The 54,424-nt window shown below is 63.9% G+C and carries 62 protein-coding genes (2 of these 62 only partly in view); 21 read left to right on the top strand and 41 right to left on the bottom strand.

Features of this window, described 5'->3' with window-relative positions:
• On the top strand, positions 1–784 hold the 3' portion of the coding sequence (locus LB532_RS01945; protein ID WP_140643332.1) for a ubiquinone biosynthesis hydroxylase. It extends 476 nt beyond the left edge of the window; 784 of the gene's 1,260 nt are visible here — the last part of the coding sequence; its start codon lies off the left edge, out of view; the stop codon is at positions 782–784.
• Between the two features lie 14 nt (positions 785–798).
• Here LB532_RS01945 and LB532_RS01940 read toward each other — a convergent pair whose 3' ends face one another.
• Both LB532_RS01940 and LB532_RS01935 read right to left on the bottom strand, forming a co-directional pair.
• Positions 799–1,155: a YciI family protein gene (locus tag LB532_RS01940; protein WP_140550698.1), complete on the bottom strand. Its 357-nt coding sequence runs from the start codon at positions 1,153–1,155 to the stop codon at positions 799–801.
• Entirely contained in the window at positions 1,152–1,379 is a 228-nt protein-coding gene (locus tag LB532_RS01935) for a hypothetical protein (RefSeq protein ID WP_140643331.1), read from the bottom strand. Before LB532_RS01935 ends, LB532_RS01940 begins: the two co-directional genes overlap by 4 nt.
• Positions 1,380–1,579: 200 nt before the next feature.
• On the opposite strand from LB532_RS01935, the gene LB532_RS01930 reads away from it, so the two are divergent.
• Positions 1,580–2,005: an OsmC family protein gene (locus tag LB532_RS01930; RefSeq protein WP_140492697.1), complete on the top strand. Its 426-nt coding sequence runs from the start codon at positions 1,580–1,582 to the stop codon at positions 2,003–2,005.
• 48 nt (positions 2,006–2,053) lie between these two features.
• On the opposite strand, the gene LB532_RS01925 is transcribed toward LB532_RS01930, so the two are convergent.
• From LB532_RS01925 to sdhC, 5 genes are all read right to left on the bottom strand, one after another.
• Positions 2,054–2,680 (bottom strand): YceH family protein, encoded by a 627-nt coding sequence (locus tag LB532_RS01925; protein WP_140643329.1) that lies wholly within the window; start codon positions 2,678–2,680, stop codon positions 2,054–2,056.
• Between the two features lie 92 nt (positions 2,681–2,772).
• Positions 2,773–3,552 carry a succinate dehydrogenase iron-sulfur subunit gene (locus tag LB532_RS01920; protein ID WP_140643328.1) on the bottom strand — a complete coding sequence of 260 codons (780 nt, stop codon included), beginning with the start codon at positions 3,550–3,552 and terminating at the stop codon, positions 2,773–2,775.
• A 39-nt stretch (positions 3,553–3,591) separates the two neighbouring features.
• A complete protein-coding gene (sdhA, locus tag LB532_RS01915; protein WP_140518102.1) occupies positions 3,592–5,427 on the bottom strand; it encodes a succinate dehydrogenase flavoprotein subunit in 1,836 nt (611 codons plus the stop codon).
• Positions 5,428–5,431: 4 nt separating this feature from the next.
• Positions 5,432–5,827, bottom strand: a complete 396-nt coding sequence (gene sdhD / locus LB532_RS01910; protein WP_140643326.1) for a succinate dehydrogenase, hydrophobic membrane anchor protein — start codon at positions 5,825–5,827, stop codon at positions 5,432–5,434.
• Positions 5,828–5,829: 2 nt separating this feature from the next.
• Entirely contained in the window at positions 5,830–6,249 is a 420-nt protein-coding gene (sdhC, locus tag LB532_RS01905; protein ID WP_140550703.1) for a succinate dehydrogenase, cytochrome b556 subunit, read from the bottom strand.
• Between the two features lie 495 nt (positions 6,250–6,744).
• On the opposite strand from sdhC, the gene LB532_RS01900 reads away from it, so the two are divergent.
• Positions 6,745–7,107 carry a hypothetical protein gene (locus LB532_RS01900; RefSeq protein ID WP_140643322.1) on the top strand — a complete coding sequence of 121 codons (363 nt, stop codon included), beginning with the start codon at positions 6,745–6,747 and terminating at the stop codon, positions 7,105–7,107.
• Here the strand turns inward: LB532_RS01900 and LB532_RS01895 are convergent.
• Together LB532_RS01895 and LB532_RS01890 are read right to left on the bottom strand one after the other, a co-directional pair.
• A complete protein-coding gene (locus LB532_RS01895; RefSeq protein ID WP_140643320.1) occupies positions 7,091–8,284 on the bottom strand; it encodes a sensor domain-containing diguanylate cyclase in 1,194 nt (397 codons plus the stop codon). The genes LB532_RS01900 and LB532_RS01895 overlap by 17 nt on opposite strands.
• A gap of 189 nt (positions 8,285–8,473) precedes the next feature.
• On the bottom strand, positions 8,474–9,670 hold the full coding sequence (locus tag LB532_RS01890; RefSeq protein WP_140643318.1) for a GGDEF domain-containing protein: 1,197 nt from the start codon (positions 9,668–9,670) through the stop codon (positions 8,474–8,476).
• Positions 9,671–9,829: 159 nt separating this feature from the next.
• On the opposite strand from LB532_RS01890, the gene LB532_RS01885 reads away from it, so the two are divergent.
• Positions 9,830–10,144: a hypothetical protein gene (locus tag LB532_RS01885; RefSeq protein ID WP_140492726.1), complete on the top strand. Its 315-nt coding sequence runs from the start codon at positions 9,830–9,832 to the stop codon at positions 10,142–10,144.
• A gap of 81 nt (positions 10,145–10,225) precedes the next feature.
• Here the strand turns inward: LB532_RS01885 and leuC are convergent, their stop codons facing one another.
• The 8 genes from leuC to rplS form a co-directional block, all read right to left on the bottom strand.
• The gene (gene leuC / locus LB532_RS01880) at positions 10,226–11,635 is read right to left on the bottom strand and encodes a 3-isopropylmalate dehydratase large subunit (RefSeq protein ID WP_140643316.1); all 1,410 of its coding nucleotides are present in this window, start codon (positions 11,633–11,635) and stop codon (positions 10,226–10,228) included.
• Between the two features lie 66 nt (positions 11,636–11,701).
• Positions 11,702–11,827: a hypothetical protein gene (locus tag LB532_RS30010; RefSeq protein ID WP_140492732.1), complete on the bottom strand. Its 126-nt coding sequence runs from the start codon at positions 11,825–11,827 to the stop codon at positions 11,702–11,704.
• Between the two features lie 120 nt (positions 11,828–11,947).
• Complete coding sequence (locus LB532_RS01875) at positions 11,948–12,583, bottom strand: class I SAM-dependent DNA methyltransferase (protein WP_140643493.1); 636 nt, start codon at positions 12,581–12,583, stop codon at positions 11,948–11,950.
• 56 nt (positions 12,584–12,639) lie between these two features.
• On the bottom strand, positions 12,640–13,455 hold the full coding sequence (locus tag LB532_RS01870) for an amino acid ABC transporter permease (RefSeq protein ID WP_140643314.1): 816 nt from the start codon (positions 13,453–13,455) through the stop codon (positions 12,640–12,642).
• A 116-nt stretch (positions 13,456–13,571) separates the two neighbouring features.
• Entirely contained in the window at positions 13,572–14,369 is a 798-nt protein-coding gene (locus LB532_RS01865; protein ID WP_140643312.1) for a transporter substrate-binding domain-containing protein, read from the bottom strand.
• A 177-nt stretch (positions 14,370–14,546) separates the two neighbouring features.
• Positions 14,547–15,056: a MarR family winged helix-turn-helix transcriptional regulator gene (locus LB532_RS01860; protein ID WP_140643310.1), complete on the bottom strand. Its 510-nt coding sequence runs from the start codon at positions 15,054–15,056 to the stop codon at positions 14,547–14,549.
• Complete coding sequence (locus LB532_RS01855) at positions 15,053–15,469, bottom strand: organic hydroperoxide resistance protein (protein ID WP_181169542.1); 417 nt, start codon at positions 15,467–15,469, stop codon at positions 15,053–15,055. Before LB532_RS01855 ends, LB532_RS01860 begins: the two co-directional genes overlap by 4 nt.
• A 154-nt stretch (positions 15,470–15,623) precedes the next feature.
• Positions 15,624–16,163: a 50S ribosomal protein L19 gene (gene rplS, locus LB532_RS01850; protein WP_140492749.1), complete on the bottom strand. Its 540-nt coding sequence runs from the start codon at positions 16,161–16,163 to the stop codon at positions 15,624–15,626.
• A 305-nt stretch (positions 16,164–16,468) separates the two neighbouring features.
• Here rplS and LB532_RS01845 point away from each other — a divergent pair, with 305 nt between their 5' ends.
• Positions 16,469–17,221, top strand: a complete 753-nt coding sequence (locus LB532_RS01845) for a sulfite exporter TauE/SafE family protein (protein WP_140643307.1) — start codon at positions 16,469–16,471, stop codon at positions 17,219–17,221.
• Here LB532_RS01845 and trmD read toward each other — a convergent pair.
• Entirely contained in the window at positions 17,203–17,904 is a 702-nt protein-coding gene (gene trmD / locus LB532_RS01840; protein WP_140643305.1) for a tRNA (guanosine(37)-N1)-methyltransferase TrmD, read from the bottom strand. The genes LB532_RS01845 and trmD overlap by 19 nt on opposite strands.
• A complete protein-coding gene (rimM, locus tag LB532_RS01835) occupies positions 17,901–18,500 on the bottom strand; it encodes a ribosome maturation factor RimM (RefSeq protein ID WP_140643303.1) in 600 nt (199 codons plus the stop codon). The genes trmD and rimM overlap by 4 nt, the downstream gene beginning before the upstream one ends.
• 315 nt (positions 18,501–18,815) lie before the next feature.
• On the opposite strand from rimM, the gene LB532_RS01830 reads away from it, so the two are divergent.
• Both LB532_RS01830 and LB532_RS01825 read left to right on the top strand, forming a co-directional pair.
• A complete protein-coding gene (locus tag LB532_RS01830; protein WP_224556319.1) occupies positions 18,816–19,754 on the top strand; it encodes a tyrosine recombinase XerC in 939 nt (312 codons plus the stop codon).
• A gap of 175 nt (positions 19,755–19,929) precedes the next feature.
• Positions 19,930–20,997, top strand: a complete 1,068-nt coding sequence (locus LB532_RS01825; RefSeq protein WP_140641058.1) for a TraB/GumN family protein — start codon at positions 19,930–19,932, stop codon at positions 20,995–20,997.
• A gap of 565 nt (positions 20,998–21,562) precedes the next feature.
• Here the strand turns inward: LB532_RS01825 and lpdA are convergent.
• The 11 genes from lpdA to mdh form a co-directional block, all read right to left on the bottom strand.
• Positions 21,563–22,966: a dihydrolipoyl dehydrogenase gene (gene lpdA / locus LB532_RS01820; protein WP_140641060.1), complete on the bottom strand. Its 1,404-nt coding sequence runs from the start codon at positions 22,964–22,966 to the stop codon at positions 21,563–21,565.
• A 25-nt stretch (positions 22,967–22,991) separates the two neighbouring features.
• The gene (locus LB532_RS01815) at positions 22,992–23,747 is read right to left on the bottom strand and encodes an SDR family oxidoreductase (RefSeq protein WP_224556317.1); all 756 of its coding nucleotides are present in this window, start codon (positions 23,745–23,747) and stop codon (positions 22,992–22,994) included.
• Positions 23,744–24,250 (bottom strand): hypothetical protein, encoded by a 507-nt coding sequence (locus LB532_RS01810; RefSeq protein ID WP_140641064.1) that lies wholly within the window; start codon positions 24,248–24,250, stop codon positions 23,744–23,746. The genes LB532_RS01815 and LB532_RS01810 overlap by 4 nt, the downstream gene beginning before the upstream one ends.
• A 38-nt stretch (positions 24,251–24,288) precedes the next feature.
• Entirely contained in the window at positions 24,289–25,575 is a 1,287-nt protein-coding gene (gene odhB / locus LB532_RS01805) for a 2-oxoglutarate dehydrogenase complex dihydrolipoyllysine-residue succinyltransferase (RefSeq protein WP_140641066.1), read from the bottom strand.
• Between the two features lie 46 nt (positions 25,576–25,621).
• Positions 25,622–28,606 carry a 2-oxoglutarate dehydrogenase E1 component gene (locus tag LB532_RS01800; protein WP_140641068.1) on the bottom strand — a complete coding sequence of 995 codons (2,985 nt, stop codon included), beginning with the start codon at positions 28,604–28,606 and terminating at the stop codon, positions 25,622–25,624.
• 138 nt (positions 28,607–28,744) lie between these two features.
• Complete coding sequence (sucD, locus tag LB532_RS01795) at positions 28,745–29,647, bottom strand: succinate--CoA ligase subunit alpha (protein WP_140518080.1); 903 nt, start codon at positions 29,645–29,647, stop codon at positions 28,745–28,747.
• A gap of 14 nt (positions 29,648–29,661) precedes the next feature.
• On the bottom strand, positions 29,662–30,081 hold the full coding sequence (locus LB532_RS01790) for a PIN domain-containing protein (RefSeq protein ID WP_140641070.1): 420 nt from the start codon (positions 30,079–30,081) through the stop codon (positions 29,662–29,664).
• Positions 30,071–30,301 carry a hypothetical protein gene (locus LB532_RS01785; protein ID WP_140641072.1) on the bottom strand — a complete coding sequence of 77 codons (231 nt, stop codon included), beginning with the start codon at positions 30,299–30,301 and terminating at the stop codon, positions 30,071–30,073. The genes LB532_RS01790 and LB532_RS01785 overlap by 11 nt, the downstream gene beginning before the upstream one ends.
• Before the next feature lie 56 nt (positions 30,302–30,357).
• Entirely contained in the window at positions 30,358–30,729 is a 372-nt protein-coding gene (locus LB532_RS01780) for a cupin domain-containing protein (protein WP_140641074.1), read from the bottom strand.
• Positions 30,730–30,733: 4 nt separating this feature from the next.
• On the bottom strand, positions 30,734–31,927 hold the full coding sequence (sucC, locus tag LB532_RS01775; protein ID WP_140641075.1) for an ADP-forming succinate--CoA ligase subunit beta: 1,194 nt from the start codon (positions 31,925–31,927) through the stop codon (positions 30,734–30,736).
• Positions 31,928–31,957: 30 nt separating this feature from the next.
• Positions 31,958–32,926 carry a malate dehydrogenase gene (gene mdh / locus LB532_RS01770; protein ID WP_140492808.1) on the bottom strand — a complete coding sequence of 323 codons (969 nt, stop codon included), beginning with the start codon at positions 32,924–32,926 and terminating at the stop codon, positions 31,958–31,960.
• A 235-nt stretch (positions 32,927–33,161) separates the two neighbouring features.
• On the opposite strand from mdh, the gene LB532_RS01765 reads away from it, so the two are divergent.
• Entirely contained in the window at positions 33,162–33,590 is a 429-nt protein-coding gene (locus LB532_RS01765) for a GNAT family N-acetyltransferase (RefSeq protein WP_140641076.1), read from the top strand.
• A gap of 55 nt (positions 33,591–33,645) precedes the next feature.
• Here LB532_RS01765 and zapE read toward each other — a convergent pair whose 3' ends face one another.
• The 3 genes from zapE to LB532_RS01750 all read right to left on the bottom strand — a co-directional run bounded on the left by zapE (position 33,646) and on the right by LB532_RS01750 (position 35,780).
• Positions 33,646–34,845, bottom strand: coding sequence for a cell division protein ZapE (zapE, locus tag LB532_RS01760; protein WP_140641077.1), 1,200 nt, complete (start codon positions 34,843–34,845; stop codon positions 33,646–33,648).
• A 28-nt stretch (positions 34,846–34,873) separates the two neighbouring features.
• Positions 34,874–35,413 (bottom strand): protease inhibitor Inh/omp19 family protein, encoded by a 540-nt coding sequence (locus tag LB532_RS01755; RefSeq protein ID WP_140550731.1) that lies wholly within the window; start codon positions 35,411–35,413, stop codon positions 34,874–34,876.
• 136 nt (positions 35,414–35,549) lie between these two features.
• Complete coding sequence (locus tag LB532_RS01750) at positions 35,550–35,780, bottom strand: hypothetical protein (RefSeq protein ID WP_224556313.1); 231 nt, start codon at positions 35,778–35,780, stop codon at positions 35,550–35,552.
• 73 nt (positions 35,781–35,853) lie between these two features.
• Between LB532_RS01750 and LB532_RS01745 the strand changes: the two genes are divergently transcribed.
• From LB532_RS01745 to LB532_RS01710, 8 genes are all read left to right on the top strand, one after another.
• The gene (locus tag LB532_RS01745; protein ID WP_140641079.1) at positions 35,854–36,864 is read left to right on the top strand and encodes an MBL fold metallo-hydrolase; all 1,011 of its coding nucleotides are present in this window, start codon (positions 35,854–35,856) and stop codon (positions 36,862–36,864) included.
• An 86-nt stretch (positions 36,865–36,950) separates the two neighbouring features.
• Complete coding sequence (locus LB532_RS01740) at positions 36,951–37,112, top strand: DUF1328 family protein (RefSeq protein ID WP_140550734.1); 162 nt, start codon at positions 36,951–36,953, stop codon at positions 37,110–37,112.
• A gap of 72 nt (positions 37,113–37,184) precedes the next feature.
• Entirely contained in the window at positions 37,185–38,069 is an 885-nt protein-coding gene (dapF, locus tag LB532_RS01735) for a diaminopimelate epimerase (protein ID WP_140641081.1), read from the top strand.
• Entirely contained in the window at positions 38,069–39,397 is a 1,329-nt protein-coding gene (gene mtaB / locus LB532_RS01730) for a tRNA (N(6)-L-threonylcarbamoyladenosine(37)-C(2))-methylthiotransferase MtaB (protein ID WP_140641083.1), read from the top strand. Before dapF ends, mtaB begins: the two co-directional genes overlap by 1 nt.
• Before the next feature lie 12 nt (positions 39,398–39,409).
• Complete coding sequence (ftsY, locus tag LB532_RS01725; protein ID WP_140641085.1) at positions 39,410–41,242, top strand: signal recognition particle-docking protein FtsY; 1,833 nt, start codon at positions 39,410–39,412, stop codon at positions 41,240–41,242.
• A 51-nt stretch (positions 41,243–41,293) separates the two neighbouring features.
• Positions 41,294–41,968, top strand: a complete 675-nt coding sequence (locus tag LB532_RS01720; protein WP_140641087.1) for a septation protein A — start codon at positions 41,294–41,296, stop codon at positions 41,966–41,968.
• 24 nt (positions 41,969–41,992) lie between these two features.
• Positions 41,993–42,613 (top strand): pyridoxamine 5'-phosphate oxidase family protein, encoded by a 621-nt coding sequence (locus tag LB532_RS01715; protein WP_140641089.1) that lies wholly within the window; start codon positions 41,993–41,995, stop codon positions 42,611–42,613.
• A 30-nt stretch (positions 42,614–42,643) separates the two neighbouring features.
• Entirely contained in the window at positions 42,644–43,174 is a 531-nt protein-coding gene (locus LB532_RS01710; RefSeq protein WP_140641091.1) for an NADPH-dependent FMN reductase, read from the top strand.
• Between the two features lie 296 nt (positions 43,175–43,470).
• On the opposite strand, the gene LB532_RS01705 is transcribed toward LB532_RS01710, so the two are convergent.
• Both LB532_RS01705 and LB532_RS01700 read right to left on the bottom strand, forming a co-directional pair.
• Positions 43,471–43,674 carry a tautomerase family protein gene (locus LB532_RS01705; RefSeq protein ID WP_140641093.1) on the bottom strand — a complete coding sequence of 68 codons (204 nt, stop codon included), beginning with the start codon at positions 43,672–43,674 and terminating at the stop codon, positions 43,471–43,473.
• A 22-nt stretch (positions 43,675–43,696) separates the two neighbouring features.
• Positions 43,697–44,617 carry an SMP-30/gluconolactonase/LRE family protein gene (locus LB532_RS01700; RefSeq protein ID WP_140641095.1) on the bottom strand — a complete coding sequence of 307 codons (921 nt, stop codon included), beginning with the start codon at positions 44,615–44,617 and terminating at the stop codon, positions 43,697–43,699.
• A 309-nt stretch (positions 44,618–44,926) separates the two neighbouring features.
• On the opposite strand from LB532_RS01700, the gene LB532_RS01695 reads away from it, so the two are divergent.
• Positions 44,927–45,094 carry a hypothetical protein gene (locus LB532_RS01695; RefSeq protein WP_140641097.1) on the top strand — a complete coding sequence of 56 codons (168 nt, stop codon included), beginning with the start codon at positions 44,927–44,929 and terminating at the stop codon, positions 45,092–45,094.
• A gap of 115 nt (positions 45,095–45,209) precedes the next feature.
• Here LB532_RS01695 and LB532_RS01690 read toward each other — a convergent pair whose 3' ends face one another.
• Positions 45,210–45,803: a hypothetical protein gene (locus tag LB532_RS01690; RefSeq protein ID WP_140641099.1), complete on the bottom strand. Its 594-nt coding sequence runs from the start codon at positions 45,801–45,803 to the stop codon at positions 45,210–45,212.
• A 44-nt stretch (positions 45,804–45,847) separates the two neighbouring features.
• Positions 45,848–46,465, bottom strand: a complete 618-nt coding sequence (locus tag LB532_RS01685; RefSeq protein ID WP_140641101.1) for a TetR/AcrR family transcriptional regulator — start codon at positions 46,463–46,465, stop codon at positions 45,848–45,850.
• Positions 46,466–46,539: 74 nt separating this feature from the next.
• Here LB532_RS01685 and LB532_RS01680 point away from each other — a divergent pair, with 74 nt between their 5' ends.
• A complete protein-coding gene (locus tag LB532_RS01680) occupies positions 46,540–47,823 on the top strand; it encodes an MFS transporter (protein WP_181169416.1) in 1,284 nt (427 codons plus the stop codon).
• An 85-nt stretch (positions 47,824–47,908) separates the two neighbouring features.
• On the opposite strand, the gene LB532_RS01675 is transcribed toward LB532_RS01680, so the two are convergent.
• Entirely contained in the window at positions 47,909–48,190 is a 282-nt protein-coding gene (locus LB532_RS01675) for a hypothetical protein (protein ID WP_181169417.1), read from the bottom strand.
• 199 nt (positions 48,191–48,389) lie between these two features.
• Between LB532_RS01675 and typA the strand changes: the two genes are divergently transcribed.
• The gene (gene typA / locus LB532_RS01670) at positions 48,390–50,219 is read left to right on the top strand and encodes a translational GTPase TypA (RefSeq protein ID WP_140550747.1); all 1,830 of its coding nucleotides are present in this window, start codon (positions 48,390–48,392) and stop codon (positions 50,217–50,219) included.
• 61 nt (positions 50,220–50,280) lie between these two features.
• Here typA and LB532_RS01665 read toward each other — a convergent pair whose 3' ends face one another.
• A complete protein-coding gene (locus LB532_RS01665) occupies positions 50,281–50,907 on the bottom strand; it encodes a DUF1062 domain-containing protein (RefSeq protein ID WP_140641105.1) in 627 nt (208 codons plus the stop codon).
• A 399-nt stretch (positions 50,908–51,306) separates the two neighbouring features.
• Here LB532_RS01665 and LB532_RS01660 point away from each other — a divergent pair, with 399 nt between their 5' ends.
• The gene (locus LB532_RS01660; RefSeq protein WP_140628809.1) at positions 51,307–51,921 is read left to right on the top strand and encodes a LysE family translocator; all 615 of its coding nucleotides are present in this window, start codon (positions 51,307–51,309) and stop codon (positions 51,919–51,921) included.
• Positions 51,922–51,924: 3 nt separating this feature from the next.
• Here LB532_RS01660 and LB532_RS01655 read toward each other — a convergent pair whose 3' ends face one another.
• Together LB532_RS01655 and LB532_RS01650 are read right to left on the bottom strand one after the other, a co-directional pair.
• A complete protein-coding gene (locus LB532_RS01655; protein ID WP_140641107.1) occupies positions 51,925–52,248 on the bottom strand; it encodes a YciI family protein in 324 nt (107 codons plus the stop codon).
• Between the two features lie 129 nt (positions 52,249–52,377).
• Entirely contained in the window at positions 52,378–52,941 is a 564-nt protein-coding gene (locus LB532_RS01650) for a peroxidase-related enzyme (protein WP_140641109.1), read from the bottom strand.
• Positions 52,942–53,077: 136 nt separating this feature from the next.
• Between LB532_RS01650 and LB532_RS01645 the strand changes: the two genes are divergently transcribed.
• Positions 53,078–54,424, top strand: partial view of an NAD-glutamate dehydrogenase gene (locus LB532_RS01645; RefSeq protein WP_140641111.1) — the 5' end (the start) only. 3,486 nt of this gene lie beyond the right edge of the window; the window shows 1,347 of its 4,833 coding nt (coding positions 1–1,347); the start codon lies at positions 53,078–53,080; the stop codon falls past the right edge of the window.

Raw genomic sequence — 54,424 nt, 5'->3', positions numbered from 1 at the left:
GGCCGACGGCGCGACGCTGAAGGCGCGGCTGCTGGTCGCCGCCGACGGCGTCAACTCGAAGCTGCGTGACATGGCCGGCATCAAGACGGTGAAGTGGGAATACGGCCAGTCCGGCATCGTCTGCACGGTGGCGCATGAACGGCCCCACAATGGCCGTGCCGAAGAGCATTTCCTGCCCGCCGGCCCGTTCGCCACGCTGCCGCTGAAGGCGGACGAGGACGGTTCCAACCGCTCGTCGATCGTCTGGGTCGAGCGGTCGGAAGATGCTCAGACGCTGGTCGCCGGCGACGACCTCCTCTTCGAGCATGAGCTGGAACAGCGTTTCGGCCTCAAGCTTGGCGAGATCCGCGTCGCCGACAAGCCGCGCGCCTGGCCGCTGGGTCTTACCATCGCGCGCGCCTTCGTCGCGCCGCGCGTGGCGCTTGCCGGCGATGCCGCCCACGGCATCCACCCGATCGCCGGCCAGGGCCTCAATCTCGGCTTCAAGGATGTGGCCGCCCTGGCCGAGGTGATCGTCGAAGCCGACCGGCTGGGCCAGGATATCGGCGCGCTCGACGTGCTCGAGCGCTACCAGCAATGGCGCCGTTTCGACACGGTGCAGATGGGCGTCACGACAGATGTGCTGAACCGGCTGTTTTCCAACGACATCGGCCCGCTGCGCGCGGTGCGCGACATCGGCCTCGGTCTGGTCGAGCGCATGCCGCGGCTGAAGGAATTCTTCATCCGCCAGGCGTCGGGGCTTTCAGCCGGCACGCCGCGTCTTTTGAAAGGCGAGGCGATCTGACCCCGCCGCGCCGCCTATGACCCGGGCACGTCATAGATCGCCCGGACCTCGATCGTGCCGAGTTCGGCCAGCGGAATGCCGCCGGCGATGTCCAGCGCCTCCTGGAGGTCCTTCGCCTCGATCATGACGAAGCCGAGCAACTGCTCCTTGGTTTCGGCGAACGGGCCGTCGGTGACCAGCCGCTTGCCCTTGCGACGGCGCACGGTCTTCGAGGTCTTCACCGATTGCAGCGCCTGCGCGACGATGAGCTTGCCTTGTTGGTCCAAGGACCGGTCGTAGGCAAGCGAATCGGCGTCGAGCTTGGCCGATCCTTCCGGGGTGAGCGCATGGAGGTCTTTCTCCTCGCCATAGACCAGGCAGACATATTTCATTTCACGCTCCCTTGCTGCGATGAATTATAGGATGCGGCGAGGAGCGTGTCAGTCTTGCCTTCGACCGCTGCCGCATGGTCGAGAAGGCATGCCGCGACCGCGATGATGGCGACAGCAGCCAGCAGCCTGCGGACACCGGACGGCGGCGGCTCCAGCCAGAAGTCCTGCCGTCGTTGAGCCTTGCGGCCTGGGACCTTCCATATTGCGAAAAACAGATTGTCCATGTGAACCTCCATCCGGCCACAATCCCGTGGTCGCCCGCAGGACGGTCGGGCCGAATGGAAGCCGACATCTTTGCACGCGGATTTTTTCGAAAGGAATGAACCGTCATCGCGCCGTGGTCCAAACAGCGCAGTGGTCTTCGCCCATGCCCGCGCTATAGTCGGCTCACCTGGACAAGTTCACGACAACCAAGGAGGAATTCATGGACCGCACCGCAACCGCCGTCTGGAAGGGCAATCTGAAGGACGGCAAAGGCACGCTCGACAGCCAGAGCGGGACCCTGAACGGCACGCCCTATTCGTTCAAGGCACGCTTCGAGGACGAGAGCGGCAAATCCGGCACCAATCCGGAAGAGTTGATCGCGGCCGCGCACGCCGGCTGCTACGCCATGCAGCTGTCGCATTTCCTGGCCGAGAACGGCACCCCGGCGGCCGAACTCGACGCCAAGGCCGTGGTGACGCTGGTTCCCGGCACCGGCATCACGGGCAGCGCGATCACCCTTGTCGGCAAGGTGCCCGGCATTGACGCCGCGAAGTTCAAGGAATTGGCCGAGAAGGCCAAGGCCGAATGCCCTGTTTCCAAAGCGCTGGGCGCCATCAACGTATCGCTCGACGCCAGGCTCGGCTGAGGGCCCGGCATCCCGGCGCGCATGGTCGCGCCGGGCATCCTCGAGCGCTCAGGCGCCCAGCGCGTCGAGCCGGGTGCGAAGGGCTGCGACTTCCTGCTCCAGCGCCTCCACTCTCGGTTCGAGGTCGGAAGCGGGCACGGCCGATGCAATGCGCTGCGCCGACAGGGCCGCAACATCGACCGGCCCGGCGAGGAGATGCACGTAGCGGTCCTCGCGTTGGCCTGGACCGCGCGGGATTTCCTGGACGAGCGGCGGTCGACGGCCGATCAGCATATCGAGTTCACCGCGCAAATCCTCGATCGACGAAAACCGTGCCATGCGCTCGCTGCGTGCCAACAATTCATGCGCCGTCTGCGGCCCGCGCAGCAAAAGCAGGCCGACCAAGGCGGTCTGCGGCGTGGTCAGCGAGAAGCGCTGCGCCATCTGGTGCTCGTAGCGCTCGACGCGGGAGCCGAACATCTGCCGTACCAGCCCCTTCTGCTCGAGCACCTTCAGCGCCCGGTGCACCTCTGTCTGCTCCAGCGCCATGACGGGCTCGCGCGCCGTCTTCTGGTTGGCGGCGGCAAGTGCTGCGTTGAGCGTCAGCGGATAGACGTCCGGCGTCAGCTCCTTCTTCTCGATGAGGCAGCCGAGCACACGCGCTTCGGGAGGAGACAGGATGGGGAGGTCCGTCATTGGATTGCAATCCTTTCTGAAGCTGGCAAAACAGAGTCCCTCTGTCCTGCCGGAGAAGGATCGCTGCGTTCAAGATTGCCGCGAGCGAGCGCCTAGACCCTTCTCTCCACCATCATCTTCTTGATTTCCGCGATCGCCTTGGCCGGATTCAAGCCCTTGGGGCAGGTCTGCGCGCAGTTCATGATGGTGTGGCAGCGATAAAGCCGGAACGGGTCCTCGAGATTGTCGAGCCGCTCGCCCGTGGCCTCGTCGCGGCTGTCGATCAGCCAGCGATAGGCCTGCAGCAAGGTTGCCGGGCCGAGATAACGGTCGCCGTTCCACCAATAGCTTGGGCAAGAGGTCGAGCAGCAGGCGCACAATATGCACTCGTAGAGCCCGTCGAGCTTCTCGCGCTCCTCATGGCTCTGCAGCCATTCCTTGGCCGGCTGCGGCGAGACCGTCTTCAGCCACGGTTCGATCGAGGCGTGCTGGGCGTAGAAATTGGTGAGGTCGGGCACCAGGTCCTTGATGACGGGCATATGCGGCAGCGGGTAAATCTTGATGGCGCCCGATATGTCGTCGCAGCCCTTGGTGCAGGCGAGCGTGTTGGAGCCGTCGATATTCATGGCGCACGAGCCGCAAATGCCCTCGCGGCAGGAGCGACGCAAGGTCAGCGTCGGGTCGATCTTGTTCTTGATCCAGAGCAGCGCGTCCAGCACCATCGGCCCGCAATCGTCCATGTCGACGAAATAGGTGTCCATGCGCGGGCTCTCGTCATCATCCGGCGACCAGCGGTAGATGCGATATTCCCTGAGATTGGTCGCGCCTTCCGGCTTCGGCCAGGTCTTGCCCTGCTGGATCTTCGAGTTCTTGGGGAGCGTGAGTTCGACCATTACCTCAGGTCCTTTCGGATGACGTGGCTGGACGTCATTTCAATACACCCTGGCCTTGGGCGCGATCTTGGCGAGACTGATGCCGCCGTCCTTTTCGGCCAGCAGCGGTTCGGTGTGCACCGGACGGTAGGAGAGCGTCACCTCACCGGTCTCGCTCAGATGGGCGAGCGTGTGCTTGCGCCAGTTGGCGTCGTCGCGGGCCGAGAAATCCTCCCGCGCGTGCGCGCCACGGCTCTCCTTGCGCGCCTCGGCGCCGTAGACCGTGGTGATGGCGTTGGCCATCAGGTTTTCCAGCTCCAGCGTCTCGACCAGGTCGGAGTTCCAGATCATCGAGCGGTCGAAAACCTTTATGTCCTTGAGCTCGCCCCAGATCTGCGAAATGCGCTTGCAACCGTTCTCCAGCGATTCCTGCGTGCGGAACACCGCCGCGTCTTCCTGCATGGCGCGCTGCATCTTCTCGCGCAGAACCGCCGTCGGCGTCGAGCCGTTGGCGTGGCGCAGCCGGTCGAAGCGGTCCATGATCTTGTCGACCGAGGCCTGGTTGGGCGACGGGATTGCAGACTTGCGATCGATGACCTGGCCGGCGCGGATCGCCGCCGCGCGTCCGAACACGACCAGGTCGATCAGCGAGTTCGATCCCAGCCGGTTGGCGCCGTGCACCGAGGCGCAACCGGCCTCGCCTACCGCCATCAGGCCGGGCGAGACCCGATCGGGATTAAGGATCGTCGGGTTGAGCACCTCGCCCCAGTAATTGGTCGGCACGCCGCCCATATTGTAGTGCACCGTCGGTAGCACCGGAATCGGCTCCTTGGTGAGATCGACGCCGGCGAAGATCTTTGCCGATTCCGAGATGCCGGGCAGCCGCTCGTGCAGCACCGCCGGATCGAGATGGTCGAGGTGCAGGAAGATATGGTCCTTGTTCTTGCCGACGCCGCGGCCTTCGCGGATTTCCAGCGTCATGCAGCGCGAGACGACGTCGCGCGAGGCAAGGTCCTTGGCCGACGGCGCGTAGCGCTCCATGAACCGCTCGCCCTCGGAATTGACGAGATAGCCGCCCTCGCCGCGCGCGCCTTCGGTGATCAGGCAGCCGGCGCCGTAGATGCCGGTCGGGTGGAACTGCACGAACTCCATGTCCTGCAGCGGAAAGCCTGCCCTGGCCGCCATGCCGCCGCCGTCGCCGGTGCAGGTGTGGGCCGACGTCGCCGAGAAATAAGCGCGGCCATAGCCGCCGGTCGCCAGCACAACCATCTTGGCCGAGAAGCGGTGGATGGTGCCGTCGTCGAGGTTCCAGGCGACGACGCCGGTGCAGGTGCCGTCCGGCTCCATGATCAGGTCGAGCGCGAAATACTCGATGAAGAACTGCGCGTTGTTCTTCAGCGACTGGCCGTAGAGCGTGTGCAGGATGGCGTGGCCGGTGCGGTCGGCGGCCGCACAGGTGCGCTGCACGGGCGGGCCATCGCCGTAATTCATCATGTGGCCGCCGAACGGCCGCTGGTAGATCTTGCCCTCCTCGGTACGAGAGAACGGCACGCCGTAATGCTCTAGCTCGTAGACGGCGGCCGGCGCTTCACGCACCAGATATTCCATGGCGTCGACATCGCCCAGCCAGTCCGAACCCTTGACGGTGTCGTACATGTGCCATTGCCAGGAGTCCGGGCCCATGTTGGAAAGCGAAGCGGCAATACCGCCCTGCGCCGCCACCGTATGCGAGCGGGTCGGGAAAACCTTGGTGATACAGGCGGTGCGCAGGCCCTGTTCGGCCATGCCCAGCGTAGCGCGCAGTCCCGCGCCCCCGGCACCGACGACCACGACGTCGAATTTGTGGTCGACATAGGTATAGCCTGCCGTATTGGCTTCTTTTGCGTCCTTGGCCAAAACGTCAGCCTCCGAATGCCAGTTTGAGCAGGGCGAAGAGCGAAGCCGCGCCGACCGCTACGGTGAAGAAAGTGTTGAGGGCGATCAGTGCCAGCTTCATGCCTTCGCCATGCACGTAATCCTCGATGATCACCTGCATGCCGATCCGCATGTGATAAAGCGGCGAGATGAGCACAAGGGCCATCATCAGCGCCACGAGCGGGTTGGCGAGCGCTGCCCGCACCTCCGCATAACCGGCGCCGTTGAGCGCGACCAGGAACCCGGTGAAGAACAGGATCAGCGGGATGTTGGCGATTGCCGTGAGGCGCTGGCGCCAGAAATGCCCGGTGCCTTCGCGGGCGGAGCCCAGGCCGCGGACTTTAGCCAGCGGCGTGCGCATGTCGGTCTTTCCAGTGCTCATGGTCAGGCTCCTCGCGCCATATAGCCGGCGATCCAGATCAGCAGCGTGAGCAGGATCGAGCCGGCCAGGGTCGCCCAGGCGATCTTGGAGGCGGTATGCTTTTCGAGACCGGCGCCGGTGTCCCAGATCAGGTGACGCACGCCGCCCAGCATGTGATGCATGAGCGCCCAGGTGTAGCCGAACAGGATCAGCCGTCCGAGCCAGGTTCCGAACGCCCAGCTCACCCAATCGAAAGTGGCTTGCGAGCTCGCCGCCGCCATCAACCATATCGCGACCAGGAGCGTGCCGAAATAGAGCGCGCCGCCGGTGATGCGATGGATGATCGACATCGTCATGGTGATCGGCGGCCGGTACACGCTGAGGTGCGGCGAAAGCGGCCGTTCACGTCTGGCGAATTCGCGGGTGGCTGGTGATTTGCTCATGGCTCCCCCAGTTCGGCGTTCCTGGAGCCTCAGGTGGAAATGCGGCATTGCCGCTTCCGGTTGCGACTTCGGACAGCCGGTTTCTAATGCTCTTTTTGCACCGCGTCAAAGCCAGAAAACCGTTTCGAAAACGTAATTTAGTCTGATTAAAAGGCAGGTCCGGGCTTCAATCGATTAGGCGTCGACGATGCCAAGCCGGCCCGTTCTCGCTGCGGTGCAGCATATATGTGACGGGCGCGGGCTTCGGCTGAGCGGATGCAGGTCAGCGGCGCCGAGCCCGCCTTCATAACCAGCGTCTCGCGGCCGTCGATCACGATCGCGTCATGTGCCTCGCCGTCAGCAACGGGGACAAGCGATGATGACCCGCCGGCTTTCGCTCCTGCGTTAACCATGTTTGTCAAGACATGGCGGAGAAACGCGCCAGCCTCTTAACAAAGGTTAAGAAAAGGTTAATTTCCGATTCGAGGAGGCTTTGTCTCCAACATGGAGGACGCCATGCGTTCGAATTCGGGCAGATCGCGCCTTGCGGCGCTCACAGTGGCGGTATTGGCCGTCGCCTTCGTCGCGCCGGCGCTGGCGGACGGACGCCACCAGGATCGGGTCTACGCCGATTCCTTCGGCAATCTCGTCATCGACAGTGCCGCCGGCTACAAGCGCATCCTCGTCGGCGAAGGCAAGCTCGCCAAGCAGCTGTCCGACTATACCAGCGCCGGCCAGCCCAAGGTGATCTACGAGAACGGGGCTGACGAGATGTCGGGCTATGGCGACTGCTATCGGCCGCCGGTGTTCGTGAAGGGGCGCAGTTATATGTATGGCCTCTCCGACGGCGAAATGCCCGAGCTCAGCCCCTGCCGATGAACAGCGCCATGGCCTGTGGCCCGGCGGAAACGCGCACGCAGTCGCGCCCGGCATCCTTCGCCTGATACAGCGCTTCATCGGCACGCCGCATCAGGTCGGAAAAATGCTCGCCGGCATGAAGTTCGGCGACGCCGAAGCTCGCCGTGCAGCGATTGTCGGCGGGGAGCCCGTCGATGGGCAGCGTCCCGAAGGCGCTGCGCGCGCCTTCAGCGAACAGCCGCGCGGCGGCAAGGTTGGTGCCTGGCAGGATGATGGCGAACTCCTCGCCGCCTATACGACCGGCGACATGGTGGTCGGCCGCGGCCTCGCGCAGGAAGCGGGCAAAGGCCTCGATGACCCGGTCGCCCGAGGCATGGCCGTAATTGTCGTTGATGGACTTGAAGTGATCGAGATCGGCGATGACCAGCGCGACTGGGACGCCGCGGCGCGCCGCGTCCCCCAGCGCCGTCTCGGCGTGACGCTCGAAGCCGCCGCGGTTGAGGAGCCGCGACAGCGTGTCCGTTTCCGACTTCGACGTCGCCTCGGCGAGCACGTCGCGCACCAGTATGGCCAGCGCCAGCAAGGCCAGCGCCACGCCGAACACGGTGCCGAGCGATTGCGACACCAGGGCATAGCTGGTCTGCAGATAGGATTGCGGGGCGGCGCCGCGGCCGCCAAGCGCATCGGCGATGAATGGCTTGCTGGCGAACTGCACGGCGCTGGCCGTCAGCACCGCCATCAGCATCCGATCGAGCCGGTCACGCCTTTGCCTGGACGACCAGACAATGCCGAACCCGGTAAGCTGCATGACGGCGTAGGGCAGCTGGTAGGCCATCTTGCTGACAAGGGACTGGCGCGGCAGATCCTGGGCGAAATAGACCGCGACAGACGCAACGGCCAGGACCAGGAGCATCGCCGACCAGGGCGGCGTCACGCCGTATCTCTGCGCAAGCCCGCCGTTGAAGGCGATGGTGGCGCCAAGGAAAACGGCAAAGGCTGCGACGACCACCAGCCGCGCATTGTCGAAGGCGGGGATGCTGAATTCAACGACGAAATAGGCCATGCCCAGCACATAGCCGAACGCCAGCCAGCGTGCCGAGACGCGTCCGATGTCATAGACGGCGATCGCCATGAAGGCCGCCGCCAGCAGCCCGGCAACGAACAGGTTGATGACAAGGATGAAGTCCGCGCCGCCCATGATTTCTCAAGTCCCTGACGGCAGCAAACCATCGACGGGCGAAAAAGAAGTTAACGGCAGGTCATACCGAAGGCTCGCGCAGGCCTCGGAGATCGGCCGAACGATGCTTGCCATCGCCCTTCACGGCGAAGCAAGAACGAAGCGGTGCGGCGCGGGCCCTGGATGATGAAGGCGTCAGGCCGATCGCCTTCAGCCGGCTTTGAGCGGCTCCGGCACAAACAGCGTTTCCGGCCGCTCATAGGACAGGCGCACGCTGTCGCGCCCGTTTTTCTTGGCCTTGTAGAGGGCCTCGTCGGCGCGGCGCATCAACGGCTCCAGCGCTTCGTCGCCGCTGCGCGCCGCTACCCCGAAACTGGCGGTGACCTTGGTGCCGGGCGGAAGTCCGTCGACGCCGCCAGCCGAGTAGGCCACGCGCACGGCCTCTGCGAACAGCCGCGCGGCGGCAAGATCGGTCAAGGGCAGGAGCACCGCGAATTCCTCGCCCCCAATACGTCCGGCCTCACCGCGCGCACCGGCGGCCGCGCTAAGCCTGGCGGCGAAGTCAGCGATCACCCGGTCGCCAGCGGCGTGCCCATGCAGGTCATTGAGCGCCTTGAAGTGGTCGAGGTCGGCCAGAACCAGGGCCACCGGCAATTTCGCCGCCGCGCAGCGTTGCAAGAGCAGGGCCGCCCGTTCCTCGAAGCCGCGCCGGTTGAGCAGGCCCGACAGCGGATCGGTGTAGGTTTCGACCTTCAACGCCTTCATCACGTCGAGCGCGGCGGCGGAGAACAGGCAAAGCGCGATCAGCAGCGACAGCAGCGCGTGCGACAGCAACGCCGTCGTCCAATAGGAGGATGTATAGAGCTCGTCATAGGTCGTGAAAGGCCCGTGTGCGACGATGACGGCAAGCGTGCGCACGAAGAAATTCAGCCCCGCGAGCAACGCCAGGACGAACAGGATATTTTCCGTCGGGCCATTGCCACGCACCTTGCGCAATTCGGCGGCCGCCACCAGGCTGATGCCGCCGAGTGCGAAGTTGATGACGAGGACCCGCCATGTCAGGTCCGGCTGGACGAACAGGAACCAGCAAAAGGCGGCCATGCCGCCGCTCGCCAAGACGCAAAGCCCGGCATAGGGCACTCGCCGGCCATGCCGCGCCACGATCGCGCCGGCCAGGCAGGATCCGGCAACGCAGAAGCATAGATTGGAGAGCAGCTTCGACGGCGCCAGGCCAACGGGCAGCGTGAAATGCTGGAACAGGAACCCGGCCGCCGCGAGCGAATAGCTTACCGCCAGCACGGCCAGATAGGGACGGTGGCGCTGATAGAACCAAAGCACGAGGAACGCCGCGCCGAGGGCCAGCGCGATCGTCGGGTTTAACAACGCTATCAGCAGGCCGGTGTCCAAAGGACCGTCACTTCCCTCGCTTGACGTCAGGGAAGACCTTAGGCCGCAAGCCCAAACAAGCGGTTAAGCGAAAGCGAATATGTGTCACGCGGGTGCGGAGCGTGACGTGGAACCGGCGCGCCGGACCTGCGTTTGTCCAGCGCAGAAGAGGAACCCATAATGGCCGATACAATCACCCTGACCGATCACGAGGCAATCCGTTCGTGGGCCGCGTCGCGCGCCGGCTTTCCGGCCATTGTCGATGTGTCGCCCGAAGCCGGCACGCAGGCGATGCTGCGGCTGGTGTTCGGCCAGCACGCCTATGAGGACGAAGACCAGCCGGAGCGTCCGATCAATGCCGGAGGTTATGAGCTGGTCGAGTGGGACGAATGGTTCAAACTCTTCGATGAACGCGGGCTGGCCCTGGTGGTCGCCGCCGAAGAACCCGGGCGCCGCGAGCAGTTCCACGAGATCATCCGCCGCGACGACCGGTGAAGCCGCAACATGTTCTGGTCAAGCACAAGGCCCGGATCGCATCGCGATCCGGGCCCGCGTTTCGATCGAACCAGCCGCGATTTACTTCCAGTCGCGAATATCGACGAAGTGACCGGCGATCGCCGCCGCCGCAGCCATGGCCGGCGACACCAGATGGGTGCGCCCTTTGAAGCCCTGCCGGCCCTCGAAATTGCGGTTCGAGGTCGAGGCGCAGCGCTCATGTGGCTTCAGCCGGTCGTCGTTCATGGCAAGGCACATCGAGCAACCCGGCTCGCGCCAGTCGAAGCCGGCGGCGAGGAAGATCTTGTCGAGCCCTTCGGCCTCGGCCTGTTCCTTGACCAGGCCGGAGCCCGGCACGATCATGGCGTTGACGCGCGGATTGACTTTTCTGCCCTCGACCACCTTGGCGGCGGCGCGAAGATCCTCGATGCGGCCGTTGGTGCAGGAACCGATGAAGACACGGTCGAGCGCGATGTCGGTGATCTTCGTTCCCGGCGTCAGGCCCATATAGTCGAGCGCGCGCTGCTTTGAGGTGCGCTTGTTTTCGTCGCTGATATCTTCCGGGTTCGGCACAATCCCTTGCACCGAGACAACATCCTCCGGGGAAGAGCCCCACGAGACGATCGGCGGCAGTTTGGCCGCATCGAGCACGATCACCTTGTCGAAATGCGCGCCTTCGTCGGATTGCAGCGTCTTCCAGTAGGCGAGCGCGGCGTCCCAGGCGGCGCCCTTGGGCGCGCGCGGCTTGTCCTTGACATAGGCGAAGGTCGTTTCGTCGGGTGCAATCAGGCCGGCGCGCGCGCCGCCCTCGATCGACATGTTGCAGATCGTCATGCGGCCTTCCATCGACAGCGAGCGGATCGCCTCGCCGGCATACTCGATGACATAGCCGGTGCCGCCGGCGGTGCCGATCTCGCCGATGATGGCGAGGATGATGTCCTTGGCGGTGACGCCTTCCGGCAACTGGCCGTCGACACGCACCAGCATGTTCTTGGCCTTACGCTGGATCAGCGTCTGCGTCGCCAGCACGTGCTCGACCTCCGACGTGCCGATGCCGTGCGCCAGCGCGCCGAAGGCGCCGTGGGTGGAGGTGTGGCTGTCGCCGCAGACGATGGTCATGCCGGGCAAGGTGAAACCCTGTTCCGGCCCGATGATATGGACGATGCCCTGGCGGATGTCGTTCTCGGAATAATACTCGACGCCGAAATCCTTGGCGTTCCTGGCCAGAGCCTCGACCTGGATGCGGCTTTCCTCGTTCTTGATGCCGAACTTGCGCTCGGGCGAGGTCGAGACGTTGTGGTCGACCACGGCCAGCGTCTTTTCGGGATGACGGACTTTGCGGCCACTCATGCGCAGGCCCTCGAAGGCCTGCGGGCTGGTCACCTCATGGACGAGGTGGCGGTCGATATAGAGCAGGCAGGTGCCGTCGTCCTGGCGGTCGACGACGTGGTCGTCGAAAATCTTGTCATAGAGGGTGCGCGGTGCGCTCATGTGCGTAAATCCGTCGATATGAGAATGGGAAGGGCAGGCGCCGAGATGTCCGGCGGAACGAGTTGATCAGTCGGCCCGCGTAAGTCGGCTGGTCGGCGCGCCGCAGACGCGCGCGGAGAAGCGCGACGGCAGGCGTTTTCTGTCCTGCAGCACGAACCCCTTGTAGGCCGGATCGCCAAAAAGCTCTTCCATGGGGGGTTAGATAGCAATGTTTTGGCTTTTCGGCAATTGGCGGGTGGCTGCGCGGGACCTGGGTTCCTCGTCCTCGCGTCCACACCTTCGGGGAAGCACCAAGCTTGGCGGCCCCGCGGCTCAAAGCACCTCGAAGACAAACGTCTTCACCAGCGCATCCGGCTCGGCAATCGCATAACAGCGGAACCACGGGCTTTGCTCGACCAGCCGCCATTTTCCCGTCCGCTCGAGCTCGTCGAACACGGTCTGGAAACCACCGCTCTCGAACACCTGGTCGCGCACGGTGAAGATGGCGTGGCCGCCTTTCTTCGTGATGCGCACCAGTTCGTGCAGGCCGGAAGCCGGCGCATGGCTGATGGTGAACACGCCGGTCGAGAAGAAGGCGCGGAAATGCCCGTCGGGCCAGGGCAGCGGGCCGCCCAGCATTGCCTGCTTCAGCTCGCCATAGGCGTTGCGGCTGCCGGCGATCTTCAGCATGTCGTCCGACAGGTCGAGCCCGGCGATATCGCCGTAGCCCAGCGCCTTCAGCGATGGTCCCGACAGGCCGGTGCCGCAGCCGGCGTCGAGCAGCGGCCCTTCGCCCGCAGGCACATGGCGCGCCACCCAGGCGGTGATGAGGAACGGCAGGAGATAACCGAGCGAGGCGGTCTCGCTGTCATAGGTCGCGGCCCATGCGGCATAGGCCTGCGCCAGGGTTTCCGGCGTATCGGCCGTATAGACCGAATCCAGCGCGGCATTGGCCTTGTCGATGTTCACGGGCATGCTCCTCCTCCAGTGCGCAACCGGAGCGTAACGCCGTCCTTGCCGAAAGACTATTCCTGATGCTGGCGGCGCAGCCGCCGTTCGAGCGCCCGGAGCGCCAGCGACAGGCCGACGGTCAGGATGAGATAGATGTAGGCTGTTATCGAATAGGTCTCGAAGAAGCGGAAGGAGCCGGCGGCATAGACCTTGCCCATCTGCGTGATGTCGGCGACGCCGAGCACCGAGACCAGCGAGGAATCCTTGACCAGGGCGACGAAGTCATTGCCAAGCGGCGGCAGGATGGTGCGGATCGCCTGCGGAAAGACGATCAGCCGGAAGCGTTGCGTCCGCGTCAGCCCCAGCGCCTTGGCCGCTTCGATCTGGCCCTTCTCGACCGCCTGGATGCCGGCCCGGAACACCTCGGAGATAAAGGCGGAATAGCCGATGGTCAGCGCCATGATGGCGCGCCACAAGAGCGAGACGTCACGCACCAGCAACTCGCCGAGATAGCCGGCGCTCTGCAGCGGCGCGGTCAGCGCGTTCCAGGCGGCGACGAAAGCCGGTGCGCCGGCGAAAGCGATCCAGAACAAAAGCACCAGGATCGGTACGCCACGGATGATCTCGACATAGAAACGCGCGATCTGCCGCAGCCACTGCGAACCCGACAATCCCATCAGCGCGATGCCGAGGCCGATCATCGAGGCCAGCGCGAAGGCGACAATGGTGACGAAGACGGTGACGCCGATGCCCTTGGCGACAGTGGCGAAGACCTGGGCATAGAGATCGCTGGCGGCGATGGCGAGCGCGGCGGCCAGGGCAAGGACAAGGGCGGCGGCCAGCCACCAGGGAAATTCAGGTCTGGCGGAGGAGGAAGTCGAGGACGGCATCAGGTATTGCCGGTGACAAAAATACCAAGGCTGCGTTCTGTCACACCCCCCTCTGGGCGCAGAGTCAGCGCAAGTTCCCGCGCATAACCATCATGCAATGCGCGTAACAACGAGGTTCACTGCCCCATCTTGTAATCAAGGAACCATTTTTTGTTCAGCGCATCGAATGTGCCGTCGGCCTTGAGCGCGGCGATGGCGGCGTTGACAGGCTTCACCAGGTCGGACCCCTTGGGGAAGATGAAGCCGAAATCCTCGGTGCCCAGCGGGCCGCCGATCAGCTTCAGCTTGCCGTCGGAAGCGTCGACATAGCCCTTGCCGGCGGTGCCGTCCGTGAGCACCACATCGACGTCGCCAGTCTTCAGCGCCTGCACGGTAGCACCGAACGTCTCGAACAGCTTTATGCGCGGGTTCTGCTCATTGCCGTCCAGCACGCTGTAGACAGCGGTGTAGAAGGGCGTCGTGCCGGCCTGCGCGCCGATCAGCCCGTCCTTGAAGGCGCCGAAGGTCTTGGCGTCGGTGAAGCGGCTCTCGTCGCCGCGCACCAGCATGAACTGTTCCGAGCGCATATAGGGGTCGGAGAAATCCACCTTCTGCTTGCGGTCGTCCTTGATGGTGATGCCGGTCATGCCAATGTTGTACTGGTTGTCGGAAACCGCCTGGATCATCGCGTCCCAGGAGGTGTTCTGGTACTCGACGGTGAAATTCAGCCGCTTGGCGATCTCGTTCATCGCGTCATATTCCCAGCCGATCTGTTTTCCGGTCTTGGCATCGATGAACTGCAGCGGCGGATAGGCGTTTTCCGTCACCACCACCACTTTCTTGCCGCCGAGATCGGGCAGCGCCTGGGCGAAGGCGGCAACGGGCGCAAGCATGACGGCAAGCAGGCCGGCCAGCAGCAGTAGCGATTTGGTCATGACACACTCCCCGGAAGTGAAAGCGCCCGGACATGGCCGGGCCTGCAAAGGAAATCCGGCGCCGACTTTAGCTCTCCGCAAGCGCCATGCAAGACGCTCCGCTACGCCACGGCTGGCGAAAAACGCAAATAGATACTTTCGGCCGGGATTTTGGGGAACGATCCTTGCCGTGGCCGATCAGCCGCGCTGCGGCGCTCCGGCATCGGCCTCGCGCAGCCCGGCGACAAAGCGGGTCAGCGTGCCGTGCAGCGACTTCAGCTCGGCTGGGTCGAGAGGCAGGCTGCAGAGCATGGCGGCGGGGATGTCCCTGGCGCGCTCGCGCAGAGCCTGGCCCTTGGCGGTCGGCTCGACCAGCACGCGGCGCTCGTCGGCAGGATCGCGCCGGCGCGTAACCAGGCCGCCGGCCTCGAGCCGCTTGAGCAGCGGCGTCAGCGTCGCCGAATCGAGGCCCAGCGCCTCGCCGAGCTCGCCCACCGTGCTCGGCGCGCGCTCCCACAGCGCCAGCATGGCCAGATATTGCGGATAGGTCAGACCAAGCGGATCGAGCAACGGCCGGTAGAGCTTCGTCATCAATCCGCTTGCCGAATAGAGCGCGAAGCAGAGTTGATCGCGGAGCCTTGGAACCGCGCTGGTCCCGGCGTCATCCGCCGGGACCTGGTCAGCCGTGTCTTTGGTTTTCGCCGTCATGTCGCCTTTGCCGAAATCGCCACCTCGACATTGCCCCTGGTTGCGTTGGAGTAGGGGCAAATCTGGTGCGCCGCCGATACAAGCGCTTCTGCGGCCGCCTGATCAAGGCCTTTCGTCTCGGCCGCCAAGGAAACGCCGAGCTTGAAACCCTCGCCATTGGGAAGAAGGTCGACGGTCGCGGTTACCGCGGCGTCGGCAAGCGGAAGCTTCTGTTTACGCGCGACGAAGCGGATGGCGCTTTCGAAGCAGGCGGCGTAGCCGATGGCGAAAAGCTGCTCGGGATTGGTGGCGCCGCCCGGCCCGCCGAGCTCCTTGGGCATCGCCAGATCGACCTTGAGCAGACCATCGCTGGTCTCGCCATGGCCGGCGCGGCCGCCGGTGACGCGAGCCTGTGTGGTATAAAGTGCCATCATACATCTCCAATTATATAGTGTACGATTAATTAGTGTACTAATTGCTGTTTCGTCAACACCCCGGATCCTGATCCTGCGGAGGAAAAGCGATCACAGTCTGGTGAACAAAAAAAGGCGGCCGAAGCCGCCTTTTCAAAATCCTTCGTCGAAAACCTTATTCGGCGGCTGCGGCTTCCGCAGCCTTGGCGGCTTCGTCGGCGGCCTTCTTCTCGGCGGCTTCCTTGGCGGCCGTCTCCGCGGCCAGCGCCTGCGCGGCGGCAACCTTCTCGGCCTCGATGCGCGCCTTCTCGGCGTTCAGCGCATCGCGCTCCTCATCGTTGAGCTTGCGGGCGCGCACGCCGGTGTTCTCCGAAATACGGGCCGACTTGCCGCGACGGTCGCGCAGGTAATAGAGCTTGGCACGACGCACCTTGCCGCGACGCACGATCTCGACGCCTTCGACCATTGGCGAAAACACCGGGAAGACGCGCTCGACGCCTTCGCCGTAGGAGATCTTGCGGACGGTGAAATTTTCCTGGAAGCCGGAACCGGCGCGGGCGATGACGACGCCTTCATAGGCCTGGACGCGGGTGCGGGTGCCTTCGGTCACGCGGACCTGGACGCGCACGGTGTCGCCGGGCTGAAATTCGGGAAGCTTGCGCTTGGCTTCGATCTTGGCGGCCTGTTCGGCCTCGAGCTGACGGATGAGATCCATCTCAGTAATCCACTTCTTGTTCTTCCGACAGTCAGAGCGCCCGGCGCTCGCCTTGCAGTTCCAATGACCGCTCGGCTATGCCCTTTGTTCGAGAACATCGGGCAGGGGCGACTACACCGCCATTGTTGACGGGTCCGGCAGATTTCTCCCGGTTCGGCGGGCACATACAGCTATTTCGACGCTTTGTCACGTCTTGGCCGCGTCTTTTTTGCTCGCGTGCACCATCGTATCTGTCCACTGCCGGGTTGCAAGGGCCCTTCAAGCTGCCTAAGGCGGGGCAACCATAGTTCTCCGGCGGCATCCTCATGTCCTTTTTCGACGCGGTTCTGCTATTCATGGCGGGTTTTCTTTCCGGCGCCGCCAATGCGGTCGCGGGCGGCGGCACCTTCATCACCTTCGGCGCCATGACCTTGGTCGGCCTGCCGCCGATCGTCGCCAACGCCACCTCCTCGGTGACGCAATTTCCCGGCTATGTCACCTCGACGCTGGCCTACCGGGACGACATCCGTCATTTCTGGCGTGGCGCCCTGCTGCTCTGCCTGATATCGGCGCTCGGCGCACTGGCCGGCGCGCTCATCCTGTTGGCGCTGGACAATCCGTCATTTCGCATCCTGGTGCCGTGGCTGCTGCTGGCCGCGACGGCGCTGTTCGCCGCCGGGCCGTGGCTGAAGCCCGCACCCAAGCCGGGGCATGAGGCTTCTGTGGGCTCATTGGCCGGCTCGCTGGCGCAGTTCGTCACGGCCATCTATGGCGGCTTCTTCGGGGCGGGCATGGGCGTGATGATGCTGGCGACGCTCGGCCTGACCCAGGCCGGCGACTACCACCGCCTGAATGCGCTGAAAAACATGCTGGCAATTGTCATCGCGGCGGTCGCCATCGTCGTCTTCGTCTCGGGTGGCGTTGTCGCCTGGCCGCAGGCGATCATCATGATCCCCGGCGGCGCGCTGGGCGGCTATGCCGGCGTGTGGATCGCCAAGCGCGTGCCGCAGAATGTGGTGCGCGGCTTCGTCGTCGCGGTCGGGCTGTTCCTGGCGTTCTACTATTTCGCCAAGGGCTGAGGAGAGCCGAGCAAGTCCGGCCGCCGTTCTCGAGTCAGCTTCTCCGACTCTGCCCGCCGCCAAGCTGCGATCTTGCCGTGGTTGCCCGAGGTCAGCACCTCGGGAATGGGCCGGCCCTCGAAATCCTGTGGCCGCGTGTAATGCGGGTGTTCGAGCAGGCCGTTTTCAAAGCTCTCTTCTTCACCCGACACGGCATTGCCCATGACGCCGGGCAGCAGCCGCACCACCGCATCGAGCAGCACAAGCGCCGCCGGCTCGCCGCCGGAGAGGATGAAGTCGCCGATGGAGACTTCCTCCAAATTCCGCGCGTCGATCACCCGCTGGTCGATGCCTTCGAAGCGGCCGCACAGGATGACGGCGCCCGGCCCAGCGGCCAGTTCGCGCACGCGCGCCTGCGTCAGCGGCTTTCCACGTGGGCTCATCAGCAGCCGTGGCCGCAAATCGCCTTCGGGCGAGGCATGGTCGATCGCCCTGGCCAAGACATCGGCGCGCATGACCATTCCGGCGCCGCCGCCGGCCGGCGTGTCGTCGACAGTGCGGTGGCGGTCGGTTGCGAAGTCGCGGATCTGGATTGCCTGCAGCGACCATGTACCGGCCTCCAGCGCCCGCCCGGCCAGCGACAGGCCAAGCAGACCCGGAAACATTTCCGGGTAGAGCGTAAGCACGGAGGCGGAGAAGCTCACCGGTTGCCCCCGGCGTCCCTCGGGCCGCGCGGCCTGCCCTTCGGGTCGAAGCCTTCCTCGCGCGGCGCTTCGCCGTCCTCGTCCTCGACCAGCCCGGCCGCCGCCGGGTCGACGCGCACAAAACCCCCGGCGATCGACACTTCGGGCACAGCGGCCTGCGTGAACGGGATCAACACGCCCTTGCGGCCGGAGAGCGTCACATCGAGGATGTCGCCGCCGCCGAAATTGTGCACTGCGACCACCTTGCCAAGGACGGTTCCCGTATCGTCCCGAACCTCCAGACCGATCAGGTCGGCATGATAGAATTCGTCCTCCTCGCCGTCATCGGGCAGCATAGAGCGATCGACGAACAGCTCCGTGCCGGCCAGCGCCTCGGCCGCGTCGCGGTCACTGACACCCTTGAAGCGCACCACAACCACGGTGTTGGCAGGCCTTATGTCGATGATCTGGAAGGCGCGGCCGTCCTTGGCATAAAGCGGCCCGTAATCGGCGAGCGCCAGCGGATCGCCGGTGAAGGTTTTGACGCGCAATTCGCCCTTGATGCCGTGGGCGGCGCCAATCACGGCCATCTGGACGGGGTTCTGGGGCTTGCTCATGGCGCGCTTTTACCTTCGTCATCCACGGTCGGAGCAGGCGCGAAGCGACTGCGCAGACCCGAGGATCCATTCCGTTACTGTGATCAAAACCCACGGCAGTTCAGAAAGGCTCACGGGTCTCGTCCCTGCAACTCTCTATTGGCGGACATCCTGCGGTCTCCGCAGCAAAAAGGCACCGGGCATTTCAGCCAATCAACAAGGTTATGACTTGCCGCCAATCGACTCCTAGCCCCACCGGGTTGTCATTTCAATGACGGCCTCTTCACCGCTTCCTAACCCGGCTGCCGGAAAATGACGGCGAACCGGAACGACGCCATGCAGGAATTCCTTATCCCGGCAAAGCCCGACCTTCAGGCGGTGCGCGAAAGCTGGCTCAAGATGCTCGCGCGAGAACGTCGGCTGTCGCCCGAGACGGTGGAAGCCTATGAGCGCGACACCAGGCAGTTCCTGCATTTCCTGACGGGGCATAATGGCGGACCGCCCGGCATTGCCGACATCGCCGAACTGCGCCCGGCCGACCTGCGCGGTTTTCTCGCCGCCCGTCGCAATGAAGGCGCAGGCGCCCGCACGCTCGGCCGGGGGCTGGCCGGCATTCGCTCACTCTTGCGCTTCCTGGAACGGCGTGGTCTCGCCAACGCAGCGGGCGCGGCGGCCCTGCGCGCGCCGCGCCAACCCAAGTCGCTGCCGAAACCGCTGACGGCCAGTGACGCAAAACATGTCGTTTCCGTCGAGGGTCAATTGGCGGAGGAACCCTGGATCGCCGCCCGCAACGCCGCCGTGCTGACGCTGCTCTACGGCTCGGGCCTGCGCATTTCCGAGGCGCTCGGCCTTGCCGGCGCCGACCTGGCGTCGGAGGCCGACACGGTGCTGCGCGTCACCGGTAAGGGTGGCAAGACGCGGTTGGTGCCGGTGCTGCCGGTGGCGCTCAAGGCGATTGCCGAATACCGCCGGCTGTGCCCCTACCATCTCGACCCCAAGGGCCTGTTGTTTCGCGGCGCGCGCGGCGGCCCGCTCAACCCGGCCATCGTCCAGCGCGAGATGGCCAAGCTGCGCTCAGCGCTCAACCTGCCGGACACGGCAACGCCGCACGCCTTGCGCCATTCCTTTGCCACGCATCTGCTCGGCCGCGGCGGCGACCTGCGCACCATCCAGGAACTACTCGGCCATGCCAGCCTGTCGACCACGCAGATCTACACCGGCGTCGATACGGCGAGGCTGCTGGAGATCTATGAATCGGCTCACCCGAGGGCATGAAGTATTGGGGTTGTGCGAGGCTTCCGGACTTTGCCACGGGATGATGATGGGTGGGCGGCTCAACTAACCACAGGCCGCTCAGTAATCCGAGCGATCGTCGAAAACTGATTGAACCGAAGACAATTTCGTTCTCCGGGTTAACCGTTTTGCCGTTTTTCCAGCTTAGGAAAGGACCATGAAACGGGTCATCGTCATCGCCGACCGCGCTGCGCTCTTCTCGCTGAAGCTGCTCTTGGCGCTCCATGTGCTGTTTTTCCTGTCTCTGCTCGCCGTCCTGTTGTTCGCGGCCGGCAAGGCGCATGCCGAAATCCCATCCTGCACCGGCGCCGACATGCTGTCGGCGTTGCAGAAAAGCGACCCGTCCACCTACCGCAAGATCGAGGCGGAAGCCGCCGCAACGCCGAACGGCAAGGGCCTGCTGTGGAAGCTGGAGAAGCCGGGCGAACAGCCGTCCTTCCTGTTTGGCACCATGCATATGACCGACCCGCGTGTCACAGCGCTGCCGCCGGCGGCGCAGAAGGCCTATGACGGCGCCGGCACCATCGTGATCGAGACCACCGAAGTGCTCGACCAGCAGAAGATGATGGCGGCTCTGCTCAAGCAGCCGGAGCTGATGATGTTCACCGACAGCACCACGCTGTCGTCGCTGCTGTCGCCTGACGACGCTGCGGCTGTCGACAAGGCGCTCGACGAACGCGGCATCCCGCCGGCAACCGTCGCCAAGATGAAGCCGTGGATGCTGTCGGCCATGGTGGCGCTTCCAGCCTGCGAGCTCGCCCGCAAGGCCGGCGGCGCGCCGGTGCTCGACGTCAAGCTTGCCGAGGATGCCAAGGCCTCCGGCAAATCCGTCGAAGGGCTGGAAACCGTCGCCGGCCAGCTGCGCGCCATGGCTTCGCTGCCGATTGCGTTCCACATGAAGGGACTGGTCGACACGCTGAAGCTCGGCGACAGAATGAACGACGTCAATGAAACCATGATCGTGCTCTACCAGCGCGGCGAGACCGGCATGTTCTGGCCGCTGTTTCGCGCCGTGCTACCCGGCGAGACGGGCGACGCGACAGGCTACGCGGCATTCGAGCAGACCATGATCACCAGCCGCAACAAGGCGATGGTCGATCATGCCGGACCATTCCTCGCCAAAGGCAACGCCTTCATCGCCGTCGGCGCGCTGCATCTGCCCGGTCCGGAGGGGCTGGTCGAGGATTTCCGCAAAGCCGGCTATACTGTCACCGCTGTCGATTGAGTCGCGTGGGCAGCGGAGGACCCAAGGCGCCGCGTTTTCGGCGCTTTCCTTCCCTAGCGTGAAACCCCTTCAACGGTTGCGCGTTGATGGCTGTTGATTGATCATTTTCATCCACGGAGGACACTTTTATGGCGAATCCATCAAACGACACGCCCAGATCAGGTGGCGGCGGCAGCCCTTGGCTGATTGCATTGGTCGTCGTTATTCTGGCTGTAGTCGCGTATTATGTTTTCGGAAGAAGTGGTGAGCATCCGGCGACCGAACCGCCGGCCGCGAGCACACCGGCCCCGGCCCCAGCGCCCGCGGAACCGATGAAGCCCGCCGAACCGACACCCGCGCCCGCCCCTGCACCAGCACCCGCTCCGGCTCCTGCACCGGCGACACCGGCTCCTGCACCGGCCCCAGCTCCCGCACCGGCCCAGTAATCCGGGCCACGGCTTTCAACGAAGAACGGCCCGCCTTCCGGCGGGCCGTTCTGTTTGGGCAGGCAAGGAGGCAATTCCCTCAGGGAAAGCGCTACGCGCTTTTTCCCAGGAAAAGCGTTTCACGGTTTTCCTGGATCGTTCTAAATATGGATCGGCTTGAAGAACGTCGCCAATGCCGCTTCCTTCACTGCTTCCGACATGGTCGGATGGGCATGGCAGGTGCGTGCGAGATCTTCCGACGAGCCGCCGAATTCCATCAGCACCGCCGCCTCGTGGATCATCTCGCCGGCGCCGAAGCCGACGATGTGAACGCCGAGCACGCGGTCGGTGGCCTTGTCGGCCAGGATCTTGACGAAGCCGTCGGTGTGCAGCATGGCGCGTGCCCGGCCATTGGCGGTGAACGGAAACTTTCCGACCTTGTAGTCGATGCCGGCCTTCTTCAATTCCTCCTCGGTCTTGCCGACCGAAGCGATCTCCGGGCTGGTGTAGACGACGCTCGGAATGACGTCGTAGTTCACATGGCCGGCCTGGCCGGCAATCGTCTCGGCGACCGCTACGCCCTCATCCTCGGCCTTGTGCGCCAGCATCGGCCCGGCGATGACATCGCCGATGGCATAGATGCCTGCTATGTTGGTCCTGAGGTGCGCGTCGGTCTTGACCCGGCCGCGCTCATCGACCTCGATGCCCGCTTCCTTCAGGCCCAGGCTGTCGGCGAAAGCGCGGCGGCCGGTGGCGATCAGCACCATGTCGGCTTCGATCGTCTCGGCCGCGCCGCCTTTCACAGGCTCGAAAGTGACGCTGGCGCCCTTCTTGGCCTTGGCGACGCCGGTGACCTTGGCGCCGAGCCTGAATTCGAAGCCCTGCTTGGAGAGCAGCCGCTGGAATTGCTTGGAGACTTCGCCGTCCATACCGCCGAGGATGGTGTCGAGGAATTCGACCACGGTGACCTTGGCCCCGAGCCGCGCCCAGACCGAGCCGAGCTCGAGCCCGATGACCCCGCCGCCGACCACGACGAGATGGCCGGGCACCTTGTCCAGCGACAGCGCGCCGGTCGAGGAAACGATGACTTTTTCGTCGAAGTCGACTGTGACGCCAGGAATGCCGGCGACGTCCGAGCCGGTGGCGATGACGATGTTCTTCGTCTCGATTTCCTCGACCTTGCCGTCCTCGCTGGTCACCGACACCTTGCCCGCAGCGATCACCGTGCCGATGCCGCGAAAGCTGTCGATCTTGTTCTTCTTGAACAGGAAGGCGACGCCGTTGACGTTCGCCGTCACCGTCGCGTCCTTGTGCGCCATCATCTTCTTTAAATTGAGCTTCGGCGTCACTTCGACACCCAGCGTGTCGAAGGAATGGCCGGCCTCGGCGAACATCTCGGAGGCATGCAGCAACGCCTTGGACGGAATGCAGCCGATGTTGAGGCAGGTGCCGCCGAAGGTCGGGTTCTTCTCGACCACCGCGACCTTCAGCCCGAGCTGCGCCGCCTTGATGGCGCAGACATAGCCGCCCGGTCCCGAGCCGATGATTACGACGTCATAAGCCATGTTCGTTTCCCTTTTCTTGGGGCGCTCAGCGGCCGCCGCTGACATTCAGGATCGCGCCGGTCGTATAGGACGCGGCATCGGACAACAGGTAGAGAACCGCGCCCGCGACTTCATTTGCGGTGCCGGCTCTTTTCATCGGCAGAAGGTCGCGGAACCGTTCTATCCGGTCCGGCTGTCCACCCGAGGCATGGATTTCGGTATCGATGATGCCCGGCCGCACCGCATTGACGCGGATGCCTTCCAGCGCCACCTCGCGGGCGAGCCCGATGGTGAAGGTGTCGATCGCGCCCTTGGACGCGGCGTAGTCGACATATTCGCCCGGCGAGCCCAGAACTGCCGCAGCCGACGAGATGTTGACGATGGATCCACCCGACCCACCGTGACGGCTCGACATCCGCTTCACCGCTTCGCGGGCGCAGAGGAACGACCCCACCACGTTGATGCGCATCATGCGCTCCAGCCGTGAGACATCCATCTCGTCGATACGCGCCTTGACATCGACGATGCCGGCATTGTTGACGAAAGCATCGAGCCGGCCATAGGTGCGGTCGACGGCTTCAAACATGGCAACGACATCGGATTCGACGCCGACATCGCCCCTGACCGCAAAGGCCTCGCCGCCTGCGGCCTTGATTTCGCCGACCAGCGCCTCGGCGGCTGTCTGGTTGGAGGCGTAGTTGACCGCTACGCGATAGCCAGCCTTCGATCCGAGCCTACAAATGGCGGCGCCGATGCCGCGGCTGCCGCCGGTGACAAGCAGCACCTTTTGCGTTTCACTCATTCCTGGCATCCATTCAAGGCAAACACATCCGACGGCACTTTCGAAAACCCGCCGCCGCCATAGGCGGTGGATTGATGCAACACCGGACCGAGATCGGGCAGGATCAGCGTCTTCGGTGCGTCGACGCCTTCGGCCGGCAACAGGCCGATGCCGCCCCTGTCATCCGACGTATAGATGACGCCGTTCCACAAGGTGCAGGCGGCAAGCTCGGTGCCGGTCACGTCGCCTGCCGGGCATTTGTACATCAGCGCCCCGTTCGGCCGCGAAACACCTTCGTTCCATTGGACGATGCCGTTCAGCACCACATTGTTGTCGAGGATCAAGCGGAACGTGTTGGTGACGGTCGCCGACGTGCCGGTCGGGGCAAAATCGATCTCACTGCCGCTCTGGGCATCGCCGTAGACGGCGAGTTCGATCGGGCATGCGGCATTAGCGTGGACGGCGGCGAATGCCATACCGGCCGCCAGCGCTATCGGTCTGGCGGGCCCAGGGAACAGGGGCATTATTGGCTACTCCGACCGCGAGCCGCCATCCGACCGCCTCACAGATCAAGCACCAGCCGTTCCGGATCCTCCAGGCTTTCCTTGACGCGCACCAGAAAGGTGACCGCTTCCTTGCCGTCGACGATGCGGTGATCGTAGCTCAGCGCCAGATACATCATCGGCCGGATCACGATCTGGCCGCCGACCACCACAGGCCGGTCCTGGATCTTGTGCATGCCCAGAATGCCCGACTGCGGCGCGTTGAGGATCGGCGTCGACATCAGCGACCCGTAGACGCCGCCGTTGGAAATCGTGAACGTGCCGCCCTGCATGTCGGCGACCGACAGCTTGCCGTCTCGCGCGGCGATGCCGAGCCGGCCGATCTCCTTCTCGATCTCGGCGATAGACATCTGGTCGGCATCGCGCACCACCGGAACGACCAGACCCTTCTCGGTGCCGACGGCGACGCCGATATGGGCGTAGTTCTTGAAGATGATATCGGTGGCGTCGATCTCGGCGTTGACCGAGGGGATTTCCTTCAGCGCGTGCGTGACGGCCTTGGTGAAGAAACCCATGAAGCCGAGCTTCACGCCGTGCTTCTTCTCGAACACGTCCTTGTACTTGGTCCTGAGCGCCATCACCGCTGACATGTCGACCTCGTTGAAGGTGGTGAGCATGGCGGCGGTCGACTGCGCTTCCTTGAGCCGGCGCGCGATGGTCTGGCGCAGCTTGGTCATGCGCACGCGCTCTTCGCGTGCCGCATCGTCACCCGACGAGGGCGCGCGGGCCACCGCTGGCGCGGCGGGTGCGGGCGCCGCCTTCGGCGTCTCGGCCGGCTGCGAAGGCGCGCCCTTGGAGATGGCATCGAGCACGTCGCCCTTCAGCACCTGGCCGCGCTTGCCCGAACCGGAAAGCTGGTCGACCGACAGATTGTTTTCGGCGATCAGTTTCGCCGCCGCCGGCGCGGGCGGCATGGCGCGCGGCTCGACCGGGCCGGCGTCACCGGCGACCTTGGCGGTCTCGGCGGCGGCCTGCTTGGTGGTCTGCGCCGCGTCGGGGCTGGATGCCTGCGCCACGGCTTGCGGCTTGGTCACTGGTGCGGCGGCGCCGCCGGCCGAAATCGAGCCCAGAAGCGCGCCGACCCCGACTGTCTCGCCTTCCTTGGCCGCGATCTCGCCCAAGGTTCCAGCGCCCGGCGAGGGAACCTCGACGGTCACCTTGTCGGTTTCGAGCTCGACCAGCGGCTCGTCGGCGGCAATGGCATCGCCCACCTTCTTGAACCATTTGCCGATGGTCGCCTCGGTGACGGATTCGCCGAGAGTGGGAACGCGGATTTCGGTAGCCATTGTGCCTGTCCGTTTCTGTCTGTCTGTTCTATTCGCTCAACTCTGCCTACTCGCCGAGCGCGTCTTCGAGCAAGGCGGCGAGCTGGGCGAGATGCTTGGACATAAGCCCGGTCGCCGGCGAGGCGGATGCCGGCCGGCCGGTGTAGCGCACCCGCTGGTGCTTGGCGTCGATATGCGCCAGCACCCATTCCAGATACGGGTCGATGAACGACCAGGCGCCCATGTTCTTGGGCTCCTCCTGGCACCACACCATTTCGGCATTGCGGAAGCGCGACAATTCGGTGATCAGCGCCTTGGCCGGGAACGGGTAGAGCTGTTCGACGCGCAGCAGATAGATGTCGTTGATGCCGCGCTTCTCGCGCTCCTCATAAAGGTCGTAGTAAACCTTGCCCGAGCACAGCACGACACGGCGGATCTTGGAATCCTTGGTCAGCTTGATGGCCTGGTTGGGCAGGAGCTGGGCATCGTCCCACAACAGCCGGTGGAACGAGCTTTCGCCCGACATTTCCGGCAGCGTCGACACCGCCCGCTTGTGGCGCAGCAGTGATTTCGGCGTCATCAGGATCAGCGGCTTGCGGAAATCGCGCTTCAACTGCCGGCGCAGTATGTGGAAGTAGTTGGCCGGCGTCGTGCAGTTGGCCACTTGCATGTTGTCTTCGGCGCAGAGCTGGAGGAAACGCTCGAGCCGGGCAGACGAATGTTCCGGCCCCTGGCCTTCATAGCCATGCGGCAGCAGGCAGACGAGGCCCGACATTCTGAGCCACTTGCGCTCTCCGCTGGATATGAACTGGTCGAACACCACCTGGGCGCCATTGGCGAAGTCGCCGAACTGCGCTTCCCACAGCGTCAGCGCCTTCGGCTCGGCCAGGCTGTAGCCATATTCGAAGCCGAGCACGGCTTCTTCGGACAGCATCGAGTTGATGACCTCATAGCCGGCCTGCGCCGCCGACAGATTGTTGAGCGGGATATAGCGAGTCTCGTCGCGCTGGTCGTAGAGCACGGAATGGCGCTGCGAGAAGGTGCCGCGCTCCGAATCCTGCCCGGAGAGGCGGATCGGGTTGCCGTCGAGCAGGATGGCGCCGAAGGCCAGCGCCTCGGCCGTCGACCAGTCGATGCCTTCCCCGGATTCGATGGCCTGGCGGCGGTTTTCGAGGAAGCGGATGATCGTCTTGTGCGCCTCGAAATCCTTCGGCACCTCGGTCAGCTTCTTGCCGATCTCCTTCAGCGTCTTGACCGGCACCGCGGTCTTGCCGCGTCTTGTTTCATCCTGGTTGTCGGCGGTGCGCAAGCCCGACCAGGCGCCATCGAGCCAGTCCGCCTTGTTGGGCTTGTAGTGTTGGCCGACTTCCCATTCGGATTCCAGATGCTCGCGCCAGTCGGCCTTGAGCTTGTCGAACTCGGCCTGGGTCATGTGGCCTTCGGCGATGAGCCGGTCGGCATAGATCTGCACCGTCGTCTTATGGGTGCGGATGTTGCGATACATGATCGGCTGCGTGAAGGCCGGCTCGTCGCCTTCATTATGGCCGAAGCGGCGATAGCAGAACATGTCGACCACGACCGGCTTGTGGAACTTCATGCGGAATTCGATCGCCACCTTGGCGGCGTGCACCACGGCTTCCGGATCGTCGCCGTTGACGTGGAAGATCGGCGCCTCGATCATCTTGGCGACGTCGGACGGATAGGGCGACGAGCGCGAGAAGCGCGGATTGGTGGTGAAGCCGATCTGGTTGTTGATGATGAAATGCAGCGTGCCGGCGACGCGGTGGCCGCGCAGGCCCGACAGGCCGAGGATCTCGGCAATCACGCCCTGGCCGGCAAAGGCGGCGTCGCCATGCAGCAAAAGCGGCAGCACCTTGGCCCGCTCTTCCAGAGGCACGATCTCCTCGCGGCCACGGCCGAACAGATAGTCCTGTTTGGCGCGCGCCTTGCCCATCACCACCGGGTCGACGATTTCCAGATGCGAGGGGTTGGCGGTCAGCGACAGGTGCACCTTGTTGCCGTCGAACTCGCGGTCCGACGAGGCGCCGAGATGGTATTTGACGTCGCCCGAGCCCTCGACCTCGTCGGGCGCGGCCGAGCCGCCCTTGAATTCATGGAAGATGGCGCGATGCGGTTTGGCCATCACCTGGGAGAGCACGTTGAGGCGGCCGCGATGCGCCATGCCGAGCACGATCTCCTTCAGCCCGAGCTGGCCGCCGCGCTTGACGATCTGCTCCAGCGCCGGGATCAGCGCTTCGCCGCCGTCGAGGCCGAAGCGCTTGGTACCCTTGAACTTGACGTCGGCGAACTGCTCGAAACCCTCGGCCTCGATCAGCTTCTGCAGGATAGCCTTCTTGCCGGTCGCGGTGAAGGAGATCTCCTTGTCGGCGCCCTCGATGCGCGCCTGGATCCACGCTTTCTCTTCCGGATCGGAGATATGCATGAACTCGACGCCCAGCGTCGAGCAATAGGTGCGGGTCAGGATGTCGAGCATCTGACGGATGGTGCCGAATTCGAGCCCGAGCACATTGTCGAGGAAGATCGGCCGGTCGTAGTCGGCTTCGGTGAAGCCGTAATTCTCCGGCGACAGCTCGTTATAATCCTCGAGCGTGGCGATGCCGAGCGGATCGAGATTGGCGTGCAGATGGCCGCGCATGCGATAGGCGCGGATCATCATGATGGCGCGCACGGAATCGCGCGTCGCCTGGTGCACGTCGGCGTCGGACGGGACGGCGCCGTTGACGGCAGCCTTCTCCTTGACCTTCTTTTCGATGTGCTTTTCGACCAAGCCCCAATTGCCGTCGAGCGCCGACACCAGCTCGCCATTGGCCTGCATCGGCCAGGAAGGCTTGGCCCAAGAGGCGCCCTTGGCGTTCTTGCGGACATCCCCGGCATCGTCCTTCAGGCCGGCGAAGAACTCCTGCCATTCGGGATTGACCGAGGCTGGATCATCCTCATAGGCAGCATAAAGCGCGTCGATATAATCGGCATTGCCGCCATAGAGGAAAGAGGTGAGCGAAAATTGGTCGTTGGCCTGATCTTGTCGTGCCATCTTTGTCTGCGGAGCCTGGCTCCGTCTCCTTTCGAGGGGAATAGTGAGTAGTCAGTAGTGAGTAGGAAAATGAAGGCTTTCCCGTTCAACTGCTACTCACCCGTTTTTCCCTTTTCACTACTCACTATTGACTATTCACTAGCCCTTAATCGCCTCGACCAGCGTCGTGCCCAGCCGGGCCGGCGATGGCGAAACTTTTATCCCGGCCGATTCCATTGCCGCGATCTTGTCTTCGGCGCCGCCCTTGCCGCCCGAGATGACCGCGCCCGCATGGCCCATGGTGCGGCCGGCCGGCGCCGTGCGTCCGGCGATGAAGCCGGCCATCGGCTTGCGGCGGCCGCGTTTGGCCTCGTCCTTGAGAAACTGCGCGGCGTCTTCCTCGGCCGAGCCGCCGATCTCGCCGATCATGATGATCGACTTGGTCTCGTCGTCGGCGAGGAACATTTCGAGCACGTCGATGAATTCGGTGCCTTTGACGGGGTCGCCACCGATGCCGACGGCGGTGGTCTGGCCGAGGCCGACATTGGTGGTCTGGAACACGGCTTCATAGGTAAGCGTTCCCGAGCGCGAAACAACACCGACCGAACCCTTGCGGAAGATGTTCCCGGGCATGATGCCGATCTTGCATTCGTCGGGGGTGAGCACGCCGGGACAGTTCGGACCGATCAGCCGCGACGTCGAACGGTCGAGCCGCGCCTTGACCTTGATCATGTCCATGACAGGTATGCCTTCGGTGATGCAGACGATGAGCGGGATTTCGGCCTCGATGGCCTCGATGATGGCTTCGGCAGCACCCGCCGGCGGCACATAGACGACGGAAGCGTTGGCCCCGGTCTTGGCCTTGCCCTCGGCGACGGTGGCGAAGATCGGCAGGTTCTCGCCCTTGGCGCCGGTCCAGGTCTCGCCGCCCTTCTTGGGATGGATGCCGCCGACCATCTTGGTCCCGTGATAGGCCAGCGCCTGCTCGGTGTGGAACGTGCCGGTCTTACCGGTCAGGCCCTGCACGAGCACCTTGGTGTTCTTGTCGACGAGAATGGACATTTTTTGCGACCTGATCAGTGTGTGCGGAAGGGGTTGATGGCAACCACGGAACCGTAGCTCTGTCCGTGGTGGAGGTCTTCGGTGTAAAGTTTTTTGACGCCAAGGCGCTCGGCTGCGGCGATGATTGCGCCGTCCCAATAAGAAATCCGATACCGCTGCGCATTCTCAATGCCGCGCATGACGACCGCGCTGTCCAAATCCTGGCAAGGCTTCATGGAGATCGCGGCAACCCACTCGGCCGCTTTCGCTGGCGCCAGCACGACATCCGCTCTTTTGGTCACGTTCACATAAAACTCTTGCAGTACCTGGGCTGAGGTCGAGTAGTCTTCCTTGGCGATCAACTCCACGGCGCGCTCATATTTCGTACGCTCGGATTTGTGCCCGATCGCCGCATAAACGAGAACGTTGGTGTCAAGGAAGCACTCAGCGATCATAGAGAGCTTCCCGGTTCCACTTGCTGCTGCCCATGTCTCCTGCCGCCTCGCGGGCGAGCCTCAGCAGCGCTTGCCGTGCCTCGTCCTTGGCATGGCGTTTCGCCGCCACCGCTGCAAAAAACTCTCGCACCATACCATTGACGGTAGTTCGCTGTTCGGCGGCCGTCAGTTTGACCTGCTCCAGAATCTCTTCCTCGACGGCCAGGGTGATATTCTTCATGTCTCTTTTTCTCCTGCTATGCCACACAGTATATGTGTAACTGTGGCCATCGCAAGTCAAAGCCGCTTCAGGTCGGCGACGGTGAGATCGCTCTTGGCGTTGCCGGTGTTGAGCGTCGTCGCCGGCTCGAACATCAGCACCACCGGCTCCGGTGTCAGCGAACGCGGCCGGTGCTCGACGCCGCGCGGCACGACGATGAAATCGCCTTCGCCGAGCTCGACCGGACCGTCGCGGAAATCGATAGCGATGCGGCCGCGCAGCACGAGGAAGGCTTCGTCTTCATCGTCATGGGCGTGCCAGTCGAAGACATCGCCGAACTTGGCGATCTTGACCTGGGCGTCATTGACGTCGCCGGCGATGTGCGGATCGAACACGTTGTCGATCTTCGCATCCGCCGCTTCGACGAGGTTTATCTTGCGCGGAGGCACTTGATCAGCCCTTCACCGCCGCCACGATCTTCTTGGCGGCGTCGTCGAGATCGTCGGCCGACACGACGTTGAGGCCGCTGTCGTTGATGATCTTCTTGCCGAGTTCGGCATTGGTGCCTTCAAGGCGCACGACCAGCGGCACTTTCAGCCCGACTTCCTTGACAGCGGCGATAACGCCCTCAGCGATGATGTCGCATTTCATGATGCCGCCGAAGATGTTGATCAGGATGCCCTTGACCGCCGGATCCCTGGTGATGATCTTGAAGGCCGCCGTCACCTTTTCCTTCGACGCGCCGCCGCCGACGTCGAGGAAGTTGGCCGGCTCGGCGCCGTAGAGCTTGATGATGTCCATCGTCGCCATGGCGAGGCCTGCGCCATTGACCATGCAGCCGATATTGCCGTCGAGCGCGACATAGGCGAGGTCATATTTCGACGCCTCGATTTCTTTCTCGTCCTCTTCGGTGGTGTCGCGCAGTTCGAGCACATCCGGGTGGCGAAACAGCGCGTTGTTGTCGAACGACACCTTGGCGTCGAGGACGCGCAGCCGGCCGTTCTTCATGACGATCAGGGGATTGACCTCGAGCAGGCTCATGTCCTTCTCGACGAAGGCCTTGTAGAGGATCGGGAACAGCGTGCCGCCATCCTTGGCCGCGTCTCCGTCGAGCTTCAGCGCGGCATTGAGCTTCTTCACATCCTCCGCCGTGACGCCCTTTTCCGGGTCGATGGCGACGGTGATGATCTTTTCCGGCGTGTCGTGGGCGACCGCCTCGATGTCCATGCCGCCTTCGGTCGAGACCACGAAGGCGATGCGGCCGACCGATCGATCGACCAGGATCGACAGGTAGAGCTCGCGGTCGATATCGGCGCCGTCCTCGATATAGAGTCGGTTGACCTGCTTGCCGGTCGGGCCGGTCTGCTTGGTCACCAGCGTGTGGCCGAGCATCTCGTTGGCGTTGGCGACGACGTCGGCGACCGACTTGGCCAGCCGCACGCCGCCCTTGGCGTCGGGCCCGAGCTCCTTGAACTTGCCCTTGCCGCGGCCGCCGGCATGGATCTGGCTCTTCACCACATAGAGCGGGCCGGGCAGCGCCTTGGCGGCGGCTTCCGCCTCATCAGCCTTGAACACCGGCACGCCTTGGGCCACCGGCGCGCCAAAGCTCTTCAGCAGCGCCTTGCCTTGATACTCATGGATGTTCATCTGGAGCGTCTCCGGATCAGCTGCTGGGGTTCACTTCGAGGCGAGTTGCGGCGCGATCTTGACGCAGGCCTCGGTCAGGCCCTGCACCGCCGCTACCGAGCTATCGAACATCTTCTGCTCTGGCTTGGAAAGCTCGATCTCGATGACGCGCTCGACGCCACCGGCGCCGATCACCACGGGAACGCCGACATAGGTGTTCTTCACGCCATACTGGCCGGAAAGATGAGCCGCGCAAGGCAACACACGCTTCTTGTCCTTGAGATAGGCTTCGGCCATCGAGATCGCCGATGCGGCCGGCGCATAATAGGCCGAGCCGGTCTTCAACAGGCCGACGATCTCGGCGCCGCCATCGCGGGTGCGCTGCACGATCTGGTCGAGCTTCTCCTTCGAGGTCCAGCCCATCTTGACGAGATCGGGCAGAGGAATGCCTGCAACCGTCGAATAGCGGATCATCGGCACCATGGAATCGCCATGGCCGCCGAGCACGAAGGCGGTGACGTCCTCGACCGAAACCTTGAATTCCTCGGCCAGGAAATAGCGGAAGCGGGCGCTGTCGAGCACGCCGGCCATGCCCACGACATGGGTGTTGGGCAGGCCGGAAAACTTCTGCAGCGCCCAGACCATCGCATCCAACGGATTGGTGATGCAGATGACGAACGCCTTCGGCGCGTACTTCTTCAGGCCGGCGCCGACCTGTTCCATGACCTTGAGATTGATGCCGAGCAGATCGTCGCGGCTCATGCCCGGCTTGCGCGGCACGCCGGCGGTGACGATGCAGACGTCCGCCCCCTCGATGCCGGCATAGTCGTTGACGCCCGTCAGCCTGGAATCGAACCCGTCGACCGGCGACGATTGCGCGATATCGAGCCCCTTGCCCTGCGGGATGCCTTCGGCAATATCGAACAGAACCACGTCGCCGAGGTCCTTGAGGCCGATCATGTGAGCGAGCGTGCCGCCGATCATGCCAGAGCCGATAAGCGCTATCTTGTTGCGTGCCATGTCAGGATAGTTTCCCTTTGTTCGTGATGTCGCTCAAATCGCTGACGATCTGATGACGGCGTCGAGGAAGAGACCGGAATGCTGCGGGGATCCCGCGAGATTTCGCCGCACCCAATAGCCCCGGCGCCGCTTAAATTCAAACGATTATTTTGGAGCGAGCGTTTTCAATCGGTTAGAGTGACTGGGATTTACGTAAACGTAAAAGTTTTGAACTCGACTGGAGAGAATTTACACGATGAAGATGGAGATCGTAAGACTTGAGGCCGGCGATGACGCCCTTGTGATGCGGGTCGCCGACGATGTGTTCGACGAACCGGTCACGCCGCATCGATTGGCAGCCTATCTCAGGGAACCCGGCCATTTCATGGTCGTGGCGCTCGCCGACGGCCTGACCGTCGGTCAATGCGCCGCGGTCATCCACCGTCATCCCGACAAGGTGACGGAGCTCTACATCGACGAAGTCGGCGTATCGTCGGCCTTCCAGCGCCAGGGCATCGCGCGAAAGATGCTCGATGCGATGTTTGCGATCGGCAGGGAGAATGGCTGCGAAGAAGCCTGGGTCGGCACCGAGCCGGACAACCGTGCCGCCCGCGCGCTTTACGAGTCGCGGAAGGAACCGCACGGTCCAGCGGAAGATTTCGTGATGTATGTATACGACTTGTAGGGCTCTCATAGCAGGAGCCGTACGGATCAGCCTTTGAAGGACCCGTCGGCTGGTTCTAGGCTTGCGCCTGCGTTTCGGTCGGCGTCGCCTTCGCCTTCCGCCGCTCCGCCCAATCCTCCAGCCAGTCGCGGCTCTGCATCTCGATCAGCCGCGAAGCCGTGCGTTCGAACTCGAACACCTCGACGCCGCGCTTGGCCACATAGAGTTGCTGCGGCGGCGCCTCCGCGCTCACCACCAGCTTGGTGTGATGGTCGTAGAGCGTGTCGACCAGGAGGATGAAGCGTTTGGCTTCGTTGCGCCTGCCTTCACCCAGCACCGGGATGTGGTCGATAAAGACGGTCGAGAAGCGGTCGGCAAGGACCAGATAGTCGCGCGCGCCGAGCGGTTTCTCGCACAGATCGGCGAAGGAAAATCGCGCGGCGTCGCCGGCGGCGCGCGGAACGGCGAGCTGCCGGCCCTTTATGGCAAGCGACGTCTCGACCGTCGGCGCGCCGCGCGTCACCGTTTGCCAAGCCGCGTCCAGCGCCTCATCGGCCGCCGCGTCGGCGGGCGTGACATAGACCGGCGTACGGGCAAGCTTTTCCAGCCGATAGTCCTTGTCGGCATCGAGCGAGAGCACCTGCGCATGCCGTTCCAATATGCCGATGAAGGGCAGGAAAAGCTGACGGTTCAGCCCATCGCGATAGAGGTTCTCCGGCGCTACGTTCGACGTCGCCACCAGCACCACACCGCTGGCGAACAGCGCCGAAAACAGCCGGGACAGGATCATCGCATCGGCGATGTCGGTGACCGAGAACTCGTCGAAACACAGTACCCAGGCCTGTTCGGCAAGCGCCCGCGCCACCGGCGGAATCGGGTCGTCTTCCCTCACTGTGCCGTCCTTGCGCTCCTGCCGGTGCTTCTGGATGCGGTCCTGCACCTCGGCCATGAAGTCGTTGAAATGCACGCGGCGCTTGCGCCGGACCGGCAGCAGCTCGAAGAACAAGTCCATCAACATGGTCTTGCCGCGGCCGACGCCGCCATGGATGTAGAGGCCCTTGACCGCCTCGTGCGTCTCGCGCCTGCGGGCGAAGAGCCAGCCAAGCGCGCTCGATTTGTGCGCCAGCCGCTTCACCGAAATCTCTGATACCAGCCGGTCGAGAGCGGTGACGATCCGCTCCTGCGCCGGATCGCGCTCGATGGCACCGGTGTCGACCAGATGGTCGTAACGCTGCCTGACGGTCACATGGGTCTGGAGGCCGTCACGCAGATGCATAGGTCACGTCGTTGTCGAGGGGCTTGGCTTACCTTGTAAGCGAGATCGGCAGGCCATTGGAAGTCTGGCCGTCGAATTTTGAGCCGCCCGAGGAATAGAGCCGTGCCAGCGTGCCGCCATTCTCATCGTAAAGCGTCAACTGCTTGCCGGCGACGTTCCATGACTTGATGCCGTCGATTGGCGCCGGGCAATGCAGCGGTCCGGCGCGGAAGCCGGCGCCGAATTTGGTCTGCGGCGTCGCCACCTTGCAGCTCTGGCCGGAAACGCTGGCGTTCCATACGCCGGCGACACTGGCCGCGGTCAGGTCCGGCGCGCCCGCCGGCGCCGAACCGTCCGGCGGCAAGGAGGCGACCTGGCTGTTCTGCGGCGCGGTCGGGAATTGCGACGGATCGGTGGTGCCGGGAGAGGCCGGAGGCGGCAACTGGTTGGCCGTCACCTGACCGGACGGCGCCGGCTGCAGCGGCGCCGGCTGCTGGTCGTCCATCGAGGAAAACCGAGAGGTTGAGCAGCCGCTCGCAACGAGCGCCGCCAGCGATACGGCCACCAGGCCCGTTTTCGAAAAAGTCATTCCAACCTCCGTCGGATCCGGCGGGGCTGCCGTCCGCACAATGTCACCCTCCACCAAGATGGAGAAGGTGGCGAAATTTCAACCCGATATGGTTAAAATAGGGTTTGCGCCAAGAATTGTTGCAAATTTATCGCAATCATCCGGCCAGCGGAGCGCTTGGCACGAATATATAGCCGTCCGGCCCGACGACATAGCTCTCGCGCAGGCCGTGCGGCTTGTCGACCGCCCCGGCCAGCACGATATGGCCATGACCGCGCGCGGCGGCCTCGACCGCATCCGGGTCGGCGCCGTAAAGACGCAGTTCGATGCCGGCGCCGCGTGTCTCGGCGCCGGCGATCGTCGAGCCGGCCGCCGGGGCCGTTGGCATTTGGCCGGCAAACGCTTGCGCCAGCCGGCACAGGGCTTATCTCTATCAAAACGAAATTCGCTGGAGCTGCAAATTGGCTGCGAGACCGAAAGCCGCCAATCGCTATTACAACGGCCCGCCCAGCGATCATTTCGACGGAACCTTGTTCTTCAATCCCGGCGGCCAGCCGCCGGCGCGCTTCGCCGATCTGCTGAAATGGCAGTTCAACGGCCAACGCTCGAAATGGCCAGCGACCAATCCGAGTCCCTTTCCGCAGGCAAAGCCGCCCGCACGTGTCGAGGGTGCCGGCCTGATCGTGACCATGGTCGGTCATTCCACGCTGCTGGTCCAGACCGCGGGCCTGAACATCCTCACCGACCCGGTATGGTCGCTGCGGGCTTCGCCGTTCTCCTTCATTGGGCCGAAACGCGTCAATGCGCCGGGCATCGCCCTGGCCGACCTGCCGCCGATCGATCTCGTGCTGGTCAGCCACAACCATTACGACCATCTCGACATCGCGACACTGAGGCAGCTCAAGGCCAGGCACGACCCGCTGGTGGTGAGCCCGTTCGGCAATGACGTGCTCATTGGCGGGGCGGTTCCGGGCACGCGGCTGTCGGCGCATGACTGGGGCGACAGGGTCGACATCGGCGATGGCGTGGCCGTCCATGTCGAGCCGGCACATCACTGGTCGGCACGCGGCACACGCGACCGGCGCATGGCGCTGTGGGCCGGCTTCGTCATCGAGACGCCGGCCGGCCGGATCTATTTCGCCGGCGATACCGGTTTCCACGACGGCATCAACTACCGGCTCATGGCTCATAAGCACGGCGGCTTTCGCTTCGCCATTCTGCCGATCGGCGCCTATGAGCCACGCTGGTTCATGGCCTCTCAGCACCAGGATCCGCGGGAGGCAGTCGAAGGCATGAAGCTTTGCAACGCCGCCTATGCCGCCGGCTGTCATTGGGGCACGTTCCAGCTCACCGATGAACCGGTCGACGAGCCGGCACGCAAGCTCGACGAGGCGCTGGAGGCCCAGGGCCTGCCGCCGGAGCGTTTTCGCGCCTTGCGGCCGGGCGAGGTCTGGGATGTGCCGCAGATCTGACCGGGGCCGGTTGCGGCCACGGAACCCAAGCGCCACCGGCGCGTTTGTAGGAGGGGTCAAATTCTATCGCTCGGCGAGGCATTTCCATGCTCAGATGGATCATCATTCTCCTGATTATCGCCGCCGCTGCCAGCCTGCTCGGCATGCCGGCATTAGCAGGTGCGGCCGCCACCGGCGCGCGCATCCTGATCGGCATCGTGCTGATCATCTTCCTGCTGATCCTGCTCGGGGTCTTCGCCGTCACCTGAAGGCGCGATGCACTGGTAATTCCCGCCCTTTTCCGCCATATAGCGGCAAACAGCACGGAATGACCGGAAGAAATGGCAGGCACCGCCCCCTTCGCCAAGATGAACGGCATCGGCAACGAGATCATCGTTGCCGATATGCGTGGCCGTGCCGATCGAGTGATGCCGGCAGCGGCGATCATGCTCAACGCCGATGTCTCGACGCGGTTCGACCAGATCATGGCGATCCATGACGCGCGGACGCCGGGTACGGCCTATTTCATCGACATATTGAATTCGGACGGCTCGGGCGCGCAGGCCTGCGGCAACGGCATGCGCTGCGTCGTCCAGGCGCTGGCGGCCGAGACCGGACAAAAGACATTCACCTTCGAGACCGTCGCCGGAATCCTCAACGCGCAGGAACATGCCGACGGTTCGATTTCGGTCGACATGGGCATGCCGCGCTTCGGCTGGCGGGACATTCCGCTCGCCGAGGAGTTTCGCGATACCCGCATGATCGAATTGCAGGTCGGCCCGATCGACGCCCCGGTACTGCATTCGCCCTCGGTCGTCTCCATGGGCAATCCGCATGCCATCTTCTGGGTCGACCGCGACGTCTGGTCCTACGAACTCGACCGCTTCGGACCGCTGCTCGAAAACCATCCGATCTTCCCCGAGCGCGCCAACATCACCATCGCGCAGGTAAGCTCGCCCGACAGCATGATCATCCGCACCTGGGAACGTGGCGCCGGCCTGACCAAGGCTTGCGGCACGGCGTCCTGCGCCGCCGTCGTGGCTGCCGCCCGCACCCGGCGCACCGGGCGCAGCGTCAATCTGCTGACCCCGGGCGGCGGCTCGCTGCATGTGGAATGGCTCGAAAACGACCATGTCATCCTGACCGGTGCGGCCGAATGGGAATTTTCCGGCAGCTTCGATCCCTCGAACGGCGCCTGGGCGCGCGACACCGAGAGCGCGGCCTGATGCCCGCTCATTCCAGGGATGTCGATGATGCGGCGAAGGGCCCCAATCGCATCGAAATGGTGACCTTCGGCTGCCGGCTGAACACTTATGAATCCGAGGTGATGCGGCGCGAGGCCGAAACTGCGGGCCTCGGTGCGCTGGCCGGCGGCGCCGTCATCTTCAACACCTGCGCCGTCACTTCGGAAGCGGTGCGCCAGGCCAAGCAGGCGATCCGCAAGGCGCGCCGCGAAAACCCGCAAGTGCGCATCATCGTTACCGGCTGCGCGGCGCAGACCGAGCCGCAGAACTTCGCTGCCATGGATGAGGTCGATCTCGTCCTCGGCAATGAGGAGAAGCTGAAGGCCAATTCCTATCGCGCGCTGCCGGATTTCGGCGTCAACGACAGCGAAAAGGCGCGCGTCAATGACATCTTCTCCGTACGCGAGACCGCCGGCCATATGGTCGATGCCATCGAGGGCAGGGCACGCGCCTTCGTGCAGGTGCAGAATGGCTGCGACCACCGCTGCACCTTCTGCATCATCCCCTATGGTCGCGGCAATTCACGCTCGGTGCCGATGGGCGCCGTGGTCGAGCAGGTCAAGCGGCTCACCGGCAACGGCTATGCCGAGATCGTGCTGACCGGCGTCGACATGACCAGTTTCGGCGCCGACCTGCCGGGCGCACCGAAACTCGGCAGGCTGGTGAAGACCATCCTGCGCCAGGTGCCGGACGTGAAGCGCCTGCGCCTCTCCTCCATCGATTCCATCGAGGCCGACGACGATTTGCTCGACGCCATCGCCACCGAGCCGCGGCTGATGCCGCATCTGCATCTGTCGCTGCAATCGGGCGACGACATGATTTTGAAGCGCATGAAGCGCCGGCATCTGCGCGATCAGTCGATCCGCTTCTGCGAAGACGTGCGCAAACTGCGCCCCGACGTCGTCTTCGGCGCCGACATCATTGCCGGCTTCCCGACCGAGACGGAAGCGATGTTCGAAAATTCGGCAAAGATCGTCGAGGAATGCGGGCTGACCCACCTGCACGTCTTTCCGTTTTCGCCGCGCGAAGGCACGCCCGCCGCGCGCATGCCGCAGGTCCGCCGCGAAGTGGTCAAGCAGCGCGCTGCCCGCCTGCGCGCCGCCGGCGAGACTGCATATCGCCGCCATCTGTCGTCGCTTTCCGGAACGCGCCAGTCGATCCTGATCGAGCGCGACGGGCTCGGCCGCACCGAAGGGTTTACGCTTGCCGCGCTCGCCACCGGCGCGCCGGGCGAGATCGTTGAAGCAACAGTCACCGGCCATGACGGCGCCCGGCTGATCGCGGTTCCGCTTGCCGCCCGCGCCGCCTGAGAAACGCAAGAGATGGCCGGGTTTTTCAAGAAAATATTTTCGTTCGGCAAGAAGGAGGTCGTCGAAGAGCGCGTCGACGAGACCGCCCCGCTGCCGCCGATCAAATGGGATCAGCTCGAAGCGCTGAAGCCGGCGGCCGAACAGGTCGTTCCGGAATTCCTGAAGCGGGAGGAGATCCAGGCTCAGCCTGCCGTCGAGCCCGCGCCGCCCGAGGAACCGACACCCGAGCCTGCCCCGGCCATCCCGCCGGTGCCGGAGCCGACCGTTCCGCCCGAGCCGAAACGCCTGCCGGAGCCGCGGCCGGAAGAGGAACCGGCACCGACGCCCGAGCGCCCGGAGCCGCCGACCCCCGAGGAAGTTCCGACGCCTCCGGTCATTCCGGAGCCTGCGCCCGAACCGCGGCCGCAGGAGGTACCGCCACCAGCGCCCGTCGAGCCGGAAATTGTCCCGTCGCGTCCGGAGCAGCTGCCGGAACCGGCACCCGTCGAAGTGCCGACGCCCGTCGAAGTTCCGATCGAGACACCGGCGCCAGTCGAGATACCGCCGACACCGTCTTCCGCGCAGCCTTCACAGGCCGGCGCCGCCCCTCATCCGCCTGCCGGCACCTTCTCCCCGTATAGTGACGGGGAGAAGGAAGAAGCTGCAACGCCAACGCCTCCCTCTCCCCGTCCTTCACGGGAAGAGGGTAAGGGTGAGAGGCAGCGCCGACCTGTCGAGAACCTGGCACCCAGTGCCGAAACCGCCGCCGAAATCTCGCCGCCAATTCGCCAGCCTGCGCCGATCGAGCCGCAGCCTGTGCGCGCCGAAATCGCGCCGGAACCTGAGGCAGTTCCCGCGCCGAAGCCCACACCCTCCCCCGTCAAGGTGACGGTCGCGAAAAAAGTGGAGCAGAAGGCCGAGCCGCGGAAGGCGCCGGAGCCGGCGGCGCGGCGCTCCTGGTTCCAGCGCATGCGGGACGGGCTTGCCCGGTCCTCGCGCGAATTGTCGGGCAACATTGCCGGCGTCTTCACCAAGCGCAAGCTCGACGACGACACGTTGCAGGACCTGGAGGACGTGCTGATCCGCGCCGATCTCGGACTGGAGACCGCCTTGCGCGTCACCGATGCGCTGGCCGCCAGCCGCTACGGCAAGGATGTTTCCGACGCCGAGGTCCGCGCCGTGATGGCGCAGGAGGTGGAGAAGGTGCTGACTCCCGTCGCCCTGCCGCTGGAACTCGACCTCAGCCACAAGCCGCATGTCATCCTGGTGGTCGGCGTCAACGGCACCGGCAAGACCACGACCATCGGCAAGTTGGCGGCCAAACTGACCGATGGCGGCCTGTCGGTGATGCTGGCCGCCGGCGACACGTTCCGCGCCGCCGCCATCGAGCAGCTCAAGATCTGGGGCGAGCGGACGAAATCGCCGGTCATCGCCTCCAAGCTCGGCGCCGATGCCGCCGGTCTCGCCTACGATGCCTTCGAGAAGGCGAAGGAAGCCGGCTCAGACGTGCTGATCATCGACACGGCCGGCCGCCTGCAGAACAAGGCCGAGCTGATGGCGGAGCTTGAGAAGATCGTGCGCGTGCTGGGCAAGCTCGATCCGGAAGCGCCGCACACCGTGCTGCAGACGGTCGACGCCACAACCGGCCAGAACGCGCTCAACCAGGTCGAGATCTTCCGCAACATAGCCGGCGTCAACGGCCTGGTGATGACCAAGCTGGACGGCACGGCGCGTGGCGGTATTCTGGTGGCGATCGCGGCAAAACACAGATTGCCGGTCTATTTCATCGGCGTCGGCGAACAGGTCGACGACCTCGAACCGTTCTCGGCAAGCGAATTCGCCCGGGCGATCGCTGGCGTTGCGTAACGGCATGATCCCGGAAGTTGCCTCAACCGGATCGTGCGTAAGAAGGAAGATATGAACCCACCCATTCTCGAACGCGATCCGTCCGACCCGCAGAAAGAGAAGAAGGAAGGCGTCAACCCGCTGCTCAAGCTCGTTCTCGAGCTAGGGCCGCTGCTGGTGTTCTTTTTCGCCAATGCGCGAGGCGAATGGCTGACGCAGAAATTCCCGGCGCTGGCTGAATTCGGCGGCCCGATCTTCGTCGCCACCGGCCTCTTCATGGCCGCCACCGCGATCGCGCTGGTCGCGTCCTGGCTGCTGACGCGCACCTTGCCGATCATGCCGATGGTGTCGGGCGTCGTCGTCTTCATCTTCGGCGCGCTGACGCTTTATCTGCAGGACGACATCTTCATCAAGATGAAGCCGACCATCGTCAACACGCTGTTCGGCGGCGTGCTGCTCGGAGGGTTGTTCTTCGGCAGATCTCTGCTCGGCTACGTCTTCAATTCCGCCTTCAGGCTCGATGCCGAGGGCTGGAGAAAACTCACCTTTCGCTGGGGCCTGTTCTTCCTGTTCCTGGCCATCGTCAACGAGGTGGTGTGGCGGAATTTTTCCACCGATGCCTGGGTTACCTTCAAGGTCTGGGGCATCATGCCGATCACGCTTCTGTTCACCTTCAGCCAGATGCCGCTGATCCTGCGCCATTCGCTGGACGACAAGGCCGGCGGCGAAGAGAAGGCCGGCAAATAAGGCTTGCCAATAGGGGGGAGTGCCATGGAATTCGTCACCACGCGCGAAGAGCTGCGGACGATCTACAAGACGCCGCGTCCGACGGATGGTTCGATCCGCAAGGAATTGAAGGCGCTGGACGGCCATTGCCGCTCCTTCATCGGCAAGAGCCCCTTCGTGCTGATCGGCTCCTCCGACGGCGAAGGCAATGCCGATGTGACGCCCAAAGGCGACAAGCCAGGCTTCGCCGCCGTGCTCGACGACAGGACCATCGCCATCCCCGACCGGCCCGGCAACAACCGGCTGGATACGCTGGAGAACATCCTGCTCAACCCGTCGGTCGGGCTGCTGTTCCTCATTCCCGGCATGAACGAGACGCTGCGCGTCAACGGCGACGCCCGCATCACCGTCGACGCAGGTTTGCGCGAACGGCTGGCCGTCGACGGCAAGGAGCCGCAGAGCGTCGTCGTGGTCGCCGTCAAGGCCGCCTACATGCATTGCGCCAAGGCCTTCATGCGCTCCGACCTTTGGAAGCCGGAGAGCTGGTACGATCGCGCGACCCTGCCGACGCTCGGCCAGATCCTGCGGGACCAGCTGGCGCTCGCCGATTCGGCCGAGGCGACCGACCGCTGGCTGGACGACGAATACAAGCAGACAATGTGGTAGCGTGCGCGGAAGATTCGTCCGAGCGTCGCCTTGCTGAACCTCCTTGCCATTTCCGGCAGCCTGCGGGCGGCCTCCACCAATTCGGCCCTGGTCGCGGCACTGGCGTGGAACGCGCCAGAGGGCTGCCGCGTCGCCATCCATGAAGGGCTCGGCCTGCTGCCGATCTTCAACCCCGACGACGAGGGTGAGCGGACGCCGTGCGAGGCGTCCAGGCTGATCGATGCCGTCACCGCCGCCGACGGCGTCATCATTTCATGCCCGGAATATGCGCATGGCGTGCCGGGCGGCCTGAAGAATGCGCTCGACTGGCTGGTATCGCGCGACGCCGCCGTCGACAAGCCGGCCATGCTCGTGCACGCCTCGCCGCGCTCCCTCTATGCCCGCGCGGCATTGGCCGAGATCATGCGGACGATGTCGTTTTCGCTTCATGACGGCGGGCTGGAAATTGGCCTTCTCGGCAAGAAACCTGCGGATGCGGAAAACATCCTCGCGGAGCCGGTAAATGTGCTGGCGATGCGCAACGCGGTTTCGGCCTTCGCCGATTTCATTCGCTCGCGGTGATCTTTGAGCGGCCACCAACACGCCGTCGTCATTCTAGGGCGAAGCAAGGAGCGCAGCGACGCGGCGCAGACCCTAGAATCCATGCCGTAACGTTTGCCAGAGAATGCAACGGTCCAGGACAGACAGCGTGACGTCGGAGATTACGCGGACCACGCTACCGACAGAATTTCACCATCGCAACGCTCGCATATCACGGCATGGATCCTAGGGTCTCCGCGACGTCGCTTCGCGCCTGCTTCGCCCTAGGATGACGACGGATAGATGCTTCGGCCGATCTCCAACGTCAGCCGTCGCCACTACTTCCTCAGCGTCTCGACATCGGTCTTGCCGACGTACCAGTCGCGGGCATTGACCTCCTCGAAGACCACCCAGACATCGTCATTGCCGAGCCCGGTGGCGTCCATGATGGCCGCCGTGACTTTCCTGGCAATGTCAGCCTTCTTGCCGGCCGGATCGGCGGCGATCACTTCCTTGACGATGCGGATGTTGACGAATGGCATGACGTCCTCCCCTTAATTCAGCTCAGTAGGTCTTGGCGCCGTTCACCATCAGCCGGACCATGTACAGCGAGGTGGTGCCGGCGATGTAGAGACAGTTCAGCTTGGCGCCGCCGAACACGCAATTGGCGGTCACCTCGGGCACCTTGACCTTGCCGATCAGCGTTCCGTCCGGATCGTAGCAATGGATGCCGTCGGCGGCGCTGGTCCAGATGCGCCCGGCATCATCGAGCCTGAAGCCGTCGAACAGACCCTCGGTGCAATCGGCGAAGACTTTTTCACCCGAGACCTTCTTGCCGCCCTCGCCGACATTGAATACCCGCATATGCGCCGGGTTCTGCGCGCCATGCGTGCGGCCGGTGTCGACGACATAGAGCTTGCTCTCGTCGAGCGAGAACGCAAGCCCGTTCGGTCTGACCATGTCGGTGATGACGGCCTCGACCTCGCCCGTGCCGGGATCGACCCGGTAGACATTGCAGGCGCCGATCTCGCTCTCGGCCTTGTCGCCCTCGTAATCGGTGTCGATGCCGTAGGTCGGATCGGTGAACCAGATCGAGCCGTCCGACTTGACCACCACGTCATTGGGCGAATTCAGCCGCTTGCCTTTCCACTTGGCGGCGATGGTGGTGACCGAACCGTCGAACTCGGTGCGGCTGACGCGGCGCCCCGAATGCTCGCAGGTCACCAGCCGGCCCTGCCGGTCGACGGTATTGCCGTTGGAATTGCCGCATGGCTGCCGAAACACGCTGACGCTGCCGTCGGTCTCGTCGTAACGCATCATGCGGTTGTTCGGTATGTCCGACCAGACGACATAGCGGCCGGCGGCGAACCAGGCCGGCCCTTCCGCCCATCGGCAGCCGGTGAAGAGCTTGTCCACTTGCGCATTGCCGTTGAACAGCCGCGCAAAACGCGGATCGAGAACTTCATAATACTCGGCGGCAGCCATTCCTTTTTCCTCCCAGTGACATTGGCAATCCAGCGCGATCAAGCCAGCAGCAGGCCGATATGGCAAGATCGGCGGCGATGACATTCCCGCAATTTGTAAGACAAAACGACAGGAACAGGCATTCCCATCACGGGAAGGGCAATGCGCCGGCGTCGGGGATGGCCTCAGGCGCCATTAACCGGCTATGCACACAGCGCAATGGTGCATTGCAACATCTCGTTTTTGCAATGCATCATTACTATGTCATGCTTCGTACTGATCAAGGGAGGAACAACAGCCGCGAAAATGCGGTGCAAAAGGGAACTCGCTATGATCCTCGACAGTCTCATGACCCGCGCTCGCGCCAGCATCGCCAAGCGCAAGCACTACAACCGCCTCGTCGCTGAAATCGACAGCTTCTCCAGCCGCGATCTGGCCGACATGCGCGCCGACCGCTCGGAAATGCTTTACCAGGTCCACAAGCAGATCTACGGCTGAGCCCACAACAAGCAGATCCCCGCGCTCCGAGACATTGCTGTTCCTCAACGGTGATGACGAGGGCGCGTGAAAATCGAAGCATTTGACGCGTCGGCGAGCGGCGAACGCTTGTCCTTCAATTGTCGACGCGCCCGAAAGCCGGCACCTCGCCGATGACGGTGCGCCGGTCCTTGCCGCAGGCGAAGGACCGTGCTTTCTCGTCGGCAAGCTTGCGCGCCTGATCGTTGGCGGCAGGATTTCCTGTAGCCAGCACCAGCGCGACCGTGCAGCCGTCGCGCGTATCAATCTGCGCGACCTTGGAGACGAGCAGCACGTCGGTGGGTTTCTTCTCGTCTTCCGGATTGCTGATGGAGCGGCGATGAATGACCGCGAACGGCACCGCCTTGTCGCCGTCGGTCTCGATGCGCCACTCGATCCTGGCGCATGAGGAATTGAAGCCGGAGAAACTTTCCCAGACCGATGTCATGTCGCCGCCGGGCGGGAAACCATAAAACAGCGATTCGCGCGCATCGTCATAGGCGATCAGCACCGGATATCCACGATAGCCCGAACAGGCGAGGTCGGCCCAGTCGCCATCGCCTTCCCCGGCCTGCGCATAGGTGACGCAGTCGTTCTTCCAGTCAAGATCGGTGTAGGCGCTCGATATCTCGCCAGCATGCGCTGGCTGGCAGACGCTGGCGAGAACGAGCGGAAGAACCAGGCTGCGCATCGCGGACATCTCCGTTGAAGGTCGCAGCAGCCTATCGCCAAACACTATTTCTTCAAGCTCGCCTCGATCAGCAGATCGGCGTTTATGGCCACCGACGCCGCCGGGCCACCGGCGCCGAACAACTGGCCGCTGATATAGGCGCCTTCGATCAGAAGCAGCAGACCGTCGCCCAGCGTGTCGGCGTCGGCGGCATTCATCGCGGCGGCCATGGCGCGCAGGCGGCGGCGCAGTTCCTGCTTGTTGTCCTCACTCACCACGCGCGCCGGATGGCCGCGCTCGGGATATTCTACGGCCGCATTGGTCATGCCGCAGCCGCGATAGTCAGGCTTCTGCGTGCGCTTGCCGACGCGGGTCAGGAAGGCTCGGATTTGCGCGCGCGGATCGCCGGGATTTGCGTCCACCGCCTCGTCGAAGCGTTCCCAGAATTCGAGGTCGTATTGGCGTAGATAAGAGGCGGCCAATTCGTCCTTGGAGGGAAAGCTGCGATAGAGGCTGGGCTTGGTGACCCCGGCGCGCCGCACGATCTCATCGACGCCGATTGCCCTGATACCACGCCGGTAGAACAGGTCGCGCGCCACGCCGAGTATCTTTTCCGCCGCCTTTGGCGGAGCCGACGCGTGAGCGCTGCTGATGGACGGTTCAATTTTATTGTCTGGTGGCATTCGCGGTCTCGGTTGACACTGTTACCGATCGGTACGTATACATGTTTTCATCCTGCAACGTACCGGTCAGTAACATGATAGCTCAATCCCGTCCATTTGGCCAGCGCTACGCTTTCGTCGTGGTCGCCGTCATCTTTCTCTGCCTGCTGATCGCGGCCGGCCTGCGCTCCGCGCCAGCCGTCATGATGCTGCCGCTGGAGGAAAGTTTCGGCTGGCGGCGCGACGTGGTGTCGCTGGCTGCCGCGGTCGGCATCTTCCTCTACGGCCTGACCGGACCGTTTGCCGCCGCGCTGATGGAGCGGATCGGGCTGCGGCGTACACTGCTTGCCGCGCTTGTCGTGATGTCGGCCTCCACCGCGCTCAGCCTGCTGATGACCAAGCCATGGCATCTGCTGATCACCTGGGGCGTGTTTTCCGGCGTCGGCTCCGGCGCGGTCGCCACCGTGCTCGGTGCCACCATCGTCAACCGCTGGTTCAAGACCAACCGCGGTCTCGTCATGGGCTTGATGTCGGCCTCCAGCGCCACCGGTCTGCTGGTCTTCCTGCCGCTGCTGGCCTCGCTGGCGCAGTCAGGCGGCTGGAAGCCGGTCGTCACCGCCATCTCCGTCGCAACGGCCTGTCTGGTGCCGCTGGTGCTGCTGCTGGTGCCGGAACGCCCGGCATCGATCGGCATGGTGCGCTATGGCGCGGAAGCCGACGACGTGCCGCCGGTACCGCCGGCGGCAAAAGGCAATTTCCTGACCCACACGCTGACCACGCTGCGCCGCGCCGCCGGCACGCGCGTCTTCTGGTACCTGTTCGCCACCTTCTTCGTCTGCGGTTTCACCACCAATGGGCTGGTCGGCACGCATCTCATCGCATTTTGCGGCGACATGGGCATCAACGAGGTGCAGGCGGCGGGCCTGTTGTCGATGATGGGCATTTTCGACCTGATCGGCACCACGCTGTCGGGCTGGCTCACCGACCGTTTCGATCCGCGCAAGCTGCTCGGCGTCTATTATGCGATCCGCGGCCTTTCGCTGATCTATCTGCCCTATTCCGGTTTTTCGGCGACCAGTCTGATCATCTTCGCCGTACTTTACGGTCTCGACTGGATCGCCACCGTGCCGCCGACGCTGCGGCTCGCCAATGAAGCGTTCGGCGACCGCAGCGGCCCGATCGTGTTCGGCTGGATCGTCGCCGGCCATCAGGTGGGCGCGGCAACCGCCGCCTTCTTCGGCGGCACCATGCGCGAACTGCAGGGCAATTACGAACTGGCCTTCCTGATCGCCGGCATGACCGCGATTGCCGCCGCGTGTATCTCGCTCCTGATCAACACCAGCCGGCCGGCGTTCGACCCGGAGCCGCAGGCGGCATAGTGCGCCTTCGAACGAGTGTGCCGTCGGTCAGATTGGCGATCTTTCGATAAGGTGAGATTGGCAGCTTCGCCAACGGCGCAGCCGATCAGTCGCGATAGCAGACCAACGGGACGTTGGGCCAAACCGCGCTATCGCAATTGGCGCTTTCCTGCCTTTGCTTGAAGGCCGCGCTGACCGGCCCCGTCACGACCGGATCGACGCCATCGGGCGCATCCGCAAAGACCTGTTCGGCGCTCGGGATATCGCTCGGCAGAGCGGGCCGCGCTTCCTTGAGCGTCGCCGCGGATTGAGCGGCGCCGGCAGCCACCAGCATGGCGAGAGCCGCAGTTGCGAGAATCGGCCGAAATTTGACGACTGCGTTGGTCATGATGTTCGAACTGCCCGGGCCCGCAAAAGGTTCCCGCCTTGGTTAACAAAACCATTTCACATGGCGATGCTTAAGATTTGATGATTATTTGGTGTCGCGCTTCCTCTTTCGCAAATGCGAAAAACCCTGTATGAGCCGCGCAACACGAAAGAGGCGGCGCCTTTTGGCCTGCTGCCTGCAACGCTCCCGAGACCAGATCATGAACCTCCGCAATATCGCGATCATCGCGCACGTCGACCATGGAAAGACCACCCTTGTCGACCAGCTTCTGAAACAATCCGGCGCCTTCCGCGACAATCAGCGCGTCGCCGAACGCGCCATGGATTCCAACGACCTCGAAAAGGAACGCGGCATCACCATCCTGGCCAAGGCGACCTCGGTCGACTGGAAGGGCACCCGCGTCAACATCGTCGACACCCCCGGCCACGCCGATTTCGGCGGCGAGGTGGAGCGCATCCTGTCGATGGTGGATTCGGCGATCGTGCTGGTCGACGCCGCCGAAGGCCCGATGCCGCAGACCAAGTTCGTCGTCGGCAAGGCGCTCAAGGTCGGCTTGAAGCCCATCGTCGTCATCAACAAGATCGACCGGCCGGACGCCCGCCATGTCGAGGTGGTCAACGAGGTATTCGACCTGTTTGCCGCGCTCGACGCCACCGACGAGCAGCTCGACTTCCCGATCCTCTACGGCTCGGGGCGCGACGGCTGGGTCTCGGAAAATCCGGAAGGTCCCAAGGACCAGGGCCTGTCGCCGCTGTTCGACCTCGTCCTCAAGCATGTGCCCGCGCCGACCGTGCATCCCGGCCCGTTCCGCATGATCGGCACCATCCTGGAAGCCAATCCGTTCCTCGGCCGCATCATCACCGGCCGCATCGAGAGCGGAACGCTGAAGGCCAACCAGGCGGTCAAGGTGCTGCATCATGACGGCACCCAGATCGAAACCGGCCGCATCTCCAAGATACTGGCCTTCCGCGGCCTCGAGCGCCAGCCGATCGAGGAAGCGCAGGCGGGCGACATCGTCGCCATTGCCGGCCTGTCCAAAGGTACCGTCGCCGACACGTTCTGCGATCCGAGCGTGAGCGAGCCGCTGCATGCGCAGCCGATCGATCCGCCGACCGTGACCATGTCTTTCCTCGTGAACGATTCGCCGCTGGCCGGCACCGAAGGCGACAAGGTGACCAGCCGCGTCATCCGCGACCGCCTGCTGCGCGAAGCCGAGGGCAATGTCGCGCTCAAGATCGAGGAATCGCCTGATAAGGATTCCTTCTTCGTGTCGGGCCGTGGCGAATTGCAGCTTGCCGTGCTGATCGAGACCATGCGCCGCGAGGGCTTTGAAATCGCCGTGTCGCGGCCGCGCGTGGTCATGCAGAAGGGCGAGAACGGCGAATTGCTGGAGCCGGTCGAGGAAGTCGTCATCGACGTCGACGAGGAGCATGCCGGCGTCGTCGTGCAGAAAATGTCCGAGCGCAAGGCCGAGATGGTCGAATTGCGCCCCTCCGGCGGCAACCGCCAGCGCCTCGTCTTCCATGCGCCGACGCGCGGCCTGATCGGCTACCAGTCGGAACTCTTGACCGACACGCGCGGCACCGCCGTGATGAACCGGCTGTTCCATGCCTATGAGCCCTATAAGGGCGAACTGCCCGGCCGCACCAATGGCGTGCTGATCTCCAACGAGCAGGGCGAGTCCGTCGCCTACGCCATGTGGAACCTGGAGGATCGTGGCCCGATGGTCATCGATCCGGGCGTCAAGGTCTATCAGGGCATGATCATCGGCATCCACTCCCGCGACAACGACCTGGAAGTGAACGTGCTGAAGGGCAAGAAGCTGACCAACATCCGCGCCGCCGGCAAGGACGAGGCGGTCAAGCTCACACCGCCGATCCGCATGACGCTGGAGCGCGCGCTGGCCTGGATCCAGGACGACGAGCTGGTCGAGGTGACGCCGAAGACCATCCGTCTGCGCAAGCTCTATCTTGACCCCAACGAGCGCAAGCGCTTCGAGAAATCATCCAAGGCCGTCGGCGCGGCGTAATTTTCTGTTTCTGATCGTATCCGGGAGGGGCGGAGCACCTGGTGCTTCGCCCCTCTGCCGTTCATCCCCTGGCCGCAGATATGATGGCCTGCCGGTCGGGTTCGCCGGCCAGATCGACGCGGACCGTTGTACCGTCGCGGGCCGGCTTGCGCAAAGCCTTGGCCCCGTCGCGATCGACAACCAACAGGCGTTTCTCCTCCAGGGCTTGGAGCCGCGACCGTGAGATGCCGAGTTCGTTGGCGAGCAAACGATCGAGTCGCAGCGATATCGGCATTTCGAGCCCGAGCCGGAGCTCCAGCACGCTTGCAGCTTCGCTTGTCCCGCCAAGCGCCGTCTTGTGCACGGCGATGTCGGGAAACTCCTCGACACGTCCCACCTGGCCGCGCAGTGCGATCACATCGAAGGCGTGGTGCCGGGCAAGTGCTGCATCGTTGCTCTCCAGCGCCCGCAGCAGCGCCGGCTCGATGTCGTGGCGGTTGCGGCGCTCGAAAATGCCGAAATTCCAGGAATTATCGCAGTCGATACAACGATAGATCAGCCAGGCGTCAATGCGCTTGCCGTTGGCGTTGACGCGGAACTTTCCGCTGCTGCGATAGGCTTTGATGCCGCCGCAGCGATTGCAAGTGGTGAGGGGACGTGGTGCGATTTGAGGCGCGATCGTCCAGCGGATGCGCAGAATAGAAGACATGCCGATAAGCCCTTCCCGTCGGGAAGTTCATCAGGTCGGCGATGTCGAGATGCCCAGGCGGGCACGGCGTGGCGGTAGGCTGCGGTTCTTGGGATCAGGCGTCGCGGCGCGCGCGGCAGCGGTTCAGCAGTGCCAAACCGGTCTCGAACCGCCGCCCAGAGGAACACATGAAATGGAAAAAGGCACCGTTGTGGCGGCGCCATGCGTTGTGTCGGGGGAGTTGACGAGACCGGCGGTTACGTAGGCAAAGTGAAGCTCGAAATTGTTTCGCGGCGATCTATCTAGCCGCGTGATGCCGGGCCGGCAAGCATGTTGATGCTACCGAAGCTCGATCGCTTGCGCTAATGTCTGGCATTGCTAATGTCTGGCATTGAAGGTTTTCAAGCCGAGATCCTCGCCATGCACCTCACCTCGCTCCTGATCTTCGCCGCCGCGCTCTTCGTGGCCGCCGGTTCGCCGGGTCCTTCGATCGCGGCACTCGTCGCCCGCGTCATCGCCAAAGGATTTCGCGACGTGTTCCCGTTCCTGCTCGCCATGTGGATCGGCGAGGGCATATGGCTGTCGCTTGCGGTGTTCGGGCTGGCCGTGGTGGCGCAGACTTTCCATTTCGCTTTCGTCATCGTCAAATGGGTCGGCGTCGCCTATCTCGCTTATCTGGCCTGGAAGATGTGGACCGCGCCTGTTGAAGCGAAAGAAGGCGAGATGCCACGGGAGGATTCGCCCGGCAAGCTGTTCTTCGCCGGCATGGCCGTGACGCTCGGCAACCCCAAGATCATGATGTTCTACCTGGCCTTGCTGCCGACCATCATCGACCTTGCTTCGGTGACGGTGGTTGGCTGGATCGAGCTGACGGCGACCATGGCGGTGGTGCTTGTGGTGATCGACCTTGCCTGGGTGCTGGCCGCCGCCCAGGCGCGCAAGCTCCTGAAGAGCAAGCGCGCCATGAGAATTGCCAACCGCGTCAGCGCCACCACCATGGCCGGTGCAGCCGCGGCGATCGCGGCGCGCTCGTAACCGTCACATCATTTCGACGATCGGAGCGATCTCGACGCTGAAGGCCGGGTTCATGAGGATCGGGCAATCCCTGGCCTTGGCGACGGCATCGTCCATGTCCCTGGCTTCCACGATCGTGTAGCCGGCGGTCGGGTTGCTGCCGCCATTGTTCTCGACCTTGCCATCGGGCAGCACCGTCTTCGACATGCCGACCGGATTGCCGCCGTCGACCACGGCCGAGCCGAGCTTGCCGTACCAGCCGTTCCAGGCATCCATCGCCGCTTTGCGTTCGGCCTCCTCGGTCGGCATCTTGCCGGAGCCGTGATAGACATAGAGAAATTTCGCCATGTTCTCCTCCCTTGTCGGCGGCATCGAACCGGCAGGCGGTCATGCCGCCCGGCGATCATCGGACCAAACCGGCAAACAGGCAATGAGAATGAGAGATAGCTAATGTATGGCAAGGTCAGGCCCTGCTCATCACCTTGCCATGGCGTGGTACTCGGAGTTCGGGCGCATATCGATTGCCGCCGCCACCCGGTTCGACATGTTGAAGAAGGCGGCCGTGGAGGCGATGTCCCAGATGTCGCGGTCGGTGAAGCCGGCCATACGCAGGGCCGCTCGGTCGGCTTCGACGATCTTGGCCGGCTCCTCTGTCAGCTTGACCGCGAATTCCAGCATCGCGGTCTGCTTCGGTGAAAGGTCGGCGGCGCGGAAATTCATCACCATCATCTCGCCGAGCGAAGGGTCGCCCGACAGCTGCCGCACGGCGGCGCCATGCGCCGTCAGGCAGTAGTAGCAATGGTTGATGGAGGAGACAGCGACCGCGATCATCTCGCGCTCCAGCTTCGACAGGCCTGAATCGCCCAGCATCAGATCGTTGTACATGTCGGTGAAGGCACGCAGCTTCTTGTCGTCGAAGGCGTAGGCGCGCAACACGTTGGGGACCAGGCCGAGCTTCTCCTCGCATTTGGCGAAATAGGTCCTGGTCGCATCGCTCAGCTCAGCAGCGGCGAGATCGAGCGCGGTGATCTTGTCGGTCATGGGCATTCCTCCTCGTTTGTCGCCGGCTGCCGCCGAATTGCGATAATTCTTGGCACGCCGTCAAACCTTTGTCGCCAAATAGCGGTCATCTGCTACAGATGTCCGCAAAAGCATACGACGGGAGGAAAGAAGCGTCATGGCCAGCGTGAAATCGGCGAGCAGGTCGAAGAAGAAAGCCACGGCGATGCCGAAGACGCAGGAAAGGCCAGCCAGGCTCGCCGACTACCTGCTCGCCCGCGCGCCGGCGGAAGACATTGCCGCCTATGAGGTGGCCGACCTCGAACGCGCCGCGGATCTCGCCGGCCGCGCGGTCGCCGGTCACAAGAAGGGCGCGTGCGCCGTCGCCGTCGACACCGATTCCGGCGTCGTTCGCGAGGGCCGACCCGTCACGATCGTCACCGTCGTCAACGACAATATGCCTTTCCTGTTCGATTCCATACTCGGCGAGATCACCGAGAGTGCCGGCGAGCCGACCCTGGTGACCCACCCCGTCATCACCGTCCGCCATGGCAAGGACGGCGTCGAGGAAATTCTCGGCGACGGCAATTTCGCCAGGGACGACGGCAGCCACGACCGGCTGAGCGTCATCCATGTCCATATTCCCCGGCTGACCCCGGAGCAGGCGAACGGCTTGGCCGAGCGGCTGCGCAAGATACTCGGCCAGGTCCATTCGGCCGTCAGCGACTGGAAGCCGATGCTGGCCCGCCTCGACCAGGCGATCTCGGAATTCCGCTATTCGGCGGTGCCGCTGGACAAGAGGAGCGTGGCCGAGGCGATCGCCTTCCTGGAGTGGCTGCGCGACGACAATTTCACTTTCCTCGGCATGCGCGAATTCACATATATCGGCGGCGAGGAAAGCGGCACGCTGGAGCGTGCCGACAAGCCTGGCCTGGGCATATTATCCGATCTGGACGTGCTGGTGCTGCGGCGCGGTACCGAAGCGGTGACGACAACGCCGGAGATCCGAGCCTTCCTGCATGGGCCGGAGCCGCTGATCGTCACCAAGGCCAATGCCAAATCTTCCGTACACCGGCGCATCTATCTCGATTATATCGGCATCAAGACCTACACCGCCAAGGGCGCGCTGGCGGGCGAACTGCGCATTGTCGGCCTGTTCACATCGACCGCCTACACGCGCTCGGTGATGAAGATCCCCTATCTCAGGTCGAAGGCCGAAACCGTCATCGCCAAATCCGGTTTCGACCGGCACGACCACTCCGGCAAGGCGCTGATCAACGTGCTGGAGAGCTATCCGCGCGACGAGCTGTTCCAGGTGCCGGTGCCGATCCTGAGGAGGCATGCCGCGGCCATTCTGGGCCTCGTCGAGAGGCCGCGCGTGCGGGCACTGGTGCGCGCCGACCAGTTCGACCGCTTCGTCTCCATCCTCGTCTTCGTGCCGCGCGACCGTTACGACAGCGTCGTGCGCGAGAAGGTCGGCACCTACCTCAAGACGGTGTTCGAAGGCCGGCTGTCGGCCTACTAC

The sequence above is a fragment of the Mesorhizobium sp. ESP-6-2 genome, from assembly GCF_020164675.1.
In the GTDB taxonomy this organism is placed as follows: domain Bacteria; phylum Pseudomonadota; class Alphaproteobacteria; order Rhizobiales; family Rhizobiaceae; genus Mesorhizobium.
Note: the sequence above shows the minus strand (reverse complement) of the source record. Positions and strands in the feature narration are given on the sequence as shown.

Excerpts from the sequence above, each read along its gene's own strand:
- leuC (WP_140643316.1), bottom strand. The coding sequence starts at position 11,635 with ATGAGCGCACCGCGCACCCTCTATGACAAGATTTTCGACGACCACGTC.
- LB532_RS01705 (WP_140641093.1), bottom strand. The coding sequence starts at position 43,674 with ATGCCATTCGTCAACATCCGCATCGTCAAGGAAGTGATCGCCGCCGAT.
- LB532_RS01790 (WP_140641070.1), bottom strand. The coding sequence starts at position 30,081 with ATGATCGCTGAGTGCTTCCTTGACACCAACGTTCTCGTTTATGCGGCG.
- zapE (WP_140641077.1), bottom strand. The coding sequence starts at position 34,845 with ATGCATCTGCGTGACGGCCTCCAGACCCATGTGACCGTCAGGCAGCGT.
- LB532_RS01720 (WP_140641087.1), top strand. The coding sequence starts at position 41,294 with ATGAACCCACCCATTCTCGAACGCGATCCGTCCGACCCGCAGAAAGAG.
- LB532_RS01870 (WP_140643314.1), bottom strand. The coding sequence starts at position 13,455 with ATGCCGTCCTCGACTTCCTCCTCCGCCAGACCTGAATTTCCCTGGTGG.
- LB532_RS01675 (WP_181169417.1), bottom strand. The coding sequence starts at position 48,190 with ATGACCAACGCAGTCGTCAAATTTCGGCCGATTCTCGCAACTGCGGCT.
- LB532_RS01935 (WP_140643331.1), bottom strand. The coding sequence starts at position 1,379 with ATGGACAATCTGTTTTTCGCAATATGGAAGGTCCCAGGCCGCAAGGCT.
- LB532_RS01650 (WP_140641109.1), bottom strand. The coding sequence starts at position 52,941 with ATGACCGACAAGATCACCGCGCTCGATCTCGCCGCTGCTGAGCTGAGC.
- ftsY (WP_140641085.1), top strand. The coding sequence starts at position 39,410 with ATGGCCGGGTTTTTCAAGAAAATATTTTCGTTCGGCAAGAAGGAGGTC.
- LB532_RS01680 (WP_181169416.1), top strand. The coding sequence starts at position 46,540 with ATGATAGCTCAATCCCGTCCATTTGGCCAGCGCTACGCTTTCGTCGTG.
- LB532_RS01860 (WP_140643310.1), bottom strand. The coding sequence starts at position 15,056 with ATGACGGCGAAAACCAAAGACACGGCTGACCAGGTCCCGGCGGATGAC.
- sucC (WP_140641075.1), bottom strand. The coding sequence starts at position 31,927 with ATGAACATCCATGAGTATCAAGGCAAGGCGCTGCTGAAGAGCTTTGGC.
- LB532_RS01865 (WP_140643312.1), bottom strand. The coding sequence starts at position 14,369 with ATGACCAAATCGCTACTGCTGCTGGCCGGCCTGCTTGCCGTCATGCTT.
- LB532_RS01930 (WP_140492697.1), top strand. The coding sequence starts at position 1,580 with ATGGACCGCACCGCAACCGCCGTCTGGAAGGGCAATCTGAAGGACGGC.
- LB532_RS01755 (WP_140550731.1), bottom strand. The coding sequence starts at position 35,413 with ATGACTTTTTCGAAAACGGGCCTGGTGGCCGTATCGCTGGCGGCGCTC.
- LB532_RS01845 (WP_140643307.1), top strand. The coding sequence starts at position 16,469 with ATGTCCTTTTTCGACGCGGTTCTGCTATTCATGGCGGGTTTTCTTTCC.
- LB532_RS01665 (WP_140641105.1), bottom strand. The coding sequence starts at position 50,907 with ATGTCTTCTATTCTGCGCATCCGCTGGACGATCGCGCCTCAAATCGCA.
- typA (WP_140550747.1), top strand. The coding sequence starts at position 48,390 with ATGAACCTCCGCAATATCGCGATCATCGCGCACGTCGACCATGGAAAG.
- LB532_RS01885 (WP_140492726.1), top strand. The coding sequence starts at position 9,830 with ATGGCCGATACAATCACCCTGACCGATCACGAGGCAATCCGTTCGTGG.
- LB532_RS01940 (WP_140550698.1), bottom strand. The coding sequence starts at position 1,155 with ATGAAATATGTCTGCCTGGTCTATGGCGAGGAGAAAGACCTCCATGCG.
- rplS (WP_140492749.1), bottom strand. The coding sequence starts at position 16,163 with ATGGATCTCATCCGTCAGCTCGAGGCCGAACAGGCCGCCAAGATCGAA.
- LB532_RS01855 (WP_181169542.1), bottom strand. The coding sequence starts at position 15,469 with ATGATGGCACTTTATACCACACAGGCTCGCGTCACCGGCGGCCGCGCC.
- LB532_RS01810 (WP_140641064.1), bottom strand. The coding sequence starts at position 24,250 with ATGCCCCTGTTCCCTGGGCCCGCCAGACCGATAGCGCTGGCGGCCGGT.
- dapF (WP_140641081.1), top strand. The coding sequence starts at position 37,185 with ATGGCAGGCACCGCCCCCTTCGCCAAGATGAACGGCATCGGCAACGAG.
- LB532_RS01685 (WP_140641101.1), bottom strand. The coding sequence starts at position 46,465 with ATGCCACCAGACAATAAAATTGAACCGTCCATCAGCAGCGCTCACGCG.
- LB532_RS01690 (WP_140641099.1), bottom strand. The coding sequence starts at position 45,803 with ATGCGCAGCCTGGTTCTTCCGCTCGTTCTCGCCAGCGTCTGCCAGCCA.
- mtaB (WP_140641083.1), top strand. The coding sequence starts at position 38,069 with ATGCCCGCTCATTCCAGGGATGTCGATGATGCGGCGAAGGGCCCCAAT.
- LB532_RS01750 (WP_224556313.1), bottom strand. The coding sequence starts at position 35,780 with ATGCCAACGGCCCCGGCGGCCGGCTCGACGATCGCCGGCGCCGAGACA.
- sdhD (WP_140643326.1), bottom strand. The coding sequence starts at position 5,827 with ATGAGCACTGGAAAGACCGACATGCGCACGCCGCTGGCTAAAGTCCGC.
- sdhC (WP_140550703.1), bottom strand. The coding sequence starts at position 6,249 with ATGAGCAAATCACCAGCCACCCGCGAATTCGCCAGACGTGAACGGCCG.
- odhB (WP_140641066.1), bottom strand. The coding sequence starts at position 25,575 with ATGGCTACCGAAATCCGCGTTCCCACTCTCGGCGAATCCGTCACCGAG.
- LB532_RS01895 (WP_140643320.1), bottom strand. The coding sequence starts at position 8,284 with ATGGGCGGCGCGGACTTCATCCTTGTCATCAACCTGTTCGTTGCCGGG.
- LB532_RS01740 (WP_140550734.1), top strand. The coding sequence starts at position 36,951 with ATGCTCAGATGGATCATCATTCTCCTGATTATCGCCGCCGCTGCCAGC.
- lpdA (WP_140641060.1), bottom strand. The coding sequence starts at position 22,966 with ATGGCTTATGACGTCGTAATCATCGGCTCGGGACCGGGCGGCTATGTC.
- LB532_RS01660 (WP_140628809.1), top strand. The coding sequence starts at position 51,307 with ATGCACCTCACCTCGCTCCTGATCTTCGCCGCCGCGCTCTTCGTGGCC.
- LB532_RS01830 (WP_224556319.1), top strand. The coding sequence starts at position 18,816 with ATGCAGGAATTCCTTATCCCGGCAAAGCCCGACCTTCAGGCGGTGCGC.
- LB532_RS01765 (WP_140641076.1), top strand. The coding sequence starts at position 33,162 with ATGAAGATGGAGATCGTAAGACTTGAGGCCGGCGATGACGCCCTTGTG.
- rimM (WP_140643303.1), bottom strand. The coding sequence starts at position 18,500 with ATGAGCAAGCCCCAGAACCCCGTCCAGATGGCCGTGATTGGCGCCGCC.
- LB532_RS30010 (WP_140492732.1), bottom strand. The coding sequence starts at position 11,827 with ATGGAAGAGCTTTTTGGCGATCCGGCCTACAAGGGGTTCGTGCTGCAG.
- LB532_RS01900 (WP_140643322.1), top strand. The coding sequence starts at position 6,745 with ATGCGTTCGAATTCGGGCAGATCGCGCCTTGCGGCGCTCACAGTGGCG.
- LB532_RS01700 (WP_140641095.1), bottom strand. The coding sequence starts at position 44,617 with ATGGCTGCCGCCGAGTATTATGAAGTTCTCGATCCGCGTTTTGCGCGG.
- LB532_RS01825 (WP_140641058.1), top strand. The coding sequence starts at position 19,930 with ATGAAACGGGTCATCGTCATCGCCGACCGCGCTGCGCTCTTCTCGCTG.
- LB532_RS01655 (WP_140641107.1), bottom strand. The coding sequence starts at position 52,248 with ATGGCGAAATTTCTCTATGTCTATCACGGCTCCGGCAAGATGCCGACC.
- LB532_RS01715 (WP_140641089.1), top strand. The coding sequence starts at position 41,993 with ATGGAATTCGTCACCACGCGCGAAGAGCTGCGGACGATCTACAAGACG.
- LB532_RS01695 (WP_140641097.1), top strand. The coding sequence starts at position 44,927 with ATGATCCTCGACAGTCTCATGACCCGCGCTCGCGCCAGCATCGCCAAG.
- mdh (WP_140492808.1), bottom strand. The coding sequence starts at position 32,926 with ATGGCACGCAACAAGATAGCGCTTATCGGCTCTGGCATGATCGGCGGC.
- LB532_RS01815 (WP_224556317.1), bottom strand. The coding sequence starts at position 23,747 with ATGAGTGAAACGCAAAAGGTGCTGCTTGTCACCGGCGGCAGCCGCGGC.
- sucD (WP_140518080.1), bottom strand. The coding sequence starts at position 29,647 with ATGTCCATTCTCGTCGACAAGAACACCAAGGTGCTCGTGCAGGGCCTG.
- LB532_RS01925 (WP_140643329.1), bottom strand. The coding sequence starts at position 2,680 with ATGACGGACCTCCCCATCCTGTCTCCTCCCGAAGCGCGTGTGCTCGGC.
- LB532_RS01800 (WP_140641068.1), bottom strand. The coding sequence starts at position 28,606 with ATGGCACGACAAGATCAGGCCAACGACCAATTTTCGCTCACCTCTTTC.
- LB532_RS01785 (WP_140641072.1), bottom strand. The coding sequence starts at position 30,301 with ATGAAGAATATCACCCTGGCCGTCGAGGAAGAGATTCTGGAGCAGGTC.
- LB532_RS01920 (WP_140643328.1), bottom strand. The coding sequence starts at position 3,552 with ATGGTCGAACTCACGCTCCCCAAGAACTCGAAGATCCAGCAGGGCAAG.